Raw genomic sequence first — 55,935 nt, 5'->3', positions numbered from 1 at the left:
GTACCGGTTCGGCGTCCGAACCCGGGGTCATGTACCCTTCTCGGCGGTGGCGTGTCCGAGTGGCCTAAGGAGCACGCCTCGAAAGCGTGTGAGGGTTTACGCCCTCCGCGGGTTCAAATCCCGCCGCCACCGCTCATGAACAGGCGAAACGCCCGGTCGATCCGCAAGGATCGGCCGGGCGTTCCGCTTGTGGTCCCCACGCCTCCTGGCGGCGTCGATCATGCAGTTGTGGTGCCCCGCGAAAGGGGCGGACAAGCATCTGTTCCCCACCACAAGTGCATGATCGTCCTATGCGCGGGTGGGGCGGTCAGCGGCGGGTTAGTTCCTTCTCCAGGCGGGTTATGAGGGTCTTGCGGGACTTGCCGTCGCGTTCGCGGCGCAGGGCCGACTTCAGTTGGCCCTTGTCGAGGTCGCGGACGAGCTTGGCCGCCTCGGCGACCGGCAGTTCCGACAACTGCTCGGCAGACGTGGCGTTGCGTCGTGCTCGCTTGGCCGGTCCGGTGTTGGCGACGTACTGCCTGCCGGACCTCGACTCCTTCCGCTTCTTGGCGTCGGTCGCCCGCCTCTCCTTCTCGGAGAGCTCCTTCCAGGCCTGCTCGGGCAGGTAGCGACTCGTCTCGTCGCCGTGCCGCGCCCGGGTGTCGCCCTCCTTGGTCTGCCAGTGCTCGCCGCCCCAGCGCTGCAGGGACTTCTGCCGCTCGTCCTTCGGGCCGACGAAGCCCCCGCCGCGCCTCTTGTACTCCTGGGTGACCAACTGCGACTTGCGCGCCGACCACTGCCCCGGCCGGCCGCCCTTGTCGGAGGCCTTGATCTCTTCCTTGACCTGTTCCCTGAGCTCGGGCTTCGTGTACCGCGCCATGCCGGCGGTTACCCGGCTCCGCGGGCCTCATGCTTCCGTCGCCGGCCCGGGGCGGCCGGGCGGGCGTCGGGGCTCAGCAGGGGCTGTGGCCCTCGTCGAAGAGGCGCTGGGCCCAGTCGGCGTACCCGGCGATGATCTTCTTCACCGCCCGCCCGTCGTGCAGGAAGAGGTACGCCCGGTCGCCCTGCCGGGCGAGCAGCCCGTCGAGCCGGTACGTCCCCTGTGGAGCGTCGAGATCCCGGGCGGAGGGGTAGCGGGTGCGTACCTCCTCCACCGGCATGCCGGCGGTGACCCCCTGCGGGGTGCGGGTCGCCTCGCCGAGCCAGAGCAGCACCAGCCGGTCGTCGACGAAGATCGGGCTGGTCGTGTCGTACCCTGCGAGCGCCGGACCGCAGGCGTCGACGTCGGTGCGCAGGATGCCCCGCCGGGTCAGCTCGTCCTCGGTGTCGCCGAACTCGACGTCGCGCAGGCCGTTGAGGTCGACCACCTCGACGGCCCCGACGGGTCGGCCGTCCAAGTCGCGCGCCGGCGGATGCGCGCCGCTTCCCGATACCCAGGCAGCCGTCGTCAGCGCGGCGATAAAGCCAAATTGTCGCAATTTCATGGAATCCCCCAGTCCCCAACGGGACCGGGGCGCTCAGGTTGCTGCCCGCCCGCAGATTGCCGGCTTTCCCACTCCTCGGCCAGCTCGTCCCAGTAGTCGGCGCTCAGTCGTCGACGCCCGTGCGCCAGCCAGCCGGCGGTGCTCCGCTCGACGTGCAGGCCCAGCTCGGCGAACAGGTCGATCCACGCGCCCGGTTCCGCCCCGAGCCGGGCGAGCGCCGCGTTCAGCGGCCACCCGGCGCGCGGCCCGTCGAAGAGGCGGTCGAAGGCCGGACCCCAGCTCACCCGGCCGCCGAGCCACACCGCCGCAGCCTGGTAGCCGGCGCCGTCGGCGAACTCCGCCTCCAGGTACGCCACCGGACCCGACCGCGACCACCGCGCGAGGGCCTCGGCGAGGGGCGGCGAGAGCGTCAGGTGGAACGGCTCCTCCGGCGACCGTTCCGCCACCGAGAAGTCGGGCAGCGTGCCGGTCAGCTCCTCGACCAGTTGCGGGGTGACCGGCAGCAGCGCGAAGTCCTGGCGCAGCTCGCCCAGCACCGCGTGGTCGAGGTCGGCGGTCTGCTCGCGGAGCAGCTCGGCGTCCGCGACGACCGCGCTGAGCTGGTAAGCCATTCGAGCCCTCCGCCGTCCACAGCCTGTGGATGGAACATGTGTACGACGGATCCGGCTCCGCCGCCCTCCGCACCGTACCGAATCGTCCCCTCCCGGCACCGCCCCGCGATTTCGTGCTGTCGACCCCGTTCGGGGCGAACTGCGGCCTTCGCCCGAAGGGCGCGGAGCCGGAGCGCAGCACCAGCCATGACGGCCGGACCGGCCGGCGTCCGGACCGCACCCGGCGTCCGGGCCGCACCCGGCAGGCGTGGCCGACGGGTGCGGCCGGACGGGCGGGGTCGAGTGGAACACCACGGGTGTATCCGACGCTGGGAGACACGCGTGGTGTTCCACTCGCGCCCGCGCCGGGGCGGCCTGCTCCGCCCGGCGGTCAGAGCAGCAGGTTGACCAGGGCGGCGAGCCCGACCACCACGATGATGGCGCGCAGCGCCACCGGCGGTAGCCGGCGGCCCCACCGGCCGCCGATCAGGCCACCCGCCACGGAACCGGCCGCGATCAGCAGCGCCGGCAGCCACGCCACGCTCCCCACCACGACGAAGAGGATCGCCGCGACCCCGTTCACCAGGCCGGCGAGCACGTTCTTCACCCCGTTGACCCAGCGCAGGTCGGCCGAGAGCAGCACCCCGAGCAGCCCCAGCAGCAGCACCCCCTGGGCGGCGCCGAAGTAGCCGCCGTACACCCCCGTGCCGAAGACGCCGAGCAGCAGCAGCGGCCCCACCCGCCGTACCGCCTGACCGTCGGCCGACGACGCGGCCGCGCCGTCGGCGACCGGCCGTCGGTGGGCCAACGCCCGCGCCAGTCGCGGCTGCACCACCACGAGCACCAGCGCCAGGATGATCAGCGCCGGCACGATGGCCCGGAACGCGCTGGGCGGCAGGAGCAGCAGCAGTACGCCGCCGGTGACCCCGCCGAGCACGGCGGCGACGCCCAGGCGGGCCAGCAGCCGACCGTGCCCGGCCAGTTCCCGGCGATAGGCGTACGCCGCGGTGAACGACCCCGGCACCAGCCCGACGGTGTTCGACACGTTCGCCACCACCGGCGGGTAGCCGAAGGAGAGCAGGACGGGGAAGGTCACCAGCGTGCCCGAGCCCACCACGGCGTTGATGGCCCCCGCCGCGACCCCGGCGGCCAGCACGGCCAGCCCCTCAACGACGTCCAGCGTTGCGTTCACTCGTGTCCGCGCTCTCCCCGGGCCGGTCGCCGCCCGCAGGTCGCCGCCGCCCGGTTGTCTCGCTGCCGGTTGCGGCTGTCAGCGTAGGGTCCGGGGCCTGCCCCTCGGTCGGGGTGCGGCGGGGATCACGCCCGCGACTCAGCCGTCCCTGCGCTCGACGATCAGCGCGGCGGCGCAGTACAGCGCCATCGCGGCGGCCCCGCAGCCGGCGACGATCTCCAGCGGTCGGTCGAATCCGGACAACACCTGCGCGAGGAACGTGCCGGACATGGCGGCCAGCAGCGTCCAGAGCTGCCAGCGTGGCATCCTGCCCAAGTCGGCGCTCCTCCTGGTGCCGGCCGGCGAGGTCGATCAACGGTGGACGGACCACCGGTGGGCATCGACGTGTGCCCGGCGAGCGTAGCCAGCGGGCCGCCGTGACGCCGGGCGCGGAGGCGGCGCCACGGACGCAGCAGGCCCCCTCCGCGTGCGGGCGACGGTGTGGCGAACGAGACCAGGACGACGGCGGAGACGGTACGAGGGCCGGCCCCGATGGGGTCGACCCTCGCGTTCGTGCTGCTCAGCGAGCGGAGGATACGAGATTCGAACTCGTGAGGGTGTAAACCCAACACGCTTTCCAAGCGTGCGCCCTAGGCCTCTAGGCGAATCCTCCGCAGACGAGGATACAGGTCCCCGGCGGGTGGGCCACCCCACCACCCCCTGAAGATCGACGCGGCGTCGGGTAGGGTTGGCGGTACCTCCCGTGCGGCGGTATCTCGTGAACCTCCCCAGGGCCGGAAGGCAGCAAGGATAAGCGGGCTCTGCCGGGTGCACGGGAGGCCTTTTTGTCTCCGGGTCCCGGTAACGTCCCTGCGGGCCGGGTCACGGGGTGGTGGGTGGTCACCCGCGCCCGACCGGCGCAGAATGGCTCGGTCGAGAGGAGGCGGGACGAGTGGCACTGGCGCTCTACCGCAAGTACCGGCCGCGTACCTTCGCCGAGGTCATCGGGCAGGAACACGTCACCGAGCCGCTGTCGCAGGCGCTGCGCAGCGGGCGGCTCAACCATGCCTACCTCTTCTCCGGCCCACGTGGCTGCGGCAAGACCTCCAGCGCCCGGATCCTGGCCCGCTCGCTCAACTGCGAGCAGGGCCCCACCCCGGAGCCGTGCGGACAGTGCGACTCGTGCCGCGAGCTGGCCACCGACGGCGGCTCGATCGACGTGCTGGAGATCGACGCGGCCAGCCACGGCGGCGTCGACGACGCCCGCGAGCTGCGCGAGAAGGCGATCTTCGCGCCCGCCAAGAGCCGCTTCAAGATCTACGTCATCGACGAGGCGCACATGGTCTCGTCGGCCGGCTTCAACGCCCTGCTCAAGCTGGTCGAGGAGCCGCCGGAGTACGTCAAGTTCATCTTCGCGACCACCGAGCCGGAGAAGGTCCTCGGCACGATCAAGTCGCGGACCCACCACTACCCGTTCCGGCTGATCCCGCCGAAGGTGCTGCGGCCCTACCTGGAGCAGCTCTGCGAGGCCGAGGGCGTCGCCGTCGAGCCGGCGGTCTTCCCGCTGGTGGTGCGCGCCGGCGGCGGCAGCGCCCGGGACAGCCTCTCCGTGCTCGACCAGCTCATCGCCGGGGCCGGGCCGGAGGGGGTCACCTACTCCCGGGCCGCCGCCCTGCTCGGCGTGACCGACGCCGCCCTCATCGACGAGATGTGCGACGCGCTGGCGGCCGGGGACGGCGCGACGGTGTACGCGACCGTCGACCGGGTCGCCGAGGCCGGGCACGACGCGCGCCGGTTCGCCTCCGACCTGCTGGAGCGGCTGCGCGACCTGATCGTGCTCCAGCAGGTGCCCGACGCCGCCGCCAAGGGCCTGATCGACGGCCCGGCCGACCAGATCGAGCGGATGGCCGCCCAAGCCCAGCGGCTCGGCCCGGCCACGCTGTCCCGCTGCGCCGACATCGTGCACAACGGCCTGGTGGAGATGCGCGGCACCACCGCGCCCCGGCTGCTGCTGGAGCTGATCTGCGCCCGGATGTTGCTGCCCGGGGCCGACGACTCCACCGGCGGCCTGCTCCAGCGCCTCGAACGCATGGAGCGCCGGCTCACCCTCGCCGGCACCGACGCGCCGCCGGCCGCCGCCGGTCCCGCGCCGGTCGCCGCCCCCGCTGCCGTACGCCCCGAGCCCGTCCCCGCCACGGCCGCGGCTGACCCGGTGCCCGCCGGCCCGCCCGCGGCTGCCGGCGCTCCGTCCGGTGCCGCGGCCGCCCGCGCCGCGGCTCTGGCTGCCACCGGTTCCACGGCTGCCACCGGTTCCCGGGCGGCGCAGGCCGCCCCGGGTGCCGCCGAACCGGTGGGTGCGACCGCCGGTGGCCCGCCCGCCGACGTTCCCGCCCGCCGCCAGGTGCCACCCTCGGCGGTGATGCCCGACCCGGCCACCCCCGCCCCGCCCCGCCCCGGCGCGGCTGCGGCGGGCACCCTGGACGCCGTCGCGGTGCGCCGGGTCTGGTCGGACATCGTCGCGAAGGTCAACCGGATCAAGAAGCCGGCCGCCGCGCTGATGCGCGACGCGGTGGTCCGCGACGTGGACGGCGACACCCTGGTGCTGACCGTCAAGTCGCCGGTGCTCGCGCAGATGATGGGCAACCACACGTCGGTGCTGGCCGAGGTGCTGTACGAGGAGTTCGGCGGACGCTGGCAGATCCGCTGCGAGGTGGCCGGCGAGCGCGGTGGCGCGTCGCCCGGTGGCTCGTCCCGGTCCGCGGCTCCGGCCCGCCCGGCACCCCCGCCGCCGGCAGCCCCCGCCCACCAGGATCCGAGCGGCCCGAGCGGTGCCGGCCCGAGCGGTGGCGGTGCTGGCGGCACTGGCCCGAGCGGCGCCGGTCCGGGCGGTGGCCGCCCGAGCGGTGGCGGCGCTGGTCCGAGCGGTGGTGGCCCCGACGGCCGGGGTGGTCCGGCCGGCGGGCTGCCCGTCGGCGGTCCGAACCGCGTGGCCGGTGGCGCTCCGCGCGGCGCACCCCCCGGCGGCGCCCCGAGCCCGGGCGGCTCCGAAGGCGGCGCCTCGAACGGCGGCGCCTCGAACGGCGGCGCCTCGAACGGCGGCGCCTCGAACGGCGGCAGCTCGAATGGCGGCGCCTCGAACGGCACTGGCCCGAACGGCACTGGCCCGAACGGCGGCGTGACCGGCGCGTCCGGTGGCGCGACCGATGACGAGGACTGGCCGGAGCCCGCCAGGCCGGGTGGTCTCGCGACCACTGCCGGCGGCGAGGACGACTGGCCCGAGCCGGCCCGACCGGGTGGCGCGTCGGGCACCGGCGCGCCGACCAGCGGCACGGCAGCGGCCGCCCCGACGGCCACCGGAATGCCGGGCGCCGCGTCGGCTGCCGGACCGGCGGGCACCGCCACGGCGACGGCGAGCGCCGTACCGAAGTCGGCGGCGCCGCAGCCGGCCGCGCCCGCCGGCCCCCCGGTGAGCAGCGCGATCGCGGCGGCGCGGGCGGCTGCGGCGGGACGTGGTCCGCGTACCGGGCAGGCGGCCCGGAAGACCGCGGACGCCGACTGGGCCGGCGAGCCGCCGTACGACCCGGACTTCGACGGCCCGGTGCGCGGCGGTGGGGGACGGCCCGGCGGCAGCCAGCCGGCGGCCCCGAACTTCGAGGGCTTCGATCCGGGCGACGAGCCGCTGGACGAGGTCATCGACGAGCAGACCGCGCGGGAGTCCAGCGAGGAGCAGGCGGTGCGGCTGCTGCGCGAGGCCTTCGGCGCCGAGAAGATCGACGAGGTGGACGCCCGCTGACCCGCTGCGGCGGATCTTGGCAGGAAACGGCCCCTCCGAGGGCACTCCGTACCAAGATCTCCACGGGCTGCGCCCCGGCCGCGCGCGGCCGGGGCGGGGCAAGGAGGGCAGGCGGGGTCAGGCGGGCCAGGCCGGGAGGCCGTGGGGGTGTGCCTCCGCCAGCAGGCGTTCCGGGCCGGTGCCGAGTCGGGCGCGGAGCTGGAAGTCGTCCCGGGCCTCGCGCGGATGCGGCTCGAAGGACACGTGGGCGACCGGCGCGTCGGCGCTGCCGGCGGCGGCCAGCCGGTCCAGCTCGGCGGTGACCCGCGACCACTCCTCGGCCGGCACGTACTGCCGCATCACCGAGTGCCACACCACGGTGAGCGCGCCGGGGCGCGGGGTGATCCCGGCGAGGAAGTCCGCCGCCCCCGCCGCGACGACGCGCACCGGCAGCCGCCGGGCCAGCTCCAGCGCGCCGGCCAGCCGGGCCGCGCGGGCGGTGTGCTGCGGCCAGACGTACGCCCGCAGCGCGAGCGCGTCGTCGGGGTCCCCCGGGTCGAGCGGGGTGAGGTCGCAGCCGAGCCGCTCCACGACGGTCAGCTCGGGGTGTGCCCCGGCGGCTGCCCGCAGCCAGTCGGGCGCCCCGCCCCGCCAGGCGTCCGGCAGCCGCACGGGGGAGTCGGCCGGGCCCCAGGCGAAGCCGGCGGCCTCGACGCGGAACCGGTCGGCGCGCAGGTTCAGCCCACCGCTGGCGCCCAGCTCGACCAGGCGCACCGGCAGCCCGCCCACCTCGTGGACGACGTGCAGCAGCCCGGCCAGCAGCAGGTTGGCACGGCCGACCTCGTTGGTCTGGGGCGGGCGGCGCAGCCAGCCGCGCAGTGTGTCGTGCTCGGCCTCGACGACCGCCCGGAACGCCGCCCAGCAGGCGGGGGCGTCCACTGCCGCCCGGTACGCCCCGCCGGCGCTGGGATAGAAGCGGGCCAACTCCGGTGCCCGGCCGGAGAGCACCAGCGCGTGCACCCCGCCGAGCAGGCGCAACGACACGATGTCGTCGGCGGGGGCGTCCTCGTGACCCGCGATGACGGTGGCGCACGGGCCGCCGGCCCGGACGTCCCCGGCGGCGCGCGTCAGCAGGTCGGCGTAGAGGCCGGCCTCCATGTTGGCGCAGGCACGCGCCTGCCGTTCGATGGCCGCCGCGGCCTGTTCCCGGGACATCCGCCACCTCCGTCCGGTCGCGCTCGGCGGGCCGCCGCCGAGTTCTTCGACAAGGTCCCGTGATCGTGCGCGCGGATCCGCCGCGAGGGAAGCACCGGACGGGGCGAGGCTGCTCACAGCGGATAGGCTGAGCGGCGGCCGAGCAGACGAGTGCGAGAAGGAGCCATCCGTGCGCCCAGGTGGACAGCCGAACATGCAGCAGATGCTGAAGCAGGCGCAGAAGATGCAGCAGCAGATCGCGAAGGCGCAGGCTGAGCTCGCCGAGGCGGAGCTGACCGGCACCGCCGGCGGTGGCCTGGTCACCGCGACCGTCGCCGGAACCGGCGAGCTGAAGTCGATCAGGATCGACCCGAAGGCGGTCGACCCGGAGGACGTGGAGACCCTGGAGGACCTGGTCGTCGCGGCCATGCACAACGCCGCCGAGGCGGCCCGGGAGCTGACCGAGCAGAAGATGGGCCCGGTCACCGGCGGCATGGGCGGCCTCGGCCTGCCCGGTTTCTGAGCGGCAGATGTACGAGGGCGCCATCCAGGACCTGATCGACGAGCTGGGACGGCTGCCGGGCGTGGGCCCGAAGAGCGCCCAGCGGATCGCGTTCCACGTCCTGTCCGCCGATCCGGCCGACGTCAACCGGTTGGCCGGGGCGTTGCGCAAGGTCAAGGAGCTGGTGCGGTTCTGCACCAGCTGCTACAACGTGGCCGAGTCCGACCGGTGCCGGATCTGCCGCGACCCGCGCCGCACGGACGAGGTGCTCTGCGTGGTCGAGGAGCCGAAGGACGTGGTGGCCATCGAGCGGACCGGCGAGTTCCGGGGCCGCTACCACGTGCTCGGCGGGGCGATCAACCCGCTGGAGGGGATCGGGCCGGACAACCTGCGCATCCGCGAGCTGATGGCCCGGCTCAGCGACGGTACGGTGCGCGAGCTGATCCTGGCCACGGACCCGAACACCGAGGGCGAGGCGACCGCGACGTACCTGGCGTTGATGGTCAAGCCGATGGGCATCTCGGTGACCCGTCTGGCGAGCGGCCTGCCGGTCGGCGGCGACCTGGAGTACGCCGACGAGATCACGCTCGGCCGCGCCTTCGAGGGCCGTCGCGCCGTCTGAGTTCCCGACGATGGCCGGCACCGGATTCCGGTGCCGGCCATCGTCGTACGGGCCCGGGCGCGTCCATCGTGGGTCTGACATGCGGGCGATGCCGGCGACGATCGATGTAACAAATCGGCATCGGTCAACCCGGACATAACGCCGCTTTGTCGGCGGTCTGGAACGGCCTTCGCGGCGGGGCGCATCGGTTAAGACACGATCCGGTACCAACCGGTTCCGCGATGGTTTCCCGCCGGTCCGAACGGCGGCTAAGGTCACGGCGATCGGTGACCCCTGTCACCACGATTGTCCGTAACCCCAAGGACGAGGTGAAGCACCCATGCGTGCATCCAGGCCGAAGGTCGCCCTCGCGGCCGTCGCGGTCGCGGCCCTCGCGGTAGCAGGCTGCGCCGAGAGCAACCGCGATGACAGTTCCGGCGGTAGCAAGAAGGACACCCTCGTCTTCGGCGTAGCCGGAGATCCGAAGGTGCTCGACCCGAGCTTCGCCAGCGACGGTGAGTCGCTGCGCGTGGCGCGTCAGGTCTTCGAGACGCTGGTCCGTCCGGAGGAGGGTGGCACCAAGGTCACCCCCGGTCTGGCCGAGACCTGGACCCCGGACGCTGCCGGCACCACGTGGACCTTCAAGCTGCGCTCCGGCGTGAAGTTCCACGACGGCACCGAATTCAACGCCGAGGCGGTCTGCAAGAACTTCGACCGCTGGTACAACGCCAAGGGCCTCATGCAGAGCCCGGACGTGACCCCGTACTGGCAGGACGTCATGGGCGGCTTCGCCAAGAACGAGAGCGCGGACCTGCCGCCGAGCCTCTTCAAGTCCTGCACCGCCAAGGACGCCACGACCGTCGACCTGGCCTTCACCCGGGTCTCCAGCAAGATCCCGGCCGCGCTGATGCTGCCCTCGTTCTCGATGCACAGCCCGACCGCGCTGGAGAAGTACGACGCCAGCAACGTGGGCGGCACCGCCGAGGACATCAAGTACCCGGCCTACGCCACGGCGCACCCGACCGGCACCGGCCCGTTCAAGTTCAAGTCCTGGGACGTCGCCAACAAGACGCTCACCATCGAGCGCAACGAGGACTACGCCGGCACCAAGGCGAAGCTGAAGACCCTCATCTACAAGACGATCTCGGACGAGAACGCGCGCAAGCAGGCGCTGCGCTCCGGCGACATCCAGGGGTACGACCTGGTCGGCCCGGCCGACGTCGAGCCGCTGAAGGGTGAGGGCTTCAACGTCCTGACCCGCCCGGCGTTCAACATCCTCTACCTGGCCATGAACCAGAAGGGGAACCCGAAGCTCGCCGACGTGAAGGTCCGCCAGGCCATCGCGCACGCGCTGAACCGGCAGGCTCTCGTCGACTCGAAGCTGCCCCCGGGCGCCAAGGTCGCCGACAACTTCATGCCGGACACCGTCGAGGGTTGGAACGGCGACGTCACCAAGTACAACTACGACCCGGCGAAGGCCAAGGCGCTGCTGGCCGAGGCCGGCGCGACGAACCTGACCCTGCGGTTCCACTACCCGACCGAGGTCACCCGGCCGTACATGCCGAACCCGAAGGACATCTTCGAGTTGCTCTCGGCGGACCTCAAGGCGGTCGGCATCAACGTCCAGGCCATCCCGCTCAAGTGGAGCCCGGACTACCTGAACGCCACCACCTCGGGCAACAAGCACGACCTGCACTTCCTCGGCTGGACCGGTGACTACGGCGACGGCTACAACTTCATCGGCACCATGTTCGACCGGACGAAGGCCGAGTGGGGCTTCACCAACAAGGCCCTGTTCGACCAGTTCAAGGACGCGGACAGCACCGCCGACGTGGCGGCCCGGACCGAGAAGTACAAGGCCCTGAACAAGGCCATCATGGACTTCCTGCCCGGCGTCCCGGTGTCGCACTCGCCGCCGGCGATCGTGTTCGGCAAGGACGTGACCGGGGTCAAGGCGAGCCCGCTCACCGACGAGCGGTTCTCCACCGCCGAGTTCAAGTCCTGATCTGACGCTCCGAGTCGTGGGCGGGCGCTGTTTCGGCAGCGCCCGCCCACGACCCTCCGTACCCCTTTCGAGGCCGCCGTGTTCCGGTTCATCGTCAGACGCCTGCTTCAGCTGATACCCACGCTGTTCGGGCTCTCCCTCCTGCTGTTCATCTGGCTCCGCCGACTGCCCGGCGGTCCCGAGACCGCCATCCTCGGTGAGCGCGGGACGCCCGAGATGCGCGCCGCGATCCGGCGCAACATGGGCCTCGACGAGCCGATCCTGGTGCAGTACGGCCGGTTCGTGCGGCGGCTGATCCGCCTCGACCTGGGCACGTCGACCTCCACCAAGCGCACCGTCGTCACCGAGTTCGTCGAACGCTTCCCCGGCACGGTGGAACTGTCCGTCACGGCGATGCTGATCGCGGTCGGCGTCGGCATCCCGCTGGGCTACCTGGCGGCCCGGCGCCGCGGCCGGATGGTCGACCACCTCTCCGTCGGCGGCTCACTGATCGGCATCTGCATCCCGGTCTTCTTCCTCGCGTACGTGCTCAAGGCGATCTTCGCGGAGAACCTCGGCTGGTTCCCGGCGAGCGGCCGGCAGGATCCGACGCTCGGGGCGACCCGGATCACCAACTTCTTCGTCCTCGACGGGATCATGACCCGCGAGTGGGACGCCGCCGCCGACGCGCTCTGGCACCTGGTGCTGCCGGCCGTCGCGCTGGCCAGCATCCCGCTGGCGATCATCGTCCGGATCACCCGGGCCAGCGTGCTGGAGGTCCTCAACGAGGACTTCGTCCGCACCGCCGAGGCGAAGGGGCTCACCGAGAGCACGGTCCGGCGCCGGCACGTGCTGCGCAACTCCATGCTGCCGGTCGTCACCTCGATCGGCCTGCTCACCGGCGGCCTGCTCTCCGGCGCGGTGCTGACCGAGACCGTCTTCGCCTTCAGCGGCATCGGAGCCTTCATCTACGAGGCCATCAGCCAGCGTGACTATCCGGTCCTGATGGGCTTCATCCTGATCATCGCGGTGGTGTACGTGCTGGTGAACCTCCTGGTCGACCTCTCCTACAGCCTGATCGACCCGAGGGTGAGGGTCCGATGACGATCACCACCGGCAAGAAGAAGGAAAAGATCGACCGGCTCGCCGAGTTGGCGGCCCGGGAGGACGAGCGCGGCGTCAGCCTCTGGAAGGAGGCGTTCCGCCGGCTGCGGCGCAACCCGGCGGCGATCGTCGGCGCGGTGATCCTCAGCCTGTTCCTGCTGGTCGCCATCCTCGGGCCGTTCTTCGTCCCGCACCCCCCGGACGCGCAGCTCTGGAAGGGCGAGATCCGCCTCGGCGACTTCCCCGGCTTCCGTGGGGAGAACTGGTTCGGCGTCGACCACATCGGGCGTGACGAGTTCAGCCGCATGATCGTCGGCGCCCGGCAGACCCTGCTGGTCGGCGTGGTCTCCACCCTGATCGGCCTCGCCGTCGGCTCGCTGATCGGCGGGGTCGCCGGCGCCGCCGCCGGCCTCGGCGGCCGGTGGGGCCGGGCGGTCGACAACGTGCTGATGCGTTTCGTCGACATGCTGCTGGCCATGCCGAGCCTGCTGCTGGCGATCAGCATCGCCGCCCTGCTCGGCGCCGGCCTGACCACCGTCATGATCGCCGTCGGTGTGGTGTCGGTGCCGGTCTTCGCCCGGCTGCTGCGCGGCTCGATGATCTCCCAGTCGAACAGCGACTACGTGCTGGCCGCCGTCTCGCTGGGCGTCAAGAAGCCGAAGATCGCGCTGACCCACGTGGTGCCGAACTCGCTCGCCCCGGTCATCGTGCAGGCCACGCTGACCCTGGCCACCGCGATCATCGAGGCCGCGGCGCTCTCCTTCCTCGGCCTCGGCAACAACGACGCCTCCATCCCCGAGTGGGGTGTGATGCTCGCCGACGCGCAGCAGTACCTGGACTCCGCGCCCCGGCTGGCGATCCTGCCCGCCCTCGCCATCATCGTCACCGCGCTGGGCTTCACCCTGCTCGGCGAGGCGATGCGCGAGGCACTCGACCCGAAGCTGCGGAAGTAGGACCGGTGAGCGCGAGGAGTGAGCTTGCGGGCCCCGCAGTCGCGAACGAAAGGCGGGCCCGACATGGCTCTGCTTGATGTCGAAGATCTCTCCGTCACCTTCGCCCGGCGCGGTCAGCGCGCCGTGCACGCCGTCGACGGGGTGTCCTTCTCCGTCGACGCTGGCGAGGTCGTCGGCCTGGTCGGCGAGTCCGGCTGCGGCAAGAGCGTCACGTCGCTGGCGCTCATGGGTCTGCTGCCGAAGCAGCCGGGCCTGCGCGTCGGCGGCAAGGCGGTCTTCGACGGCACCGACCTGCTCCAGCTCGACGACAGGTCCCGGCGGGACATCCGTGGCCGGGACGTCGCGATGATCTTCCAGGACCCGCTCTCGTCCCTGAACCCGGTGATCCCGATCGGGCTGCAGGTCACCGAGGTGCTCACGCGGCACCGGGGGATGAAGGGCGCGGCGGCCGAGAAGGAGGCGGCGGCGCTGCTCGACCGGGTCGGCATCCCCGACCCGAAGCGGCGGCTGAAGGAGTACCCGCACCAGCTCTCCGGCGGCATGCGGCAGCGCGCCCTGATCGCCATGGCGGTGGCCTGCAAGCCCCGGCTGCTGATCGCCGACGAGCCGACCACGGCGCTGGACGTCACCATCCAGGCGCAGATCCTGGAGCTGCTCAAGGAACTGGTCCGGGACTCCGGCACCGCCCTGGTGATGATCACGCACGACCTGGGCGTGGTCGCCGGCATGTGCGACACCATCAACGTGCTCTACGGCGGCCGGGTGGTGGAGACGGCCCGCCGCCGGCCGCTGTTCCGCGAGCCCCGGCACCCGTACACCGTGGGGCTGCTCGGCTCGGTGCCGCGCCTGGACGCCGGGCGCGGCGAGCGGCTGAACCCGATCCCGGGCTCGGTCCGCGACCTGCTGCCCTGGCCGGACGGCTGCGCCTTCGCGCCGCGCTGCACCCGGCGCGTCGACGAGTGCGTGGGGGAACCGCCCGCGCTGGTGCTCACCCACGACGGTCGCAGCTACCGTTGCGTCAACCCGGCGCCGCTGCCCGGCACCGCGCCCCCGCCGGCCGCCACCGCACCGGCCCCGGCCGCCACCGCACCGGCCCCGGCCGCCACCAGCACCGCCCCGGCGACCGATGCACCGGCCCCGGCCGCCACCGCACCGGCGGCGGAGGCGACCGCGGGCCCGGTGCCCGCCCCGCGCGAGGAGGAGAAGCCGTGACCGAGAGCGACATCCTCGTCGAGGTCCGCGACCTGAAGGTGCACTTCCCGATCCGACGGGGGGTGATCTTCGACCGGACGGTCGGCCACGTGAAGGCCGTCGACGGGGTCGACCTGAGCATCCAGCGCGGCAAGACGTACGGCCTGGTCGGCGAGTCCGGCTGCGGCAAGTCGACGCTGGGCCGGGCGCTGCTCCAGCTCATCCCGCCCACCAGCGGCGAGGTCCGGTTCGACGGCGTCGAGCTGACGAAGCTGCCGGCGGGCAGGCTGCGGTCCACCCGCCGCCGGATGCAGATGATCTTCCAGGACCCGATGTCGAGCCTGGACCCCCGGCAGAACGTCGAGTCGATCCTCACCGAGGGCCTGCAGGCCCACGGCATCGGCGGCGACCGGGACGAGCGGCGGCGGATCATCGGCGAGACCCTGGACAAGGTCGGCCTGCCCCGCTGGGCGCTCTCCCGCTATCCGCACGAGTTCTCCGGCGGCCAGCGGCAGCGCATCGGCATCGCCAGGGCGCTGGTGCTCGGGCCCGACCTGATCGTCGCCGACGAGCCGGTCTCCGCGCTCGACGTGTCGATCCAGGCCCAGGTGGTGAACCTGCTCGACGATCTCCAGGAGACCCTCGGCCTGACCTACCTGGTGATCGCGCACGACCTCGCGGTGGTGCGGCACATCTCCGACACCGTCGGCGTGATGTACCTGGGCGCGCTGGTCGAGGAGGCGCCGAGCGACCGGCTCTACACCGAGCCGCTGCACCCCTACACCCGGGCGTTGATGTCGGCGGTGCCGGTGCCGGACCCGGACGTGGAGGACCGCCGCGAGCGCATCCTGCTCGCCGGCGACCTGCCCTCGCCCGCCAACCCGCCGACGGGTTGCCGGTTCCACACCCGCTGCCCGTGGGCGCAGCCGACCCGCTGCGCCGACGAGCGGCCCGTGCTGCGGGAGATCGGCGGCAGCCGGGTCGCCTGCCACTTCGCCGAGCGCATCGCCAGCGGCGAACTGCGCCGGCACGAGGTCAGCGTGCAGCTCACCCGCCCGATGGGCGAGGGCGACGAGCCGCACACCGTCTCGGCCCCCAGCGAGCCCGGCTCGTACGTCTGATCCGCGTCGGACGCGGCCCCACCACGGGCCGCGTCCGGCCGGTCGGTCCGTGGCGGTACGACGGGCGACCGGGCCCGGCCCGGCGGGTCAGCCCTCGGGGCGGTGCAGCAACGCGACCGCGATGCCGTGCACCGCGTCCAACCCGGCCGGATCGGCCAGCGCGGCCCTGCCGCCGGTGACCGCGTACCACTCGTCGGCGTCCTTGTACTGCACCGTCAGCGTGACCTGACCGTCGGCGTACGCGGTGCGCAGGGTCAGCTCGCCGGTGACCACGCCGACCTCGTCGGTCATCACCCCGCCCGGGCCGGGCACGATGTCGGCCGTACGCTCCTGCGCGGCGGTCGACGTGCCCTCGGCGTCGGCGGCCATGCCGGCCCCCGGCACCCCGGCGGCCGTACCGGCCGCGCCGTCCGCCGCCATGCCGGCCGTGGTCGGCCCGGCCGGCGCGCTGCCGGTGGCCGCCGCCGCGTCCTCCCCGGTGGCGTCCGGCGTCTGCTCCGGCGCGGGGGTCGCCCCGGCCCCGGTCACGGCTTGCTCGCCCATGTGCAGCCCTCCAGCATGTCGGTCAGGGCGGCCTTCTCGGCACTGGTCACCGTGAGCCGCCAGTGGTGCTTGACCGTCACCCAGTTCTCGGCGTACTGGCACCAGAACGACCGGTTCGCCGGCTTCCACTGGGACGGGTCCTGGTCACCCTTTGCCCGGTTGGAGGACGCGGAAACCGCGATGAGCTGCGGCCGGTCCAGGTCGTTGGCGAACTCGCCCCGCTTCGTGTCGTCCCACTCGTCGGCGCCCGAGCGCCACGCGTTCGCCAGCGGCACCATGTGGTCGATGTCCACGTCGGACGGGTCGGTGAAGGCCCGGTCGTCGTACACGCTCTCCCAGCGGCCGCCGACCACGTTGCAGCCGGAGAGCTTGATGTCCTCCCCGTCGCGTTTCAGCACGCTGTCGCGGACGTCGCAGTTCTTGCCGGTGTCCCGCCAGTGCGGGAAGCGGCTGCGGCTGTAGCCCTTCATCGACCCGGCGGTGGCCACGGTGAGCTGGGTCAGCTTCTGGGCGGCGTTGCCGCCGCCACCGCTGCTCGGCGCGACGTCCGGCTCGTCGACGGCGGCGCAACCGGCCGCGCCGAGCGCCAGCGCCGCGGCGAGCGCGGCCGTCACCGCGACGCGCGGTCCTGATCTGGTACGCACAGACGACACCTCTCCAGCTTGCGGGCTTTCGGCGATCCCGCACAGTACCCGGGACCGGTTTCGGCGATTCGTGGCGTCTCCCATATCGCGCGGGGCAGATTGGACGCCATGACCGAAACCACGCCCGCGCTCCGGCTGGGCACCGCCCACGGGCGGGGCACCCTGCTCGCCGCGGTCCTCGCCTCCGGCATGGTCTTCCTGGACACCACCGTGGTCAACGTGGCGCTGCCCCGCCTCGGTGCGGACCTCGACGCCACCGTCGCCGGTCTGCAGTGGACGATCAACGGCTACCTGCTGATGCTCGCCGCCTTCGTCCTGCTCGGCGGGGCGCTCGGCGACCGGTTCGGGCGGCGGCGGGTCTTCCTGCTCGGGGTGGTCTGGTTCACCCTCGCGTCGCTGCTCTGCGGCCTGGCCCAGGGCACGGGTTGGCTGATCGCCGCCCGGTTCCTCCAGGGCGCCGGGGGCGCGCTGCTCACCCCCGGCTCGCTGTCGGTGCTCCAGGCCAGCTTCCACCCGGACGACCGGGGCCGCGCCATCGGTGCCTGGTCGGGGCTCTCCGGCGTCTCCACCGCGCTCGGCCCGTTCCTCGGCGGCTGGCTGATCGACGCGCTCTCCTGGCGGTGGATCTTCTTCCTCAACCTGCCGCTGGCCGTGCTCGTGCTGCTGGCGGCGCTGCGCTGGGTGCCGGAGAGCCGCGACGAGGCCGCGTCCCGCACCGGCGGGCCACAGCGTGGCCGCAGTCGGTTCGACGTGGCCGGCGCGCTGCTCGGCGCGCTCGCCCTGGCCGGGATCACGTACGCGCTCATCGACGCCCCCGTGCGGGGCTTCGACTCGGTGCCGGTGCTCGCCGCCGTGCTGGCGGGCGTGGCCGGCGCGGTGGCCTTCGTGCTGGTCGAGCGTCGCCGGGGGGACGCCGCGATGCTGCCCACCGGGCTGTTCGGAAGTCGGCTCTTCTCGGTGTTGAACGTCTTCACCGTGCTCGTCTACGCGGCGCTCGGCGGCTTCACCTTCTTCCTCGCCGTCTACCTGCAGAACGTGGTCGGCTGGTCGGCGCTGCTCACCGGGGTCGCGCTGCTGCCGATGACGGTGCTGCTGCTGGTCGGCTCGGCGCGGGCGGGCGCGCTGTCGGCGCGGATCGGGCCGCGGCTGCCGCTGACCGTCGGGCCGGTGGTCGCCGCCGCCGGGCTGGTGCTGCTGCGCGGCGTGGGGCCCGACGCGTCGTACTGGCGGGACGTGCTGCCCGGCGTGGTGCTCTTCGGGATCGGGCTGACGCTGGTCGTGGCGCCGCTGACCGCCTCCGTGCTGGCCGCGGTCGACGACCGGTTCGCGGGCGTGGCGAGCGGCTTCAACAACGCGGCGTCCCGCGCGGGCGGCCTGCTGGCGGTGGCCGCGCTCCCGCTGCTGGTCGGGCTCTCCGGCGCCGGCTACGCCCAGCCGGGCGAGCTGACCGGCGCGTACCGGGGCGCGATGCTCTGGTGCGCCGGCCTGCTGCTGGCCGGTGCGGCGATGGCCGCCCTGCTCATCCACCGCCCGCCCCGGCGCCGGGAGGGGCACTCCGCCTGAACGGGGTGCCCCTCCCGGCCCGTCAGGCGCGGGCGCGGTTGACGGCGCTCGTCACGGCCTTCACCGAGGCGGTGACGATGTTGGCGTCGGTGCCGACGCCCCAGACCGTACGGCCGTCGACCTCGCACTCGACGTAGGCGGCGGCCTGCGCGTCCCCGCCGGAGGAGAGCGCGTGCTCGTGGTAGTCGAGCACCCGTACCGCCACGCCCACCGACTGCAGCGCGTTGACGTACGCGTCGATGGGGCCGTTGCCGACGGCGGTCAGCGAGCGCGACTCCCCGGCCACGCCGACGCGGGCCTCGATCTCGACCTTGCCCTCGGCGGTGCCGATGGCGTAGCCGTCCAGGGTGAGCGCCGGGTCGACCTGGTGGTCGAGCAGGTAGTGCCCGGCGAAGATCTCCCACATGGTGCCCGGGTCGACCTCGCCGCCGGCGTGGTCGGTCACCTGCTGGACCACGCCGGAGAACTCGATCTGCAGCCGGCGCGGCAGGTCGAGCTGGTGCTCGCTCTTCATGATGTACGCGACGCCGCCCTTGCCGGACTGCGAGTTGACCCGGATGACCGCCTCGTAGGTGCGGCCCAGGTCCTTCGGGTCGACCGGCAGGTAGGGCACCCCCCAGGTGTGCTGGTCGATCGGCACCCCGGCCGCCGCGGCGTCCCGGGCGAGCGCGTCGAAGCCCTTCTTGATCGCGTCCTGGTGCGAGCCGGAGAAGGCGGTGTAGACCAGGTCGCCCGCGTACGGGTGGCGCTCGTGCACGGGGAGCTGGTTGCAGTACTCGACGGCGCGCCGCACCTCGTCGATGTTCGAGAAGTCGATCATCGGGTCGACGCCCTGGGAGAAGAGGTTCAGCCCCAGCGTCACCAGGTCGACGTTGCCGGTGCGCTCGCCGTTGCCGAACAGGCAGCCCTCGACCCGGTCCGCGCCGGCCAGCAGCCCCAGCTCCGCGGCGGCGACGCCGGTGCCCCGGTCGTTGTGCGGGTGCAGGCTCAGCACCAGGCTGTCGCGCCGGGGCAGGTGCCGGTGCATCCACTCGATCGAGTCGGCGTAGACGTTCGGCATGGCCATCTCGACCGTGGCCGGCAGGTTGACGATCATCTTGCGGTCCGGCGTCGGGTCGATCACCTCGATGACCTTCGCGCAGACCTCCAGCGCGTACTCCAGCTCCGTGCCGGTGTAGGACTCGGGCGAGTACTCGTAGTAGATGTCCGTGTCCGGGGTGTGGATCTCCGCGTACTTGCGGCAGAGCCGGGCGCCCTGGGTGGCGATGTCGGCGATGCCGTCGCGGTCCAGCCCGAAGACCACCCGCCGCTGCAGGGCGGAGGTCGAGTTGTAGGAGTGCACGATCGCCCGCCGTGCGCCGCGCAGCGACTCCAGGGTCCGGTCGATCAGGTGCTCCCGGCACTGGGTGATCACCTGGATGGTGACGTCCTCGGGGATGAGGTCCTGCTCGATGAGCTGGCGTACGAAGTCGTAGTCCGCCTGGCTGGCCGAGGGGAAGCCGACCTCGATCTCCTTGTAGCCCATCTGCACCAGCAGCTGGAACATCCGGCGCTTGCGTTCCGGCGACATCGGGTCGATCAGCGCCTGGTTGCCGTCGCGCAGGTCCACCGCGCACCAGCGGGGCGCGGCCTCGACGTGCCGGGTCGGCCAGGTGCGGTCGGGCAGGTCGATGCGGAACTGCCGCTGGTAGGGCTGGTAGCGGTGGTACGGCATCCGGCTGGGGCGCTGCCGGGTGATCGGATCGGTCTCGGCGTCGGGTTGAGCCATGACGGAGTGCTCCCTGGGACATGTGGCGTCAGCAATCGGAAGGTGTCGGCCAGGTGCCGGGCGACGATGCCCGAGCGGTTGCCGATGGGAAGTTCGGATGTGCTGGACGGCGCGGTCCGACTCCGCGACGAGGTGCCGGCCTTCAGGCCTCGTCGCGGCGACCAAGGAGGAGGTGCGCCTGCCACATGACCAGGTAACCGTACGTGGTGGGGCGGGGCGCGGGAAGACGGGTCCGAACTATGAGACGCACTTCGCAGCCTGGCTGGTCAGCAGCAGGTCGGCCAGGGGGAGGCGGCGGCGTAGCCCGGTCTCCGAGCCGAGCAGGTCGGCCGGGAGGCTGAGCGGGTCGCCGAGCTGCCCGACGGCCACCACCACGTGTGCCCGTACGTCCGCGGGCAGGTCGAGGTCGGCGGTCAGGCCGGCGTGGTCGAGGTCGTGCAGTTGGCGTACGTGCAGGCCGAGCGCCGTGGCCTGCACGGTGAGGTGGGCGACGGCCTGGCCCAGGTCGTACGCGTGCCCGGCGGATCCGGTGCGGTGCGCGCCGAGCAGCAGGGCGGCGGCGCGCTGTGCCCACCGCTGGTCGGATCCGGGCAGGTTGACCAGGATCCGCTTGAACGTCTCGTCGTTCCGGTGGCCGAGCGCGAACCGCCACGGTTGGGCGTTGCCGGCCGAGGGCGCCCAGCGGGCCGCCTCCAGCAGCGCGGACGCGTCCCGGTGGGACAGCTCCGCCACCGGGTCGAAGGACCGGGGGCTCCAACGGAACGCGAGCAGCGGGGTGAGGTCGGACATGGGTCGAGTGTCCCGTAAGGGCGATTAGAGCCCTAAGGGCGGGATGTCCGAATGTGGCGAAGGGCACCCGTAACGTCGCCGCCGGTCAGAGCGTTTCCGTGGTCGGCTCCGTGCTCGGTTCCGGGGCCGGTTCCGGCGTCGCCGTGCCGAGCGGCTCGGCGTCGACCACCGGCCCGGCCAGTTGCACGGTGGCCGGGGCCGGCGCCGGCGTACCGGCGAGGATCAGCGTGCCGAACGCCGTGCGTACCGCCGTGGGCGTGCCGTCGGGGCCGTAGCAGTAGATCCCCACGTCGAGCGGCGCGTTGATCGACGCCGAGGTGGTCTCGACGGAGTAGCAGGCGCCGGACGCGCCGGGTGGCGGCTGTGCGGGTGAGACGGCGAGCGGGGCCCGCCGGTCGGTCAGCACGGCCAACCAGTCGGTGAACGGGTGCTGCACCCGGGGGTCGAGCCGGCGGGGCACGGCCGCGTCCCGGTCGCCGAGACGCACGCAGGCCGCCGGCTCGGGTCGGGTGACGGACGGCAGGGCGCACTGGAACAACCCGTCGGCGGTGGCCGCGAACGAGACGTCGGCGCTCCCGCCGAGCGCGCCGCCCGGCACGTCGACCCGCCAGCTGCCGTCGTTCGCGCTGGTCACCAGGATCGTCCGGTCCGGGGACCCCGCCGCGCGCAGCGTGTAGCTGGCGACCAGGTGCCGGTCCTGCGCGGCGGCCGCCAGCGCGGCCAGTTCGTCGCGTGCCGCGTCCATGCCCGCCGGCACCGGTGCCGAGGTGGGGGTGGGCCGGGTGGCCGGCTGGTCGGCGGCGCAGGCGACGAGGAGCGCGGGCAGGACGAGCGCGAGCGTGAGCGGCCCGGCGAGGCGTCGGGCCGGACGAGCCGGCGCGCGCAGGGGCTTCGCGGGAGGCCCGGCCGGACGGAGATGGGCGTGCACGGGGCCATTCTGCGGCCAGGGAGCGGCGCGCGGGGGCCGTGCCGCGCGCGGGGGTCCGGCGTGTCGCGCACCACCCCGCCCCCGGCGGCCGCGCCGGATCGTGGGATCACCCGACCCGGCCGGGTCGGGCGACCGATACCCTGGGTGCGTTGAAGAACGCCGCCGGCTGAAGAAACCGGCGGCGTCGGCACGCTCAGGGTCGTCGCTGGGAGGGAGTGCACCGTCGTGGCACTCGTGGTGCAGAAGTACGGCGGGTCCTCCGTCGCGAACGCGGAGCGGATCAAGCGGGTGGCCGAGCGCATCGTCGCCGCCCGCAAGGCCGGCGACGACGTCGTCGTGGTGGTCTCCGCCATGGGGGACACGACCGACGAGCTGCTCGACCTGGCCAACCAGGTCAGCCCGCTGCCGCCGGGCCGGGAGCTGGACATGCTGCTCACCGCCGGGGAGCGGATCTCCATGGCGCTGCTCGCCATGGCCATCCACAACCTGGGGTACGAGGCCCGCTCGTTCACCGGCTCCCAGGCCGGCGTGATCACCACGTCGGTGCACGGCCGGGCGCGGATCATCGACGTCACGCCGGGCCGGCTCAAGGGCGCGCTCGACGAGGGCGCGGTGGTCATCGTCGCCGGCTTCCAGGGCGTCTCGCAGGACACCAAGGACGTCACCACGCTGGGCCGGGGCGGTTCCGACACCACCGCCGTGGCGCTCGCCGCCGCGCTGCACGCCGACGTGTGCGAGATCTACACCGACGTCGACGGCGTCTACTCCGCCGACCCGCGGATCGTCCCGAACGCGCGGCACATCACCCAGATCACCTACGAGGAGATGCTGGAGCTGGCCGCCTGCGGCGCCAAGATCCTGCACCTGCGCAGCGTGGAGTACGCCCGCCGGGCGGGCTTGCCGATCCACGTCCGTTCGTCATACTCGACCAACACCGGCACCATGGTCACCGGATCGATGGAGGACCTTCCTGTGGAGCAAGCACTGATCACCGGGGTCGCCCACGACCGCAGCGAAGCCAAGATCACGATCGTGGGGGTGCCCGACGAGCCGGGCGCCGCCGCGCGGATCTTCGACACCGTGGCCGGCGCCGAGATCAACCTCGACATGATCGTGCAGAACGTGTCCACCGAGGGCACGGGCCGCACGGACATCTCCTTCACGCTACCCAAGGCCGACGGCCCCACGGCGATGGCCGCCCTGAGCAAGATCCAGGAGTCGGTCAAGTTCAAGGGCCTGCTCTACGACGACCACGTCGGCAAGGTCTCGCTCGTCGGGGCCGGCATGCGCTCGCACCCCGGCGTCGCGGCCGGCTTCTTCGCCGCCCTCGGCGCGGCCGGGGTGAACATCGAGATGATCTCCACCTCGGAGATCCGCGTCTCCGTGGTCTGCCGCGACACCGACCTGGACGCCGCCGTGCGCGCCATCCACGAGGCGTTCGACCTCGGCGGCGACACAGAGGCCGTCGTCTACGCGGGGACGGGACGGTAGCCACCGTGTCGCCACTGCCCACCCTGGCCGTGGTCGGGGCGACCGGTGCCGTCGGCACGGTGATGTGCGAGCTGCTCAGCGGCCGCAAGAACGTCTGGGGCGAGATCCGGCTGCTCGCCTCCGAGCGCTCGGTGGGGCGGCGGCTGCGCTGCCGGGGTGAGGAACTGACCGTCCAGGCGCTCACCCCGGAGGCGTTCGACGGCGTCGACGTGGCGATGTTCGACGTCCCGGACGAGGTCTCCGCCCGCTGGGCGCCGGTCGCCGTCGGCCACGGGGCCGTCGCGGTCGACAACTCCGGCGCCTTCCGGATGGACCGCGACGTCCCGCTGGTGGTGCCGGAGATCAACCCCGAGCAGGTGCGCAACCGGCCGAGGGGGATCATCGCCAACGCCAACTGCACCACCCTGGCGATGATCATCGCGATCGCCCCGCTGCACCGCGAGTACGGGCTGCGGGAACTGGTCCTCGCCTCCTACCAGGCGGCCTCCGGCGCGGGCCAGAGTGGCGTGGACGCCCTGCACGCCCAGCTCGCCAAGGTCGCGGGGGACCGCGTGCTCGGCTCCCGCCCCGGCGACGTACGCCAGGCGGTCGGCGACGACATGGGCCCGTTCCCCGCGCCGCTGGCGCTCAACGTGGTGCCCTGGGCCGGCTCCCTGGCCGACGGGGGATGGTCGTCCGAGGAGATGAAGCTGCGCAACGAGTCGCGCAAGATCCTCGGGCTGCCCGACCTGAAGGTCTCCGCCACCTGCGTACGGGTGCCGGTGGTGACCGGCCACTCCGTCGCGGTGCACGCCGTCTTCGGCACCGAGGTCGACGCCGAGGGCGCCCGCGAGGTGCTGCGGAACGCGCCCGGGGTGATCCTGGTCGACGACCCGGGGGCGGGCGAGTTCCCGATGCCCATCGACGCGGTCGGCACGGACCCTTCCTGGGTGGGCCGGATCCGTCGCGCCGTCGACGACCCCCGCGCCCTGGACTTCTTCGTCACCGGCGACAACCTCCGCAAGGGCGCCGCCCTCAACACCGCCCAGATAGCCGAACTCCTGGCCAAGGAACTAACCCCCCGCTGAACCCGCCCCCACCCCGCCCTCGCCCTCGCCCCCACCCCGGCGTCGATCATGGAGTTGTGGTGGGCGGAGGGTGCGCTTTCGGGGCTTTTGCGGGGCGCCACAACTGCATGATCGACGCAGGATGGGGGCGGGGTGGGCGAGTGGGGTGGGTTAGGCGGGGGCCAGGCGGACGCCGTCGCGGCCGTGGCGCTTCACCGCGTAGAGCGCCTGGTCGGCGCGGCGCAGCGTGGCCTCGGGTGACTCGCCCGGGCGGGGCAGGGCCACCCCGACGCTGATCGTGCGGCCGATCGACCTCGCCGCCTCGTTCAGGCGCTCGGCGATCCGGACCGCCTCGTCGGGGCGGCTGACCTCGATCACCGCCACGAACTCGTCGCCGCCGACCCGGTAGAGCTCGTCGCCGTGCCGCAGCGCCCCCTCCAGGGCCCGCGCCAGCCGTACGAGCACCCGGTCGCCGGCCTGGTGGCCGTACGTGTCGTTGACGGACTTGAAGCCGTCCACGTCGATCGCCAGCAGGGCCGTACGCCCCGGGGTGGCCACCGCGATCCGCCGGCCGAACGGGCCCGTGTGCCGCAGCCCGGTCAACGGGTCCGAATTGGCCTGCTCGCGCAGCCGGGCCAGGCTGCGCAGGCGGTCCAGGCAGCTCCACGCCTGCCCGGCGAGCAGCTCCAGCAGGTTGACCGTGGTCGGGTCCGGGCGCAGCAGTCGTTCGTCGGCGACCAGCAGCACCCCGCCGTCGTCGGCCTGGCCCACCGGCGCGGCGACCAGGGTGCGCACCCCGGCCCGGGTCAGCGGCCGGTGGTCGGGGATGGGCGGGTGTCCCGCCTCGCCGAGCGTGTAGCCCACCCCGTGGTGGTGGGCGCGGGCGACCAGCCGGTCCAGCGCCGCCGGCCCCGCCTCCGTCAGCTCCGCCCGGATCCGCGCCTCCAGTTCGCCGGGGGTGGCCGGCGGCGTGCCCAGCCGGGGCCCGTCCGGGCCGGCGAGCACCAGCACCGCCGCGGAGAGCGTCGACACGTCCCGGGCCGCGGCGATCGCGGCGGCGAACAGGTCCCACTCCGTCGACGCGGAGGTCAGCGCGGCGGCGTGTCGCAGGAGCTTCTCGCTGCGGCTCTCCGCCGGCGGCCCGCCGAGCGCCACGATCCGGGCGCCGAGCCGGGACGCCAACCGCTCGGCGGTCGCGCGCCACGGCCCGAGGTCGACCGGCCCGCACCACTGGAGGTCCAGCACCCCGATGGGTCGGCCCGCCGGGTCCAGCACCGGCACGCACACCTCTGCGGTGACGTCGGGGCGTACCGGGATGTAGTCGGGGTCGTCGGCCACGTCGGGCACGACGGCGGTCTCGCCGGAGGCGTACACCCGGCCCACGATCCCGGTCTTCGGCGGCACCGTGGAGAAGACCTGCCAGGAGCCGGTGGCCGCGACGCAGCGCAGCCGGTCGTGCACGTGCAGCAGGACGGAGATGGTGGCCGGCGCGTGCCGGGCGAGCGCCGTGACCGTCCACCGGCACGCCTCCACGACGGTCGACGCCATGGGGAGGCGGACCGTGACGTCACGGATGACTCGCTCGTGATCCACTCGGCACGTCGTTCCAGGTAGGGAGGGCTGCGACCGGCGGGCGGGCCCGCGACCAAGGGTACTCAGCGCGGCACCGGGGCGCCGGAGTCAAGATCGCCGACGTCCTTCGTACACATGTGCCATCCACAGGCTGTGGACAGGGCCTGTGGATCCGGGCGGGCCGCGCGCCGGGGCCCGCGGCGATAGCGTGAGGGTCCCGGTCGAGTGGAGGCACCGATGCTCATCGCCCAGCTCAGTGATCCGCACCTGACCACCGGCGTGCTCGCCGCCGAGCCGGCCGCCGGCCTGCATCGCGCCCTGGGCCGGGCGCTGGCGCTGAATCCCCGGCCCGACTGCGTGGTCGTCACCGGCGACCTGGTCGAGCACGGCCGCCCCGACGAGTACGCGACGCTGCGCGAGGTCATCGGCCGTTTCCCGCTGCCGGTGCACCTGGTCGCCGGCAACCACGACGACCGGGAGTCGCTGCTGGACGCGTTCGGCGGCACGCTGTGGCTCGGTGGTGGCTTCTCGGCCCACTACCACGTGGACCACCCGGAGGCGACGGTCGTGGTGCTGGATTCCCTGATGCCGGGCGGGGGCGGCGCCGGCTGCCTCGGCGAGGACCAGCTCGGCTGGCTGGACGGGGTGCTGGCCGGCCGGCCCGAGGTGCCGGCCGTGGTCTGCCTGCACCATCCGCCGACCCCGGTCGGCATCCCGTTCCTCGACGACATCCGGCTGACCGACGGCGACGCGCTGGCCGAGGTGATCCGCCGGCACCCGCACGTCGTCCGGGTGGCCGCCGGGCACGTCCACCGCCCGGTCACGGTGGCCTTCGCCGGGACCGTGCTCACCACCGCGCCGAGCACCTGGCGACAGAGTTCGCTCACCACCGGCGCCGGCGAGCAGTTCGGCTGGATCACCGAGCCCACCGGATTCCTGCTGCACCAGGTCACCGCGAGCGGCTGCGTCACGCACCTGGTGCAGGCCAGCCACGCCGCCGGCACGACCTGCGGCTTCTGACCGCCAGCAGGACGGGCGGGCAGTGGACGAGGTCTGGTACGTCGCGTACGGGTCGAACCTGCACGCCGAGCGGCTCGGCTTCTACCTGGCCGGGGGCTGTCCACCCGGCGGGCGGCGGACCTATCCGGGTTGCCGTGACAGGCGACCACCGAGACGTACGGTGCCGGTGTCGTTGCCCGGCGGCGTCTACTTCGCCGGCGAGTCCCGGGCCTGGACCGGCGGGATGGCGTTCTACGATCCGGCGCTGCCCGGCGAGGCGGCGGCCCGGGCCTACCTGCTCGGCGTCGGTCAGTTCGCCGACGTGGCCGCCCAGGAGATGTACCGGGAGCCCGGCGCCGACGACGGCCTGATCGCCGAGGCCGTCGCCACGGGGAGGGCCAGCCTCGGCCCCGGCCGGTACGAGACCCTGCTCTGCCCCGGCCGGCTCGACGGGCTGCCGCTGCTGACCTTCACCGCCCCGTGGGCGGCGCACGAGGTGCGGTGGCGCGCCCCGGCCCCGGCGTACCTCGGCATGATCGCCCGGGGTCTGCGCGAGTCGCACGGCTGGGACGCCGACCGGATCGCCCGCTACCTGCTGGCCCGGCCGGGCGTCGCCGGCACCTGGGACGAGGCCGCCGTCGCGGCGCTCGTCGCCTGACGGCACGTCGGGCCGGGCCCGCGTCGCGCGAGTGGCGGGAGCTGAGCACACGCTCAGGCGAACCTCGCCGGCAGGGTGGTCGAGGCCGGCTCGACACGCCGACCGACCAGCCACGTCACCCCGTTGGCCGCCGGTTTGCCGCTGCGTCGGGGCAGGGACGTCGGGAGGCGACGACACACGGGCTGACGGCTATCATGGCGCCGATGATCGGCCCAGGTCGTCGCCTGACGGAGGGCTCCACGACCGGCGCAGGTTCGCCGCGTGGTGCGCGTGACGCAGACGCGGCCTTCAAAGTTCGAGAGGTCGGGATGCAGGACAGTCAGACGGACGACCGACGGAACCGCGAGCTGGTGGCACGGCATCCGGGGACGGCCGATCCCGGCGAGGCGCTGCTGGGTGACGTGCTCGCCCGCTGGCGGGAACTGCTCAGACAGCCTGAACTCTCGGCGGATGCCAACTTCTTCCTCTCGGGCGGCCGGTCGCTGCTGGCGATCCAGTTCCTCCAGCGACTCAGCCGCGAGATCGCCATCCCGATTCCGCTCGACACGCTGTTCTCGGCACCCACCCCGCGCCAGTTCGCCGGACGCCTGGCGGCCCTGCGCGCCGAGCACCGTGCCGACGAACCCGCGGCGGAGCGGCCGGCCGACCGGTCGATCGCCGATGAGCTGGACCGGTTGCTCGCAGAGGCTCTCGGGAAGGAGTGGCACCGCGGCATCCAGCTCTACGTCTCGGTGGCGGGCGAGGTGTTGTACGACCGCGCCACCGGGCATCGTGAGGACGGCACGCCCCTGGAGCCGGACGACATGCTGCCCTGGTTCAGCGCGGGCAAGCCGCTGCTGGCGGCGTCCCTGTGCGAGCTGCAGCGCCGGGGGGCGCTCGACCCGGACGAACCGGTCACGACGTACCTGCCCGCCTTCGCCAACGGAGGCAAGGAGGCGATCACCCTGCGCCACCTGCTCACCCACTGCTCCGGGCAGCTGTATCCCACTGCTCCCGGTGGCGTCAATCCCTACGAGGTGGGTTACGAGCAGGCCCTCGAGGCAGCCATCACGACCCAGCTGGACCCGGACGAGGTGCCCGGCCGCCAGCCGTCGTACTTCTCCTCCACCGTCGCCTGGCTGGTGCTGTCAGAGGTGCTCCGCCGGCTCGACGGCCGGGAGTTCGACCGGTTCGTGGACGACGAGATCGCCGGCCCGCTCGGGACGACGTACCACTACGGTTTCTCCGAAGACCAGCTGGCCCAACTCGGCGGCCGGGTCAGCCGCTACCAACGGGAGCGGAAAGCCGAGTGGAGCGGCCCCAACGAGGCGGAGACCGCCCGCCGCACCCGGTGGCTGCTGGCCCACGGCCTGATCCACACGACCCGGCACCCCAGTAACGGTCTCTGGGCCAGCGCCCGCAGCATGGGCCGCTTCTACGAACTGCTCTGCGGGCACGCGGTGGGCCGCAAGTGGAGCGCCGCGCACGACCGACTGCTCGACGCGCCGACCGTCCAGCAGATGGTCCGACCACAGCGACCGAGCTTCTTCGACGAGGCACCTCTCATCGACTTCGGCCTTGGCGTGACCCTGGAGTCCCGCAGGCACGGCGACGAGTACGCGTACTTCGGATCGCACACCAGCGCCCGCACCTTCGGCCACCAGGGGCACGGGGCGTCGCCGATGACGTACGCCGACCCGGAGCACGAACTGGTCGTGTCCTTCAACGGCAACGGGTTGCCGGGCTTCGCGCCCGGCCGGGCGCTCTGGCACCGGATCAGTGACACGGTCTACCGGGTCCTGGGGCTGGTGCCGCAAGCGGCGACGAGCTCTGCCGGCAGCTGACCGGACCGCCCGGCACCTGCGCCGTCGGGCCGGTGCCGGGACAGGCGACTGCCGTGTCGGTGCTGCCGGTGCAACGCCTCCCACGCCGTCGCGGGCCGCCCACCGGCCACCGGTCAGCCCTTGGCGGGGGCTGGTTCGGTGGCGGGCAGGGCGGTCGCCGCGCGGCCGTCCTGGGCGACCGTGAGCAGACGGCGCAGGGAGAGTGCGATCAACGACGCCACCAGGCAGCCGCTGACGACCGCGACGACCCAGATCCGCCCGTTGGCCGCGCCGATCAGCGGGCCTGCGGTGACCGGGCCGATCACGCCGCTGACCCCGAAGATCATCGAGCTCATCGCGTTGTAGCGGCCGCGCAGCTCGTCGGTGGCGAGCGCGTTCGTCAGCGCCGGCATCACCGGCGACAGCAGCGTCTCGCCGAAGCCGAAGATCGCCGAGCAGGCCACGACGCAGAGCGCGGCGACCAGCGCGTTGCCCGGGCCGATCACGCCTCCGGCCCCCAGCACCAGCCAGGCGATCGCGAAGACCCCGCCCACGGCGGCCAGCGCGCCCGTCCGGCTGCGTCCCTCCATCCGCCGCAGGACCAGCAGTTGCGACAACACGATCATCACCGTGTTGCCGGCCAGCGCCCAGGCGACCACGCGCGGCGTCACCTCGACCACCCGCACGGCGTACGCGGTGAAGCCGACCTCGATCTGCGCGTAGCCGCAGGTGGTCAGGACCAGGCCGAAGATGACGAGCCGTCGGAACGGGCGGTCGCGCAGCACGGTGAGGTAGCCGCCGGCCGACGTCCGGTCCCCGGCGGCCGCGGCGGAGAGCCGGCGGCCCACGTGCGGCAGGGTGAGCAGGATCAGCGCGGGCATCAGGTAGCTGATCGCGTCGAGCACGTAGATCGCCTGGAAGGTCACCGCGCGGGTGGTGTCCACGATCGCCCCGGAGGTCAGGCCGCCGAGGCCGATGCCGAGGTTGAGCAGGGCGAAGTTCAGCCCGAAGACCCGCTGCCGCTCGTCGGCGTCGGTGAGCGAGGCGAGGATCGTGTTCTGCCCGGGCCAGATGACGGAGCTGCCCATCGCGACGAGCGTCATCACCCCGAACGCCGAGGCGCTCGAGTCGACCAGGGCGAGCGACCCGGTGCCGACCGCCTCGATCATCAGGCCCGTCAGCAGGATCCGGCGCGCGCCGAACCGGTCGATCAGCGTGCCGCCGACCGGCGACAGCGCCAGGGTCACCACGCCGTACCAGCCGATCACCAGCCCGGCCCGGGTGTCGGTGAGGCCGCGGACGTCGGTCAGGTAGATGAACAGGAACGGCAGGGTGAGGCCGCGCCCGATCGCCGACAACAGCGTGCCGACGAGCATCCGCCGGGCTTCGGGACGGCGGGGCAGGGCGCGACTGAGCATCCCCCGATTCTGTGGTCTGGGTGTGACGCGGCGCGAGACCTTTCGACCCCGAATTCCGCGCCCGCCGTGTGCCCGGGATCACGTCGGGAGCGCGCCCGCGGGCGTCGTACCCCTCTGCGATCCTGGTCGCGATGACCACCACCTGGCGACACCTGCCCGCACCGGCCCGCGAGATCGCCACCGCCACCGCCGACGCGGTCGCCGCCGCGCGCGAGCGCGCCTCCGAGGCGTACGACGTCGCGGTGGCCCGGCTCGCCACGGCCGACCGGTCCGGCCTGGTGCTCGGCGCGGTGGTCCGGCTGCTGCTGGAGGAGACCCACCCCGACGGCCTGGACGGCGACGACGTCCGTCAGGTGCTCGAAGGCTGCGTCCGCGACGCCGCGCAGTGGCGGCACGACGTCGACCCGCACGTGGTGCTCGTCCTGCTGGCGGGCGCCCTCGGCGTCTACAACCCCGACGGCGACGAGTCGCCGCCCGACCCGCCCGCCGTGGCGCGGCACGCGCCGCTGCTCGTCGCCGACCTGCTCGCCGCCACCGGGCGACCCCTCGACGGCTACCTGACCGCCGCGTTCGCCGAGATCGCGCGCACCGAGCGGCAGGACTGAGCTGGTCGCGCCCTCGTGCCGGCGGGCCGGGCGCTGCCGGCGGGCCCGCCCGCCGGCCGGGGCGATAAGAATTCGTGATTAGACGAACACGCAGGGTGTTCCCTAGGCTTCTCCGCGTAAGCCCCGGCAGCGGGAAGTCGGCACCGCCGGTGCTCCGGCGCGGTGCGGGTCGGTGGCTCGCTCCTCCGGGAGATTCGTGGTGATCGTCGAGAAGCGGTCGCACGCCGCGCCACGTCCGTCCACTTTGGAGTGACCCGGGTTCGACGAGGGCCGTTCCACGCCGGCACGACCGCTGGACACGCGAGTGAAGGGACCCCTCTCATGACGACCGAACAGACCACACCCGACCCGGTGTTCGACACCTTCTTCGACGACCCGCACGCCAAGTACCGCGAGCTGCACGCCAGCGGGTGCCCGGTGCGCAAGGTGGTCACCCCGCAGGGCATCCCGGCGTGGTTCGTCACCGAGCACGAGGCCGTACGCCAGGGCCTGCGTGACCCCCGGCTCTCCCGGCGGCTGGAGAACGCCGGGCCGGACTACCAGCGCGCGGCGGGCCCCACGCAACTCCTCGCCAAGTCGGTCGTCACGGAGGACCCGCCGGAGCACACCCGGCTGCGTCGGGCCCTCAACCAGGCCTTCGCGCCGCGCACCATCAAGCGGCTGGAGCCCCGGATCGTCGCGCTCGCCGAAGAGCTGATCGACGACGTCGCCAAGAAGCTCGCCGAGACGGGCCGGGCCGACCTGATGACCGACCTGGCCCTGCCCCTGCCGCTCATCGTCATCGCGGAGATGCTCGGGGTGCCGGTCGAGCGGCGGGCGGACTTCCAGCGCTGGGGCGACGGCATGCTCGCCCTCGACGCGAAGGTGCAGAAGGAGTCGGGCGCGGCGATGATCGGCTTCCTCGGCGAGCTGGTCCAGGCCAAGACCGACAACCCGGGCGACGACATGCTGTCGTACTGGGTGGCGGCCCGCGATCAGGACGGCAACCCGTACGACGCGCAGGAGATCCTGAGCCTGACCACGGTGATGCTGGTCGGCGGGTACGACACCTCGGTGGGCATGATCGCCGGGACGCTGCTCGGCCTGCTCGCCGACCGGGAGCGCTTCGCCGACGTCTTCGAGGACCCCGACCGGCTCCCCGGCGTGCTGGAGGAGTTCCTACGCCTGTACGGCACCGTGCACACCGGCGTGCGCCGGTTCGCGACCGAGGACTTCGAGCTGGCCGGGCAGGACATCGCCAAGGGGGACGCGGTCCTGCTGTCCATCGGCGCGGCGAACCGGGACCCGAACCGCTACCCGAACCCCGACGAGGTTGCCGAGGAGCGGCTCGGCAGCCGCAGCCACCTGGCGTTCGGGTTGGGGCCGCACATCTGCCCCGGCAACGAACTGGCCCGTCTGGAGATCGAGATCGCGGTCCGCGCGGTGCTGACCCGCCTGCCCCGCCTGCGCCTGGCGGTCTCCCCGTCGGAGGGGGAGACGTCCCCGCACTCGCTGCGGCACGCGGTCCCGTACCGGCGGGCGTACTTCATCCGGGTGCCGCTGGCGGTGCCCGTGGAACTGGACACCCTGCCGGAGCCGAGCGCCTCCTGACGTACGCCCCGCCGAGGGATGAGCCGACCCGCCCGTGGCGCCGGACGCGCCGGCGTCACGGGCGGGCCGTCAGCGGCGGCAGCAGGTCGTACGGCTCGTCCGGCCAGGGCGGGCACGCGGTGCACAGTCGACGGCTGCGCTCACGCGAGGCGCTGTGCCGCGCGGCGAGTGTCGTCTCGTCCATCAGCCGCAGCGCAGCCCGGGCGCCCCTCAGGAAGACCCGCCCGGCCGAGGTGAGCGAGACGACCCGGTTGTCCCGGTGCAGCAGCATGGTGTCGACGTCCTTCTCCAACCGGGCGATCTGCTGGCTCAGGGCCGGCTGGGTGATGTGCAGGAGCTTGGCGGCCCGGCCGAAGTGCAGCTCGTCGGCGAGGCACACGAACGACCGTATCCGCGTCATGCCCAGATCGGCCGTCGAGGTGGCGCACACGCATGGCGGCATCGTTCCTCGCCTCCGCTTTCGCTTCTTCGAGCGGTCGTCGGCCCGGGCCCTGGTGGGCGTGCCGTCGCCGGCTGTGGTCGGTGGTCCAACGCGGGCGGCCAGGCGCGCGCTGAGCGCCACCTTGGCTGCGAGGTGGTGGGATTGCTGGTGTCCGACAACTGGTGCGGTGACACGGGCACCTCCTCGTCCTATCGCGACGGGGTCAACGCCGGGGCAACGAGTTCCCCATGTGCCGGGAACTGCCGGCGCTCCCCGCCCGCATCCGGGAAACGCGGCTCACCTCGCCGTGGAAAACTGCGACCGGTGGGTGGCTGCGGCGGACCCGCTACCCGGCTGGGAGGTCCCGACATGACCAGTAAGTTCACCGAGCTTGCGATCGACTGCGCCGACCCCGACGGGCTCGCCCGGTTCTGGTGCGCGGTCCTCGGCTACGAGGTGCAGGACGAAGAGGACGGACTCGTCACGATCGGCTCCCCGGTGGTGCCGGAAGGCAGGAACCGCCTCGGCCCGGTGCCACCGACGTTGACGTTCGCGCGCGTGCCCGAGGGCAAGACCGTCAAGAACAGGCTCCACCTCGACGTCAACCCGACCGACACGGGGCAGGACGAGGAGGTCCGCCGCCTGCTCGACCTGGGCGCCCGGCACGCCGACGTCGGCCAGGGCGAGGAGAGCTGGGTCGTGCTCGTCGACCCGGAGGGGAACGAGTTCTGCGTCCTCGCGGACCGCTGCCCCTGATCGAGGGCCGCGCACCGCGCCGGCCTGCCTCCGGACGCCTCGAAGAACGGTCGGAAACGAATCAAGGCCCCTCGGTAGATAGTCCGTCATCGTTCGCCGGGGTCCGCTGGTGTGTGGGCAGGTTGTCACTCAGTTGGTCACGCAGACAGGACGGCTTGGCCTACGCACCCGCTTCCGGAGGGATACGTCGTAGCCACCGCCACCCGTGTCACTGACCTGGGCTCATGCCATCCGGGTACGCATCGTCCAGCGGAAGGCGATCGGGCCGTCGTCCGCGGAATCGGCGCCCGTCTAGCGTTCGAAATGCTCGTAGCCGCCGTAGTGCTCGATCTTCACCCTCTCGCCGGCAGCCACGGCTTTGAGCAGGCGACGTTCGGGCGGAAGGTCCGCCGGACAGTTCTGGCGAATGACGTCCGGAAACAGGATCCCGACGCCTTGTCATTCGACGGTAATCAATCGAGGGAACGGGCCCCACCTCTCACGGGCCCCTATCGGGAAAGCCGGTGGCGGCCGCATTCGCCGATCCACGTTGCTTACCCGGTGATTACCGGCTTGTTTCACGGCGCATCGTATGTTCGTCAGCGCGGCAACAGACGAGATAACCCCGCACCGCGGTCACCGCGAACAGGAGTCAGCATGGCAAGGTTGGGCTCCACCGTGCCGGCCGGCAAGGCCGACAGTCCGCCGTCGTTCCCGATGCGCCGCTCCGGGTGCCCCTTCAACCCGCCCCCGGAGTACGAGACGCTGCGCTCGACGGAACCGGTGTCCCGGGCCATGCTTCGCGACGGCAGCATCGTCTGGCTGGTCTCGCGGTACGCCGACGTCCAGGCCGCGCTCACCGACGCCCGGATCAGCAGCGACAGCACCATCCCGGGCATTCCCCTGGCCGGCGGTTCCATGGTGGACCCGCAAGGACGGCGTTCGTCGTTCGTCCGAATGGACCCGCCCGAGCACGACGTGTACCGCAAACTGCTGATGCCCGACTTCACGATGCGCAAGATCCGCACCCTGCGCCCGCGGATCCAGCAGATGGTGGACGATGCGCTGGACGTCATGCGGGACAGTGGCCAGCCCGCCGACCTCGTGAACCTGGTGGCGCTACGGGTGCCGTCGGTGCTCACCTGCGAACTTCTCGGCGTGCCGGAGTCCGAGCACCACTTCTTCCAGACCCGCGCGAATGTCCTGCTCGAGCGCGGCGTCACGATGAACGAACTCCGGACCGCCGTGATGGAGATGCGCACCCGCATGCTCGCCCTGTTGGACGAGAAACGCCGTAACCCGGGCGACGACATCCTCACCAAACTCGCGCACGCACCGGCCGAACTCGAGCTGGCGGATTCCGAGCTCGCCGGCGCGGCCCAGAGCGTGCTGAACGCATCGCACGAGTCGACCGCCAGCATGATCGCCCTCGGCACGCTGGTCCTGCTGGAACACCCCGGTACGCTCGCCGAACTGAAAGCCGACCCGGCCCTGTGGCCCAAGGCTGTCGAGGAGTTGCTCCGCTACCTCAGCGTCGGCGATCTGGTTCTGCCCCGGATCGCCAAGGAGGACGTCGAGATCGCGGGACAACGGATCGCGGCCGGTGAGGGTCTGTATCTCCTCACCGCCTCGGCCAACCACGACAAGGACTTCTTCGAGGACCCGGACACCTTCGACATTCATCGCTCGACGCGCGGGCACATCGCGTACGGCTACGGCATCCACCAGTGCATCGGCCAGAACATCGCCAATGCGGAGCTGGAGATCGTCTTCGAGACCCTGTTCCGGCGGTTCCCCGACCTGCGCTGCACCGTGCCGCTCGAGGAGTTGTCGTACAAACACGAGAGCGCCTTTTTCGGCGTCTACGAATTGCCGGTCACCTGGTGAACCGGTGAGACGGAGCGGCCGCTCGCGTTGCCACTGCGGTGTGTGGTCGCGCTCGGCAAGCACCGCGAACTGCAACGGCGAGACCGCGATAAGGCTGGAAAGGACTGGCTGCCGAGCAACCTCGTGTTCGCCAGCGCGGTCGGTTGCCCCCTGGACGCCGACAACGTCCGGCGCGCGTTTCGCAGGGTTGCCGCCCGCGCAGGTCTGACGGCCGCGGACTGGACACCCCGGAGCGGTAGTCACTCAGTTAGTCACCCAGGAAGCACTAGAGGGCACATCCATCGATTGGATGTGCCCTCTCACCTGGTCGGGGTGGCCGGATTCGAACCGACGACCTCTTCGTCCCGAACGAAGCGCGCTACCAAGCTGCGCCACACCCCGAGGCGTGCCGACAAATAGTAGCCCACCCCGGTCGGGGGTCCAAGTCGGTACCCCCACCGCCGTGCCGGCTCTCCCGACCACGCGGGAAGCGCCCGGCACCGGGTGCACGCTGCACCTGATGTCGTGGACGGTTCAGCTCGACAGGGCGCACGCACCTCGGGCCCGGACGGATCAGCGCCGCGTGTGCCCCGAGTCACCCCGCTCGGATGACCGCCGGTCCGCCGGGCCCGGGCAGTGGCCCGGCGGACCGCAGGCGTACGGGTCAGCGGGGGATCAGGGTGAGGACGCTCGCCTCGGGCGGACAGGCGAACCGGACCGGCGCGGTGGGGTGCGTGCCGAGCCCGGCGGAGACGTGCAGCCAGGAGTCGGAGCCGGGCCAGCGGTGCAGGCCGCGTGCCATGGAGCGGGGCAGGCCGCAGTTGGTGACCAGCGCGCCGACCCCCGGTACGCAGACCTGGCCGCCGTGGGTGTGCCCCGCGAGCAGCAGCCCGAAGCCGTCGGCGGCCATCCGGTCGAGGACGGCCGGTTCGGGGGAGTGGGTGAGTGCGATCGACAGGTCGGCGCTCGGCGACACCGCCCCGGCCACCGAGTCGTAGTCGTCCCGTTCGACGTGCGGGTCGTCCACCCCGAGCAACTCGACGACCCGGCCGCCCGCCTTGACGGTGGTGCGGGCGTTGTTCAGGTCCGCCCAGCCGGCGTCGACGAAGACGTCGCGCAACTCCTCGTGCGGCAGCTCGACGCCCTCGGCGTACTCCCGGTCGGGCAGGAAGTAGGTGAACGGGTTCTTCCAGACCGGCCCGGTGTAGTCGTTGGAGCCGAAGACGGAGGCCCCCGGGAAGTCGAGCAGCGGCTGGAGGGCGCGCAGCACGCCGGGTACGGCGCCGGGGTGCGCCATGTTGTCCCCGGTGACCACCACCAGGTCGGGGTCGAGGGCGGCCAGCGACGCCACCCAGCGCTGCTTGCGCCCCTGGTCGGGCATCATGTGCAGGTCCGACAGGTGCAGGATCCGCAGGGGCTCCGCGTCGGCCGGCAGCACCGGCACGTCGTACCGCCGCAGGGTGAACATGTTGCGCTCGACGAGTGACGCGTACGCCAGGGTCGCCGCGCCGAGGGCGGCGGTCCCGGTCGCGAGCCGGAATAGTGTGCGCTTTCGCATGGCGTTCAGGGTAGTTTCACCGACCATGAGCACGCTGAAGGACCGTCTGACCGCCGACATGCGCGCCGCCCTGAAGGCGCGCGACGAGCTGACCACCTCCACGCTGCGGATGGCGCTCGCCGCCGTCGGCACCGCCGAGGTCGCCGGCAAGGCCAAGCGCGAGCTCACCGACGACGAGGTGCTCGCGGTGCTGGCCAGGGAGGCGAAGAAGCGCCGGGAGGCCGCCAGCGCCTTCGGCGACGCCGGCCGCACCGAGCAGGCCGCGAAGGAGGTCGCCGAGGGCGAGGTGCTGGAGCGCTACCTGCCGAAGCAGCTCCCCGACGCCGAGCTGACCGAGTTGGTCGCGGGGGCGCTCGCCGCGGGCGGCTTCACCGGCAAGGCCCAGATGGGCCCGGCCATGAAGGCGGCCCAGGCGGCGGTGGCCGGCCGGGCCGAGGGCGGTCGGGTCGCCGCCGAGGTACGCCGACAGCTCGGCCTCTGACCCCGCCGCACCGGCCCGCGTACGCGAAACGGGCGGGCACCCCGCGAAGGGTGCCCGCCCGTGGCGTTCGTGCGGCCGGCTCAGCCGCCGGGGCGACCCGGCGGACGGCCCGGGTTGGTCGGCGGTCCGCCGTTGCCGGGCGGCGTGCCCGGGGTGGCGGCGCCGCCGGCGCTGATCTGGATGGTCACCACGCCGCCCTCGATGGTGCGGCCGTCGGGGCTGGTGCCGGCGGCCTTGCCGGCCGGGCAGCTCGACGGGACCTTGATGTCGGAGATGACCGCGTCGAAGCCCTCCGCCTTGATCCGGGACTTCGCCTGCTCCGGGTCCAGGCACTTCACGTCCGGGATCCGACGCTGGTCGCCCTCCCGGATCTTCTGGCCCGGGGCCTCGAAGTTGACCCGCTTCTTGCCCTTCATGGCGGCCTTCAGCGTCTCGTAGACCGGCGGGTTGATGCCGTCCTTCTGCTTGTGCTTCATCTTGACGTTGGTCTGCGGCCAGTCCGGGTCGGCCATGATGCCGGCCACCGCGTACTGCTTGGTCATCGCGACCAGGGCCGCGCTCTTCTCCGAGTCGGTGGTGCCGGACTTGCCGGCCACCGGCGCGTCGACGGCCTGCTTGACCTCGGCGGCCGTACGGCTGCCGCCGCACTTGCTGGTGGAGGAGTTGTCACCGACCGGGCAGCGGGCGGCGTCGACGGCGGCGCGGGCCACCTCGGTGCTGACCCGCTTCTCGCAGCTCGGGTTGGCGATGTCGAGCTTCTTGCCCTCCGGGTCCTTGATCTCCTGGACCGGGATCGGCTCGCAGTACTTGCCGTCCGCCGCGAGGGTGGCGTAGGCGTTGGCCAGCTCCAGCGGGGTGGTGTTCGAGACGCCCAGGGTGAACGCGCCCCAGTCGTGCGCGGCCGCCTTGTCGTTGGCCCACTTGCTCTCGTTGCTGACCCGGAACTGGATGCCGAGCCGCTTGGCCACGTCGACCACGTTCTCCGCGCCGACCTGCTGCTGCAGTGGCACGAAGTACGTGTTGATCGACTGGGCGAAGGCGCTCCACATGTTCTGCACGCCGCCGGCCCTCTTGCCGGAGTTGGTCGGGCAGTACTTGTTGGTGCCCGGGCAGGCGGCCGGGCTGCCCGCCTCGACGATGTACTCCGACTTGAAGGCCTGCGGAGCGTTGATCGTGTAGCCGAGCGGGATGCCCTTCTCCAACGCCGCCACGATGGTGAAGATCTTGAAGGTCGAACCGGCCTGGTAGCCCGTGAGGCCGTCACCGCCGGTGAGCAGCGGGTTGACGGTGTTCGGGTAGTTGCCGCGCTTGCCCCTCTTGCGCTGCTTGGGGTCGCTGTGCTCCCTGTTGGCCGGCTTCTTCGGGTCGTCGAGCTTGAAGTTGCGGTTCACGGCCAGCGCCCGCACCCGGCCGGTGCCGGGCTCGACCACCGCCACCATGGCGGCTTCCTTGCTCTTCTCCGACTTGGCCTTGCGGACGGCCTTGTCGGCGCCCCGCTGGGCCTGCGGGTCGAGCGTGGTGACGACGGTGTAGCCGCCGCTCTTCAGCCGCCGCTCCCGGTCGTACGAGGTCGAGCCGAACGTCTCCTGCTGCATCCACCAGCGGTAGAAGTAGTCGCAGAAGAAGCCCCAGCCCTTCTCGTTGGTCGAGACGCAGCCGTTGGGGGCCCGCTTGCCGGTCACCACGAGCTTGGTGGCCTTGGCCGCGTCCGCCTCCTGGCGGGTGATGGCACCGGTCTCGACCATGTTCTCGATCACGTAGTCGCGCCGGTCGCTCGCCGCCTTGTAGCCGCTCTTGGTGGTCGGGTCGTTGGTGCTCGGCGCCTTCACCATGCCGGCGAGCATGGCTGCTTCCTCGATCTTCAACTTGCTCGGCGGCTTGTTGAAGTAGACCTGGCTGGCGGCGTAGATGCCGTACGCGCCGTTGCCGAACGCGGCGATGTTGAGGTAGCGCTCCAGGATCTCGTCCTTCGAGAGCTCCTTGTCGATCTGGATCGCGTAGCGCATCTCGCGCAGCTTGCGGGCGCTGGTGTCCTCGGTGGCCGCGACCACGTCCGCCGGGTGGCTCGCCGAGTAGGCGATGGCGAGCCGGACGTACTGCATGGTCAGCGTCGAGGCGCCCTGCTGGCTGGACGCGTTGGACTGGTTGTTGACGAAGGCCCGGGCGATGCCGTTGAGGTCCACGCCGTTGTGCTTGTAGAAGTCGTGGTCCTCGGCGGCGATGATCGCCTTCTGCATGATGGGCGCGACGTCCTTGAGCTTGACGTCCTTGCGGTTCTCGTCGTACATGGTCGCCAGCGGGGTCTTGCCGTCGGCGGCGAGCAGGTGGCTGATCTGCGGCGCGCGCGCCACCGTCAGCTCCTTGGGTAGAGCGCCGAAGGTCTCGGCGCCGGCCTTCGCGGCCAGTCCGGACATCGCCACCGCGGGGAAGGCCGCCGCCGCGACCACCACGCCGGCCAACAGGCCACAGATGAGTAGCGATGCGGCGTTGGTCAGCACATTGTGGTCACGTTTCCGCATCCAGGTCACCTCGACAGGGTACGCGAGTAGGGAACGAGGGGCGCCGGGGCGTTCTTTCCCCATTTCCTGCGCGCGCCGACCTCGTTGTGCTAAACGCACGACCCCCGGTGTGTGGTTGCGTGAATCCGGCGTCGAGTCTCCCTCCTGACGGAGGAGGCTCGCAGCGTTTTCACGGACCCGGACGGGGTAACCGGCGGTCGCGAAGCCCGGGAAGCCGGGAGTGTCCGGAATGATGGATTTCGCCGACAACGTTGCGTAATCAGCCGACTACAGAGCATGATGGTGGCGGCGACAGCGCCACATGTCGTCCGTGCCGCCTTGGGGAAGGCCGGCCGGGCGCTCGGGGGGAATTGCCGGCTGGTCCGCGACGGGGTCGGTAGGTACTGCAAGGGGGGACGTGTACAGATGGGCATGATCACTGACTGGCCGTCGCTGGCGGCGTGTCAGAACGGGGACCCGGACGCGTTGTTCGTACAGGGCGCCGAACAGAACGTGGCGAAGCGGATCTGCCGGAGCTGCCCAGTTCGGTACGAGTGCCTGGCCGACGCGCTGGACAACCGGATCGAGTTCGGCGTGTGGGGCGGCATGACCGAACGCGAACGCCGCGCGCTGTTGCGCCGTCACCCCCAGGTGGCGAGCTGGCGCAAGATGTTCGAGGCCGCGATGAAGAAGAACGCCAAGGACAAGTCCGGCAAGGACAAGATCCTCGTCACCACCGCCGGCTGAGCACCGTCACGGCCGGCTGATCGCCGCGCCGATCGTCCGCAGCCCGTCGACGTCGTGCACGTCGGCGGGCTGCGCCGTCACCGAGACCGCCGGCACCGCCGGGAACGCCTCGGTGAACCGGGCCGCCACCTGGCGCTCGCGTACCGCCTGCTGGGCCAGCGCGGCGTGGGCCCGCAGCACGTCGACGGTGCCCTCGTGCCCGCCGAGGCCGGCCAGCCGCTCCGCGCCGGCCAGGCTCGCCGCCGCGTCGAGCCCGGGCACCGCCGAGCGGTGCACCCGGTTGAGCACCAGGCCGGCCAGCGGCATCTTCTCCTCGCGCAGCCGGCCCGCGAAGTAGGCGGCCTCCCGGACCGCGTCCGGCTCCGGCGCCGCGACCAGCAGGAACGCCGTCTCCCGCGCCTGGAGGATGCGGTACGTCTGCTCGGCCCGCTGCCGGAAGCCACCGAACATCGAGTCCAGCGCGGCGACGAAACCGGAGAGGTCGGTCAGCAACTGCGCCCCGAGCACCTTCTGCACGACCTTGCTGAACATCCCGAACGAGGCCGTGACCAGGCTGAACATGCTCCGCCCGCCGGTACGCGCCGGAGCCAGCAGCAGCCGCAGCATCCGCCCGTCGAGGAAGCGGGACAGGCGGGCCGGGGCGTCCAGGAAGTCCAGCGCCGAGCGGGACGGCGGGGTGTCCACCACGATCAGGTCCCACTCGCCCCGTGCGTGCAGCTGGCCCAGCTTCTCCATCGCCATGTATTCCTGCGTGCCGGCGAAGGTGGAGCTCATGGCCTGGTAGAAGGGGTTGGCGAAGATCTCTTCGGCCTTCGCCCGATCGGTGTGCTGGAGCACCACGTCGTCGAAGGTGCGCTTCATGTCGAGCATCATGGCGTGCAGCTCGCCGCCGCTGGCCTCGACGTCGATGCCCTTGACCTGGCGGGGGGTGTTGTCCAGCTCGGTCAGCCCGAGCGACTGGGCCAGCCGGCGGGCCGGGTCGATGGTGAGCACCACCGTGCGCCGACCGTGCCGCTCGGCGGCGCGCAGCGCGAGCGCGGCGGCCGTGGTCGTCTTCCCCACCCCGCCCGCCCCGCAGCACACCACGATCCGGACGCCCGGATCGGCGAGGATCTGGTCGACGTCCAGCTGCGGCGCCGCGTCTTCGGAAGGCACGAATCGAGCGTATCCGGCCGGGTCGGTCCGTGCGCCCGTGCCCGTGGCAGGTGTGAGTCAATCCGCCCGGACGAGGGTCGCGGCGAGCCGGTCCAGACCGGCGCGGTCCACCCCGTCGGGCAGCAGCGGCAGCTCGGTCATCGGCAGCCCCAGCTCCACCAGGTCGGCCCGCAGCGTCTCCTCCAGCTCGCGGCGGACGGCCTGGTCACGCGCCTCGGCGGCCAGCCCGGCGACGGTGTCCCGGTCGGTCGGCAGCCCGGCGGCGCGCAGCCCCCGCTCCAGCTCGGCGGCGGCCACCACCCGTCCCGCGGGCAGCGGCGGCCGGGCCCCGTTGACGATCACGCGCCCCACCGGGAAACCGAGCCGTGTCAGCTCGGCGATCGCGTCGACCGTCTCCTGGACCGGCATCTCCTCCAGCAGGGTGACGACGTGCACGGCGGTGATCGGGGAGCGCAGCAGGGCGGCGACCCCCTCGCTCTGGGTCTTGATCGGGCCCATCTTCGCCAGGCGGGCCGTCTCGGCGGTGACGTTGAGGAAGCGGCCGATCCGCCCCGTGGGCGGCGCGTCCAGCACCACGGCGTCGTACGCGCGCCGCTGGCCGACGGTACGCGTGGTGGCCTCCTTCACCTTGCCGGTGAGCAGGACGTCGCGCAGGCCCGGGGCGATGGTGGTGGCGAAGTCGATCGCGCCGAGCTTGCGCAGCGCCCGACCGGCCGCGCCGAGCTTGTAGAACATGTCGAGGTACTCCAGCAGGGCCTCCTCGGCGTCCACCGCCAGGGCCCGCACCTCCCCGCCGCCCGGCGCGTCGGTCAGGTGCCGCTCCTCGTAGGGCAGCGGATCGGTGCCGAAGAGCTGGGCGACGCCCTGGCGCCCCTCGACCTCGACCAGCAGCGTGCGCCGGCCGCCGGCGGCCAGCGCCAGGGCCAGCGCCGCGGCGACGCTGGTCTTGCCGGTGCCGCCCTTGCCCGTCACGACGTGGAGGCGTGCCGGCCACTGCGTGCCGGCCGGATCGGCCGGCGATTCTGCTGCTCGCACCCGTCGAGCCTATCCAGGGCGGTGGCTCAGGCGACCTCGCAGACCCACCAACCCGTCTTCTTCACCACGGTGAACCGCAGGTCCTGGTCGGCGACCTTCTCGTCGGCGGTGGTCATGGTGACCTTGGTGGTGACCGTGGCCCGGTCACCGGTCTGGTTGTCCACCCGGGGGGTGCTCCACCGGAACCGGGGGTTCTGGTGGGTCGAGACGTGCTTCTCCACCTCGGCCACCTTGGCGGCGATCTTCTTCTCGTCGCGGGACGAGGAGCAGACCAGGCCGGCCGCCCGGTCCGCGTCGCGCTCCTGGTAGACGGCCTTGAGGAACTCGTCCACCGCGACCGTCGGCTCCTTGGCCCCCTCGCCGCTCTCGGCGTCGCGCAGCGTCAGGAAGGTGGCGACGCCGCCGCCGGCGCAGAGCAGCAGGATCACGGCCAGGGCGATGCCGGCGATGAGCGCCCCGCGCCTCTTCTTCGGCGCGGCGGGCGGCTGGTAGGGCGGGTAGCCGGCCGGAGGCGGCGGGATCGACGCGTCACCGGCGGCGGTCGGGCCGGGCGGATAGGCGGTCGGGCCGGGCGGGGCGGCGGTCGGGCCGGGCGGATAGGTGGCCGGGCCGGGCGGGGCGGCGGCCGGGCCGGGCGCCCCGGCGGTGTCGGGAGCGGACGGGAAACCCGGCTGGTCGGCCGGCGGTCCGGCGGGGCCACCGCTGGGTGGTTGGGTCATCTCATCCCCCGGGGTGCGACGTCGTCGCCTGACCGGGCGACGAGCGTGATCGAGCTGGCGGCGAGCCGGCGAGCGCCCGTCCGACCGGAAGGGTAGCGGTCGGTTCCCCGCCCCGGGGGGCGGCAGGGTGCCATCAGCTTCCCGACCGGCAGTGTGTCGTATATGTGACTTTGAGTGATCGATCGTGCGCGTCCGGTTGTCGGGGCCGCCGCTGTGGACCTAGGTTCTCAGCGGCGCGGGGGACGGGTCGGGCGGAGGGCCTGACCCGCAGGTGATGACGTGACCAGGTATGACGGCCGGAGGCAAGGCATGCGCGACGTGGACAACAACCCTCGAGCCCAGTTCCCGGCGGGCGACCGGGCACGGCGGCCCGACTCCTCCGGGAACGCCGAGGGTGGCGCCGGCCTGCCCATCAACGAACGGTCGTACCGGCGGGTCGCCGAACCCGTCGAGGCGGTCCCCGCGCCAGCCCGGTCGGGCCCGGGCGCAAGGGACGACGAGGAGCCCGGGTTCGTCATCCACCTGCCGATCCGGGTCGCCGACCTGAAGGCGGCGACGGCGCTGGCCGGGACCGTCGCCACCTCGCTGAGTTTCCTGGTCGAACTCGACGCCGGCGAGACCACCGTGTCCAGCACGGACGACCAGAACAACCGGCACCGCGTCTTCTGCGACCTGCTGCTGTCGGACCGCTCCCGCTGCCCCCAGCCGTACGGGCACGGCGGCCCCTGCGGCGAGGTGCCGGCGCCCCCGGAGCAGCGTCCCGCGCCCCGCCCGTCCGTCGGACCGTAGGCTGTGCGTCGAGAAGTCGAACTCCAGCCAAGGGAGCCCTCCACCTATGCAGAAGTGGGAATACTCCACGGTCCCGCTGCTGGTCCACGCGACCAAGCAGATCCTCGACAACTGGGGTGAGGACGGGTGGGAACTCGTCTCCGTGGTTCCCGGTCCCAACCCGGAGCAGCTCGTCGCCTACCTGAAGCGGCCGAAGGCATGAGCAACGGTCCGCACGCGAAGCTCGCCGAACTCGGGCACACGCTGCCCGAGGTGGTCCCGCCGGTGGCCAGCTACGTGCCGGCCGTCCAGTCCGGGCAGCACGTCTACGTCTCCGGCCAGCTGCCGATGGCCGAGGGGAAGCTGCTCGCCACCGGCAAGGTCGGCGCCGGCGTCTCCGCCGAGCAGGCCAAGGACCTGGCCCAGCGGTGCGCGCTCAACGCGCTGGCCGCGATCGACTCGCTGGTCGGCCTGGAGAACGTCGTCAAGGTCGTCAAGCTGACCGGCTTCGTGGCGTCCGCGCCCGGCTTCACCGCCGTCCCGGGCGTGATCAACGGCGCGTCCGACCTGTTCGGCGCGGTCTTCGGTGAGGCCGGCCGACACGCGCGCAGCGCCGTCGGGGTGGCCGAGCTGCCGCTGGACGCCCCCGTCGAGGTAGAGGTCATCGTCGAGGTCTCCTGACCCGTGCCACCTGCCCCGCGATCTTGCGTACCGCGCCCGACGAAAGCCGCTAAGCGGGACGTATCTCGGGCCGGAACCGCAAGATCGCGGGCAGTGGCGGGCGGGGCCGTACGATCGCAGCCATGACCGGGCACTTCACCGCGCCGGCGGCGGCGCTCGCCGGCGAACTGCCGGACTGGGTGACGCTGCTGCGTGCCCCGAACCCGGGGCCGATGACGCTCGACGGCACCAACACCTGGGTGCTGCGCGCCCCCGGCCAGGAGCACGCCGTCGTCGTCGACCCGGGCCCCGCCGACGAGGGGCACCTGGCGGCGATCGCCGCGCTGGGGCCGATCGGCCTGGTGCTGATCACCCACGGCCACCCCGACCACACCGACGGCTCGCGCCGCCTGCACGACCTGCTCGACGGGGTCCCCGTACGCGCCGCCGACCCGACGCACACCATCGCCGGGGAGCCGCTGGCCGAGCCGGGGGAGCACCTCGGCGACCACGGCCTCGACATCCGGCTCGTGCCGACCCCCGGGCACACCGGCGACTCGGTCTGCTTCCTGGCCGGCCACGGCGACGAACGGGTGGTCCTCACCGGCGACACGATCCTGGGCCGGGGCACCACCGTGGTCGCCCACCCGGACGGGCACCTCGGCGACTACCTGGCCAGCCTGGAGCTGCTCTCGACGTACCGGGGGATCACGGCGCTGCCGGGGCACGGCCCGGCGCTGGCCGACTGCGGCGCCGCCGCGGACTTCTACCTGGCCCACCGCCGCGCCCGGCTCGACCAGGTCAGGGCGGCGCTCGCCGCCGGCGCCACCACCCCCGCGGAGGTGGTCGCGACCGTCTACGCGGATGTCGACCGCTCGCTGTGGTGGGCCGCGGAGTGGTCCGTGCGGGCCCAGTTGGAGTACCTGGGCCGGGAATTCGGCGGAGGCGCCGCGGGGTTGGAGCAAGCGTGACCTGCCCGGTGTGCGGAACCGTCGCCGTGCCCGGCGCGCGGTTCTGCCACAACTGCGGGGCCGCCCTGCCGGCCGCCGCGACGCTGCCCGCGGCCGAACGCCGCGTGGTGACGGTGCTCTTCGGCGATCTGTCCGATTTCACCTCCTGGTCGGAGGACCTCGACCCCGAACGCGTCGGCGCGGTCACCGACCGGGTGCTCGCCGCCCTGGCCGGGGCGGTGAAGACGTTCGGCGGGCACGTCGACAAGCTCACCGGCGACGGGATCATGGCAGTCTTCGGCGCGCCCGTCGCGCACGAGGACGACGCCGAGCGGGCCGTGCGCGCCGCGCTGTCGATGCAGCGGGCGGTCCGCCGGGTGCTCGACGACGAGCGGGGCGGCGGTGCGCCGCTCGGCCTGCGGGTCGGCCTGAACACCGGTGACGTCATCGCCGGCATCCAGGCCGCGATCGAATACACGGTCATCGGCGACACCGTCAACACCGCCGCCCGGCTGGCCGACGCCGCCGCCGTCGGCGCGGTCTACGCGGGGGCGCGCACCTCCGCCGCCACCCGGCACGTCGCCTCCTGGCGAGCGCTGCGCCCGCTGCGACTCAAGGGCAAGCGCGAGCCGGTCGAGGCGTACGAGCTGCTCGGTCTGCTGGACGCCCCGGGCACCCGGTCGGGCCTCGGCGACGAGGCCCCCTTCGTCGGCCGGGAGACCGAGATCGGCCGGGTCGCCGGCCGGCTGGCCGAGGTGATCGACCGTGCCGAGCCCCGGGTGCTGCTGATGACCGCCGAGGCCGGGATCGGCAAGTCCCGCTTCGCCGCCGAGGTGGAACGCCTCGCGGCCGGCTACGACGTCGGCCCGGGCCGGTACGCCGCGCACACCGGTGCCCGGGTGCTGTCGGTGCGCTGCGCCGCGTTCGGCGAGCGGCGCCGGCTCGCACCCCTGGCCGACCTGGTCCGGGCGGCCGTCGGCCTGCCCAACGACGCCGCCACCGCGCTGACCCGCCCGGCCGTCGAGGAGCGCCTGCGCCGGCTCGGGCAGCGGGTCAGCCGCTCCGGCGAGTCGACGCCGATCGCCATCGACCAGCTGCTGGCCCTGCTCGGCTACGCCGAACTGCCCGGTGGGGGCCCGGCGGACCAGGGCGAGTGGGGCACCGCCCAGCCCGCCGACGCCGAGGCGGTGCCGAACGCGGTCGCGGACCTGCTCACCGCGCTCGCCGGGGAGGCGCCCCTCGTGGTCGTCGTCGACGACCTGCACGACGCCACCGCCGAGACCATCCAGGCGCTCGGGGTCACCCTGTCCCGGCTCGCCGGACCGGTGCTGGTGCTGCTGCTCGGTCGGCCCGAGCTGGTGCGTACCGCCGGGGCGCTGACCCGCGTCGCGGACGCCGAGGTGCACGCGCTGCCGCCGCTGCGCGGCGCCGACGCGGCCCGGCTGCTCACCACCTACCTCGGCGGCGGCAGGCTGCCGCAGGCCGACGCCGACCGGCTGCTGGCCACCGCCCAGGGCAACCCGTTCTACCTGGCCGAGCTCGTCACCCTGCTGATGGAACGGGGCGCGCTGACCGCCGTCGCCGAGCGGAACTCGCCGAGCCCGGGCGGCTGGCGCCTGGTGCCCGGGTCGCTCGGCAGCCGCCTGCTCTCCCGCGACCTGGCCGCCGTGCTCGCCGCGCGCATCGACGCGCTGCCGGCGGAGGCCCGCTCCGTGCTGCGGGACGCGGCGGTCGTCGGCGACACGGTGCCGGACGGGGCGCTGGAGGCGCTGCGCGAGCAGCGGGCCGGCCGCGACGGCCGGCCGGCGGCGGTGGTTGCCGTCGAGCTGGAGCGGGCGGTGGAGGAGCTGCTGCAACGCCGCATGCTGCACCGCACCCGCACCGGGTACGCCTTCGCGACCCCGCTCATGCGGGAGGCCGCGTACGCCGGGGTGAGCAAGGCCGAGCTGGCCGAGCGGCACGCGGCGCTGGCCCGGTGGGCGGCGGCCGACCCGCCGACGGGGGCGGGCGCGCCGGGTGGCTTCGCCGAGGCCGCGCGGGACGTCTTCGTCGCCCAGCACGTGGAACGGGCCGCCGCGCTGGCCGACGCGGTCGGGCTGCGGCCGGACGCGCCGGCGCGGGCCGTCGTCGGTCTGGGCGTCGCGGCGCTCGGCGGGGCCGCGCGCCGGTCGTTGCAGGAGGGCGAGCCTGCGCTGGCCGTGGAGTACGCCGAACGCGCCGCCGAGCTGGCCCGCGACGGGGTGCCGGCGGCCGACCGGGTGGTGCACGCGCGGGCGCTGCTCCAGATCGGCCGCCCCGCCGACGCCCTCGCCTTCGCCGAGAAGATCGCCGCCAACGCCGGCGACGAGTCCGTCGTGCGGACCAGCGCGCTGCTGCTCGCCGGGCAGGCCCACCAGACCATGGGCGACCAGACGCGCGCGGTGGCCTGCTGGCAGGAGGCGTCGCAGGTCGCCACGGCCGGCGGGCTGCCGACGCTGCGCGCCTCGGCGATGCGCCGCCTCGGCATGGCGGACTTCGTCGCCGGGCGGCTGGGGCAGGCCAGCAGCCGGCTCGCCGCGTCGTACCAGGTGAGCCTCCAGGCGCAGGACCGCCGGGGACAGGCGTGGTCGTTGCAGAACCTGGCCTGGGTGACCACGACCCGGGGCGACTTCGCCGGCACCGACGCCGTGCTCGGCCGGGCCGCCCGGCTCTTCGCCGAGCTGAAGGACCCGTACGGGCGGGCCTGGCTGCGCGGCACGACCGCCTTCGCCCGGCTGCTGGCGGGCCGGCTGCGCGAGGCCTGCCGGATGGCGCAGGTCTTCCTGCCGTTCGGCGAGCGGGTCGGCGAGGCGTGGGCGGTGGGCACGTTGCGCGCGGTCGAGGCGTTCGCCACCGCCGAGCTGGGCGAGCTGGCCGAGGCGGACCGGGGCGCCCGCCGGGCGTACCGGGAGTTCGCCGCCGCCTCCGACGACTGGGGGCGCGGGTTCGCGCTGGTCGTCCGGGGGGTCGTGGCGCGCGGGCTGGGTGAGCCGGGGCACGCCGCCGACCTGCTCACCGACGCGCTGTCGTACGCGGAGCGGACCTCGCACCCGTTGCTCACGGGGATGGCCGGCACGCTGCGCGGTTTCGTGGCGCTGGATCTGGGCGACTGCGACACGGCCGAGCGGGACGCCCGCTCGGTGCTGACCGCCGTCGAGCCGCACAACCCGCAGGCGCCCGTCCAGGTGGGACCCCGGGTGCTGCTGGCCACCGCCCGACTGGCCGCCGGCGACTCCGCGACCGCCGTCGGGCTGCTCGCCCCGGTGGCCACCGCCGCCGCCACCGTGCCCTCGCTGCTCTTCTCCCGCCGCCAGACCATGGCCCGGTACGCTTCCGCGCTGCTCGCCCACGGTCAGTGCGAGCAGGCGCTGGACTGGGCGATGCGGGCCGTCACCGCCCCGGCGGAGGACGTGCGCAGCCAGGTGGTCGCCGCGAGGGTGCTCGCCGAGGCACTCGCGGCCTGCGGCCGGACGCAGGAGGCGCTCGCCAGCGCCGAGGAGGCGGTGCGCCTGGCGTACGCGACCGAGCAGCGCAGCGAGCGTCCCGCCGCCGACGCCCTGCGCGCCCGCCTCGCCACCCCCTAGTCCCGTCATGTGACAAGGTGTGGCGGTTCTGGGGATGCGTTGTGTCGGGGGTGGCCGATAGCGTGTCAGGTCCGAGGGGCGGTCGGTCGTGCGACCGCGTCGGGTCTGGGGAGGGCCGTCATGAGGTTGCCGCGTTCGGCCGCCGGGTGGACGATCGCGGTCTTCGGCGTGCTGGCCCTGCTCATGGGCGCGGTCGGGCTGCTCTGGCCGGAGGTGCTGCTGCGCCTGCTCGGCCTCGAGGTGCCCGAGACCCGTGCCGCCGGCGACCACACCGGCACCTTCCTGACGGCCTCCTCGATGGCCTCGTTCAACATGGGGGTCTACTACCTGCTCGCCACCGCCACCGAGTGGCGCTCCTTCTTCCGCTTCACGGTGCCGTTCCGGCTGGTCACATTCGCGGTGTTCAGCATCGCGGTGCTGGCCGACGTCGCGCCGGGGCGGTTCTTCGGGGTGGCCCTGTGGGAGGGGCTCGGCGCGGTGGGGACCGCCGTCGGGCTCTGGTGGGACGACCGCCGCGCGGGCCCGGGGGCGGTGGGCCGCCAAGGCGGTTCCGTCGCCGGTGCCGTCCCGGCCGCTGACGCGGTTCACTGAGCCGCCGGTCCGGTTGGGTATTTTCAGAGCTGTGACCGAGACTCCGCCCGGTGCCCTGCCGGTGCCCATCGTGCCCGGTCTGACCGATCTGCGCGTATTTGCCCGGGGAGGCTACGCGACGATCTACAAGGCGACCCAGATCTCGGTCGGGCGCGAGGTCGCGGTCAAGGTGGAGAACCGCACGCTCGACAGCGAGCACGACCAGGCCCGCTTCCTGCGCGAGGCGCGGGCCGCCGGGCGGATGTCGTCGCACCCGCACGTGGTCGACCTCTTCGACGTGGGGGTCACGGTCGACCAGCATCCCTACCTGATCATGGAGCTCTGCGACGGCTCGTACGCCGAGCGGATGCGGACCTCGCCGCTCGGGCCGGCCGAGGCGCGCGACCTCGGGGTCAAGATCGCCGACGCGATCGCCCACTCGCACGCGGCCGGGGTGCTGCACCGCGACGTCAAGCCGGCCAACATCCTCCACTCGCACTTCAACTCCGCGGTGCTGGCCGACTTCGGGCTGGCGGTCGTGGCCGAGATGCGCGACGCCTCGGTCGCCCTGGAGGTGCTCACGCCGGCCTACGCGCCACCGGAGATGTTCAACCACAGCCCGCCGTCGCCCGCCGTCGACGTCTACGCCCTCTGCGCCACCCTCTACGCGGTGATGCACGGCCGCCCGCCGCGCTGGCAGTCCGAGCGCAACCCCAGCCTCGTCACCGTGCTGGAGATGTTCCACCAGCCGATCCCCGGCCTGTCCGGGGTGCCGGACGAGATGATCGACGTGCTCCGCGCCGGGATGTCGAACGATCCCGGCGAGCGTCCCTCGGCCGTCGAGCTGCGGGACCAGCTGGCCGGTCTGCCGCTCGGTCCGGCCGGCTCCCCGGTGGGCGGCACGGGCGTGCCGGGGCCGGTCGGCACGGGGCCCGGCCCCGTCGGCCCGTACGCCGTCGACCACGTTTCCCGGCCCGCTCCGCGAGCGCCGGTGGAGGACCTGCACCCCACGGTGCCCACCGTCGGCCGGCGGCGTCGGCGGCGCTGGTTCCTCGGTGGCGCCGGGATGGTCGCGTTGGCCGCTTCCGCTGGCGCCGGTGCCTGGCTGGGGGGCGCGGTGGTCAATCCCGGCCCCGCGCCGACGGCCGACGTGGCGGCGACGAGCGTGGCGGCGACGAGCACGGTGCTGCCCGCCTGCGCCCTGACGGCCGGGTTGCCCGTCGGCGCGGGCTGTGCCGACGAACTGGAGTGCTTCGGGCCGATGGAGGTGCGCGGCGCGCGGGCCCGGGCGTCCCGGGTGCCCTGCGACGGCCAGCACACCTGGGAGAGCTACGCCGAGGGCCGGCTTCCCGAGACACTGGTCGGTGCCGGCCACGACGAGGTCAGCGCGGACGCGGCGGTGCGCCAGGTCTGCAACGAGACCACCTTCCGGCTCACCAGCGGGATCAGGTTCGCCGACGGCTGGAACCTGGAGGTGCTGCCCCCGGCCGGGGCCGACACCGACCGCAAGTACCGCTGCCTGGCCGGGCGTGGGCTGGACGCGCTCGCCTCACCCACCCTCACGGGCCGCTGAACCGCCGCGCCCCCGGTGGTGCTCCCGCATGGCGCGGACGGCCTCGCGGTGGTCCAGCGACTCCAGCGTGTCCGCGTCGATGCCGTAGAGGCCCCCGGCCGGCTGGCCCGGGCCGCCCGGCGTGACCGCCGGCTCCGTGGCGTCCTCCTGCCGGGCCGCCGCCACCGACACCGCCGCGATCATGGTGGTCAGTACGCAGAGCAGCGCCAGGGTCACCCCGACGAGATCCTGACGGCCCCACCCGATCAGCGTCACCAGCAGGGAGAACGCCAGCAGTGCCGCGGCAACCGCCTTCGCCCGCGCGTCGGGCCTCGGAATTCGCACCCGTCCAGGATGTCCGAGCGGGGCCCGCTGTCAACCGGGAGGCCGACGCCGGATGCGATGATCTCCGCCGGGGATCGTCCCCCACGTGGAGAGGAGTGCCGGTGGTCCGCACCTTCCGGATCGTCGCCGCCGTGCTGGTGTCGGGTGCGCTGGCCGCGTGCGGGTCGGACGGCGCGCCGGAGCCGGTGACCGCGCCGCCCTCCGCGAGCAGCGCCGCGCCGGGGCCGTCCCCGTCCGCCGCTCCGTCCTCGTCGACCGCCCCCGCGTCGTCGACCGCCCCCGCGTCGTCGACCGCCCCCGCGTCGTCGACCGCCGGTCGCGGCGGGTACGCCAATCCGGACGAGGCGATGGCCGGGCACCTGTCGGCCGTTCCGGGGGTCCGCTACCTCGGCCTCTGCAAGAACGCGAAGCGCGATCCGGCCGCGGTCTGCGCCCTCCGGATGAGCTTCGTCGGCAAGGACGAGGTCTACGGCCTCGGCGCCCCGCACAGCGACATCGTCGGCTTCCTGCTGCTGCGCGAGGGGCCCGACGGCTGGCGGGTCGTGGACGACTACGCGCCCGACGGCGCGAAGGCCAGCCCGCCTTCCTGGATGGCCGGGGTCAGGTGACCTGACGCGCCGGCGAAGAGCGTCGACTGTGAACTATTCGTTACATCGCTGGCCGGATTGTCGGATACGCGGCCGTTCGCCGGCCCGCAACCATGTCGCGCGGTCCCTAGAGTGACGGAGGTCGAGCCACGGCTCGACCGTCCTGTCGCCCACCGGAAGGCGTCCACATGCCACGACGAAACCGGTCCCTCGCCGCCGCGGGAATCGCCGGCGTGCTCCTCGCCGGCGCCGCGGTCGCACCCGCCGCCGCCGCACCGTCCTCCGCCGGCGGGGACCGTCCGGTCACCTCCGACCGGACCAGCCCGTTGGAGGCCCGCCGGGTCGACCGGGTGCCCACGCCCACACTGGACTGGTACGCCTGCTACGACTACGCCGAGTGCGCCACCGTCCGGCTGCCCCGCGACTACGACCGGCCGAACGGCCCGACGACCGAGGTCGCGGTGCTGCGGGTCAAGGCCCGCGACCAGCAGCGGAAAATCGGCAGCCTCTTCGTCAACCCGGGCGGCCCCGGCGGCTCCGGCACCGACGTCGCGCTCGCCGCGCCGTACTTCCTCGGTGACGAGGTGCTCGACCGCTTCGACGTCGTCGGCGTCGACCCGCGCGGCGTCGCCGCCAGCCAGCAGGTCCGGTGCTTCCCCTCCGTGAAGGAGCAGACCCGGGCGTACGCCGGACTGAACGTGGCGTTCCCGTGGACGAAGGCCGAGGAGAAGGCGTACGTCGCCTCCTCGAAGGCCGTCGGTGCGGGCTGCTCCACGACGGGCCGGCCGCTCAGCGGCGCGATGTCGACGGCCGAGGTCGCCCGCGACATGGACGTGCTGCGCCGCGCCGTGGGCGACCGGAAGCTCACCTACCTCGGCTTCAGCTACGGCAGCATCCTCGGCCAGTACTACGCCAACATGTTCCCGGACCGGGTCCGTGCCCTGGTGATCGACGGCGTGCTGAACCCGAACGAGTGGGTCGGCCAGGGCAGGGCGCGCAGCCTGTCCCAGGAGGAGCGGATGCGCAGCGCGCAGGGCGCGTACAAGGCGCTGCGGGAGATCCTGGTGCGCTGCGACAAGGCGGGCGCGCAGGCGTGTGCGCTGGCCGAGGGCGACCCCGTCGCGTCGTTCGACCTGGTCGCGAAGCGGCTGCGGGCCAAGCCCGTGGTCATCGAGGACCCCGACCTCGGCCCGATCACCGTCACGTACGCCGACTTCGTCGCCGCCAACCTCAGCATGCTCTACGGCCCGGCGGGCTACGCCGAGGTCGTGGACCTCACCGCCGCCCTGCTGGTGCTCACCGACCCGGCGTCGTCGCCGGCCGCCCGCCGCCCGGCGACGGCCGACGTGACCCGGCAGGCCGCCAAGGCCCGCGAGCAGGCCCGACGGTACGACTTCCCGTACGAGAACGGGCTGGAGACCTTCCTCGGCGTGGACTGCACCGACGCGTACCACCCGAAGAGCGCCGGCTCGTTCCCGGCGCTCGCCGACAAGGCCGACAACCGCGACCCGTACTTCGGCCGGCTCTGGACCTGGGCCACCTCGCCGTGCGCCCGCAAGACCTGGACGGTGCGGGATGAGGACGCCTACACCGGGCCGTTCAACCGGCGCACCGCCGCGCCGGTGCTGGTGGTGGGCAACTACTGGGACCCGGCGACCAACTACCGGGGCGCGGTCAGCTCGGCCCGGCTGCTGCCGAACAGCCGCCTGCTCAGCAGCGACAGCTGGGGGCACACCGCGTACGGGACGTCGGCCTGCGTGACCGGCGCGGTCGACGCGTACCTGCTGCGCAGGGCGCTGCCGGCCAACGGCAAGGTCTGCGTGGGCGACGTCCAGCCGTTCGCGGAACTGCCCGCCGAGCCGGAGGCGACCCGGCGGGCGGAGGCGTCGAAGGGCGCGCTGGCCGCCGAGGGCGCCCCTGCGCGGGGTGAGCCGAAGCGGCTCCCGCCGGTGGTCGCGCCACTGCCGGCGGTCGGCGCGCTGACCGTCCGCTGAGGACCCGGGGTGTGGCGGGCGATCGGGCGCCCGCCGCACCCCGGCCCGCTCAGTAGGACTTGTCCTGGCCGAGGACGTGCTGGGCGACGAAGTTGAGGATCATCTCGCGGCTGACCGGGGCGATCCGGCCGGCGCGCACCGCGCCGAGCAGCGTGGCGACGCCGTACTCGGTGGTCATGCCGGCCCCGCCGAGCACCTGGACGGCGGTGTCGACGGCCAGCGCGGCGGCCTCCCCGGCGGCGTACTTGGCCATGTTGCCGGAGACGCCGGCCTCCAGGTCGCGGCCCGCGTCGTAGAGGGTGGCCGCCTTGTGGATCATGAGGCGGGCCAGTTCGACCTGCACGGCCGCGTGCGCGAGCGGGTGGGCCACGCCCTGGTGCGAGCCGATGCTCCGGCCGCCCCAGACCTTGCGGGTCGCCGTGTACTCGCTGGCCCGCTCGATGGCGTACCGGCCGGTGCCGGCGCCCATCGCGGCGACCGTGATCCGCTCCGGGTTGAGCCCGGCGAAGAGCGCCGGCAGGCCGGCGTCCAGCGACTCGCCGACCAGCGCGTCGGCAGGCAGTCGCACGTCGTCGAGGTAGAGCAGGAACTGGTTCTCCGGGGAGACGATCTCCATGTCCAGCTTGGAGC

Annotated in this window: 51 protein-coding genes, 3 tRNA genes and 1 other RNA gene (1 of these 55 only partly in view); 31 read left to right on the top strand and 24 right to left on the bottom strand. The window is 73.2% G+C overall.

Annotated elements, in window-relative coordinates; translation table 11 throughout:
* Positions 1-45: 45 nt before the first annotated feature.
* Positions 46-132 (top strand) — tRNA-Ser (locus tag V6U77_RS01900).
* A 175-nt stretch (positions 133-307) separates the two neighbouring features.
* On the opposite strand, the gene V6U77_RS01895 is transcribed toward V6U77_RS01900, so the two are convergent.
* The 6 genes from V6U77_RS01895 to V6U77_RS01870 all read right to left on the bottom strand — a co-directional run bounded on the left by V6U77_RS01895 (position 308) and on the right by V6U77_RS01870 (position 3,897).
* A complete protein-coding gene (locus V6U77_RS01895) occupies positions 308-859 on the bottom strand; it encodes a DUF5872 domain-containing protein (RefSeq protein ID WP_132238439.1) in 552 nt (183 codons plus the stop codon).
* Between the two features lie 73 nt (positions 860-932).
* Positions 933-1,463: a hypothetical protein gene (locus tag V6U77_RS01890; protein WP_334604334.1), complete on the bottom strand. Its 531-nt coding sequence runs from the start codon at positions 1,461-1,463 to the stop codon at positions 933-935.
* Positions 1,460-2,074 (bottom strand): hypothetical protein, encoded by a 615-nt coding sequence (locus V6U77_RS01885; protein WP_334604333.1) that lies wholly within the window; start codon positions 2,072-2,074, stop codon positions 1,460-1,462. Before V6U77_RS01885 ends, V6U77_RS01890 begins: the two co-directional genes overlap by 4 nt.
* Positions 2,075-2,444: 370 nt before the next feature.
* Positions 2,445-3,245: a sulfite exporter TauE/SafE family protein gene (locus V6U77_RS01880; RefSeq protein WP_334604332.1), complete on the bottom strand. Its 801-nt coding sequence runs from the start codon at positions 3,243-3,245 to the stop codon at positions 2,445-2,447.
* Positions 3,246-3,383: 138 nt separating this feature from the next.
* Positions 3,384-3,560: a hypothetical protein gene (locus tag V6U77_RS01875; protein ID WP_334604331.1), complete on the bottom strand. Its 177-nt coding sequence runs from the start codon at positions 3,558-3,560 to the stop codon at positions 3,384-3,386.
* Between the two features lie 252 nt (positions 3,561-3,812).
* Positions 3,813-3,897: transfer RNA gene (locus tag V6U77_RS01870), tRNA-Ser, on the bottom strand.
* 82 nt (positions 3,898-3,979) lie between these two features.
* Here V6U77_RS01870 and ffs point away from each other — a divergent pair.
* An RNA gene (ffs, locus tag V6U77_RS01865) (signal recognition particle sRNA small type) lies at positions 3,980-4,069 on the top strand.
* Positions 4,070-4,176: 107 nt separating this feature from the next.
* Complete coding sequence (locus V6U77_RS01860) at positions 4,177-7,017, top strand: DNA polymerase III subunit gamma and tau (RefSeq protein ID WP_334604330.1); 2,841 nt, start codon at positions 4,177-4,179, stop codon at positions 7,015-7,017.
* A gap of 117 nt (positions 7,018-7,134) precedes the next feature.
* Here the strand turns inward: V6U77_RS01860 and V6U77_RS01855 are convergent, their stop codons facing one another.
* The gene (locus tag V6U77_RS01855; RefSeq protein WP_334604329.1) at positions 7,135-8,211 is read right to left on the bottom strand and encodes a DUF2332 domain-containing protein; all 1,077 of its coding nucleotides are present in this window, start codon (positions 8,209-8,211) and stop codon (positions 7,135-7,137) included.
* Positions 8,212-8,404: 193 nt separating this feature from the next.
* Here V6U77_RS01855 and V6U77_RS01850 point away from each other — a divergent pair, with 193 nt between their 5' ends.
* From V6U77_RS01850 to V6U77_RS01820, 7 genes are all read left to right on the top strand, one after another.
* Positions 8,405-8,713, top strand: coding sequence for a YbaB/EbfC family nucleoid-associated protein (locus V6U77_RS01850; RefSeq protein ID WP_334604358.1), 309 nt, complete (start codon positions 8,405-8,407; stop codon positions 8,711-8,713).
* A gap of 7 nt (positions 8,714-8,720) precedes the next feature.
* Entirely contained in the window at positions 8,721-9,314 is a 594-nt protein-coding gene (gene recR / locus V6U77_RS01845) for a recombination mediator RecR (RefSeq protein WP_089003014.1), read from the top strand.
* A gap of 319 nt (positions 9,315-9,633) precedes the next feature.
* Positions 9,634-11,298: an ABC transporter substrate-binding protein gene (locus tag V6U77_RS01840; RefSeq protein ID WP_151453560.1), complete on the top strand. Its 1,665-nt coding sequence runs from the start codon at positions 9,634-9,636 to the stop codon at positions 11,296-11,298.
* Between the two features lie 78 nt (positions 11,299-11,376).
* The gene (locus V6U77_RS01835; RefSeq protein ID WP_334604328.1) at positions 11,377-12,381 is read left to right on the top strand and encodes an ABC transporter permease; all 1,005 of its coding nucleotides are present in this window, start codon (positions 11,377-11,379) and stop codon (positions 12,379-12,381) included.
* Positions 12,378-13,334, top strand: coding sequence for an ABC transporter permease (locus V6U77_RS01830; protein WP_334604327.1), 957 nt, complete (start codon positions 12,378-12,380; stop codon positions 13,332-13,334). Before V6U77_RS01835 ends, V6U77_RS01830 begins: the two co-directional genes overlap by 4 nt.
* Positions 13,335-13,397: 63 nt before the next feature.
* On the top strand, positions 13,398-14,546 hold the full coding sequence (locus V6U77_RS01825) for an ABC transporter ATP-binding protein (RefSeq protein WP_334604326.1): 1,149 nt from the start codon (positions 13,398-13,400) through the stop codon (positions 14,544-14,546).
* Entirely contained in the window at positions 14,543-15,646 is a 1,104-nt protein-coding gene (locus V6U77_RS01820) for an ABC transporter ATP-binding protein (RefSeq protein ID WP_334604325.1), read from the top strand. Before V6U77_RS01825 ends, V6U77_RS01820 begins: the two co-directional genes overlap by 4 nt.
* 87 nt (positions 15,647-15,733) lie before the next feature.
* Here V6U77_RS01820 and V6U77_RS01815 read toward each other — a convergent pair whose 3' ends face one another.
* On the bottom strand, positions 15,734-16,189 hold the full coding sequence (locus tag V6U77_RS01815) for a hypothetical protein (RefSeq protein ID WP_334604324.1): 456 nt from the start codon (positions 16,187-16,189) through the stop codon (positions 15,734-15,736).
* Positions 16,171-16,833 carry an HNH endonuclease family protein gene (locus V6U77_RS01810; protein WP_334604323.1) on the bottom strand — a complete coding sequence of 221 codons (663 nt, stop codon included), beginning with the start codon at positions 16,831-16,833 and terminating at the stop codon, positions 16,171-16,173. Before V6U77_RS01810 ends, V6U77_RS01815 begins: the two co-directional genes overlap by 19 nt.
* A 108-nt stretch (positions 16,834-16,941) precedes the next feature.
* Between V6U77_RS01810 and V6U77_RS01805 the strand changes: the two genes are divergently transcribed.
* A complete protein-coding gene (locus V6U77_RS01805) occupies positions 16,942-18,396 on the top strand; it encodes an MFS transporter (protein ID WP_334604322.1) in 1,455 nt (484 codons plus the stop codon).
* A 22-nt stretch (positions 18,397-18,418) separates the two neighbouring features.
* Here V6U77_RS01805 and leuA read toward each other — a convergent pair whose 3' ends face one another.
* The 3 genes from leuA to V6U77_RS01790 form a co-directional block, all read right to left on the bottom strand.
* Complete coding sequence (gene leuA / locus V6U77_RS01800) at positions 18,419-20,164, bottom strand: 2-isopropylmalate synthase (RefSeq protein WP_334604321.1); 1,746 nt, start codon at positions 20,162-20,164, stop codon at positions 18,419-18,421.
* Positions 20,165-20,401: 237 nt separating this feature from the next.
* Positions 20,402-20,953 carry a nitroreductase family protein gene (locus V6U77_RS01795; protein ID WP_334604320.1) on the bottom strand — a complete coding sequence of 184 codons (552 nt, stop codon included), beginning with the start codon at positions 20,951-20,953 and terminating at the stop codon, positions 20,402-20,404.
* Between the two features lie 85 nt (positions 20,954-21,038).
* Positions 21,039-21,881 (bottom strand): hypothetical protein, encoded by an 843-nt coding sequence (locus V6U77_RS01790; protein WP_334604319.1) that lies wholly within the window; start codon positions 21,879-21,881, stop codon positions 21,039-21,041.
* A 225-nt stretch (positions 21,882-22,106) separates the two neighbouring features.
* Here V6U77_RS01790 and V6U77_RS01785 point away from each other — a divergent pair, with 225 nt between their 5' ends.
* Positions 22,107-23,372 carry an aspartate kinase gene (locus V6U77_RS01785; RefSeq protein ID WP_334604318.1) on the top strand — a complete coding sequence of 422 codons (1,266 nt, stop codon included), beginning with the start codon at positions 22,107-22,109 and terminating at the stop codon, positions 23,370-23,372.
* Between the two features lie 5 nt (positions 23,373-23,377).
* Positions 23,378-24,439, top strand: coding sequence for an aspartate-semialdehyde dehydrogenase (locus tag V6U77_RS01780; RefSeq protein WP_334604317.1), 1,062 nt, complete (start codon positions 23,378-23,380; stop codon positions 24,437-24,439).
* Positions 24,440-24,589: 150 nt separating this feature from the next.
* On the opposite strand, the gene V6U77_RS01775 is transcribed toward V6U77_RS01780, so the two are convergent.
* Positions 24,590-26,011, bottom strand: a complete 1,422-nt coding sequence (locus tag V6U77_RS01775) for a GGDEF domain-containing protein (protein ID WP_334604316.1) — start codon at positions 26,009-26,011, stop codon at positions 24,590-24,592.
* A 216-nt stretch (positions 26,012-26,227) separates the two neighbouring features.
* On the opposite strand from V6U77_RS01775, the gene V6U77_RS01770 reads away from it, so the two are divergent.
* The 3 genes from V6U77_RS01770 (at position 26,228) to V6U77_RS01760 (ending at position 29,470) form a co-directional block, all read left to right on the top strand.
* Complete coding sequence (locus V6U77_RS01770) at positions 26,228-27,010, top strand: metallophosphoesterase (protein ID WP_334604315.1); 783 nt, start codon at positions 26,228-26,230, stop codon at positions 27,008-27,010.
* A 22-nt stretch (positions 27,011-27,032) separates the two neighbouring features.
* On the top strand, positions 27,033-27,647 hold the full coding sequence (locus V6U77_RS01765) for a histone deacetylase (protein ID WP_334604314.1): 615 nt from the start codon (positions 27,033-27,035) through the stop codon (positions 27,645-27,647).
* Between the two features lie 308 nt (positions 27,648-27,955).
* Positions 27,956-29,470 (top strand): serine hydrolase, encoded by a 1,515-nt coding sequence (locus V6U77_RS01760; protein WP_334604313.1) that lies wholly within the window; start codon positions 27,956-27,958, stop codon positions 29,468-29,470.
* Between the two features lie 113 nt (positions 29,471-29,583).
* On the opposite strand, the gene V6U77_RS01755 is transcribed toward V6U77_RS01760, so the two are convergent.
* Positions 29,584-30,867: an MFS transporter gene (locus V6U77_RS01755; RefSeq protein ID WP_334604312.1), complete on the bottom strand. Its 1,284-nt coding sequence runs from the start codon at positions 30,865-30,867 to the stop codon at positions 29,584-29,586.
* 131 nt (positions 30,868-30,998) lie between these two features.
* Between V6U77_RS01755 and V6U77_RS01750 the strand changes: the two genes are divergently transcribed.
* Together V6U77_RS01750 and V6U77_RS01745 are read left to right on the top strand one after the other, a co-directional pair.
* Positions 30,999-31,472: a hypothetical protein gene (locus V6U77_RS01750; RefSeq protein WP_334604311.1), complete on the top strand. Its 474-nt coding sequence runs from the start codon at positions 30,999-31,001 to the stop codon at positions 31,470-31,472.
* Between the two features lie 321 nt (positions 31,473-31,793).
* A complete protein-coding gene (locus V6U77_RS01745; RefSeq protein ID WP_334604310.1) occupies positions 31,794-33,062 on the top strand; it encodes a cytochrome P450 in 1,269 nt (422 codons plus the stop codon).
* 55 nt (positions 33,063-33,117) lie between these two features.
* Here the strand turns inward: V6U77_RS01745 and V6U77_RS01740 are convergent, their stop codons facing one another.
* Complete coding sequence (locus V6U77_RS01740) at positions 33,118-33,462, bottom strand: LysR family transcriptional regulator (RefSeq protein ID WP_334604307.1); 345 nt, start codon at positions 33,460-33,462, stop codon at positions 33,118-33,120.
* A 390-nt stretch (positions 33,463-33,852) separates the two neighbouring features.
* Here V6U77_RS01740 and V6U77_RS01735 point away from each other — a divergent pair, with 390 nt between their 5' ends.
* Positions 33,853-34,239 (top strand): VOC family protein, encoded by a 387-nt coding sequence (locus V6U77_RS01735; protein WP_334604304.1) that lies wholly within the window; start codon positions 33,853-33,855, stop codon positions 34,237-34,239.
* 291 nt (positions 34,240-34,530) lie between these two features.
* Here V6U77_RS01735 and V6U77_RS29990 read toward each other — a convergent pair whose 3' ends face one another.
* Complete coding sequence (locus tag V6U77_RS29990) at positions 34,531-34,647, bottom strand: DUF5988 family protein (RefSeq protein WP_442934353.1); 117 nt, start codon at positions 34,645-34,647, stop codon at positions 34,531-34,533.
* 237 nt (positions 34,648-34,884) lie between these two features.
* On the opposite strand from V6U77_RS29990, the gene V6U77_RS01730 reads away from it, so the two are divergent.
* Positions 34,885-36,105: a cytochrome P450 gene (locus V6U77_RS01730; RefSeq protein ID WP_334604302.1), complete on the top strand. Its 1,221-nt coding sequence runs from the start codon at positions 34,885-34,887 to the stop codon at positions 36,103-36,105.
* Positions 36,106-36,409: 304 nt separating this feature from the next.
* On the opposite strand, the gene V6U77_RS01725 is transcribed toward V6U77_RS01730, so the two are convergent.
* Positions 36,410-36,486, bottom strand: a tRNA-Pro gene (locus tag V6U77_RS01725).
* 262 nt (positions 36,487-36,748) lie between these two features.
* On the bottom strand, positions 36,749-37,642 hold the full coding sequence (locus V6U77_RS01720) for a metallophosphoesterase (RefSeq protein WP_334604301.1): 894 nt from the start codon (positions 37,640-37,642) through the stop codon (positions 36,749-36,751).
* Positions 37,643-37,667: 25 nt separating this feature from the next.
* Here V6U77_RS01720 and V6U77_RS01715 point away from each other — a divergent pair, with 25 nt between their 5' ends.
* Positions 37,668-38,123, top strand: a complete 456-nt coding sequence (locus tag V6U77_RS01715; RefSeq protein ID WP_334604300.1) for a GatB/YqeY domain-containing protein — start codon at positions 37,668-37,670, stop codon at positions 38,121-38,123.
* Between the two features lie 80 nt (positions 38,124-38,203).
* Here V6U77_RS01715 and V6U77_RS01710 read toward each other — a convergent pair whose 3' ends face one another.
* On the bottom strand, positions 38,204-40,642 hold the full coding sequence (locus V6U77_RS01710) for a penicillin-binding protein (RefSeq protein WP_334604299.1): 2,439 nt from the start codon (positions 40,640-40,642) through the stop codon (positions 38,204-38,206).
* A 405-nt stretch (positions 40,643-41,047) separates the two neighbouring features.
* On the opposite strand from V6U77_RS01710, the gene V6U77_RS01705 reads away from it, so the two are divergent.
* Complete coding sequence (locus tag V6U77_RS01705) at positions 41,048-41,368, top strand: WhiB family transcriptional regulator (protein WP_334604298.1); 321 nt, start codon at positions 41,048-41,050, stop codon at positions 41,366-41,368.
* A 6-nt stretch (positions 41,369-41,374) separates the two neighbouring features.
* Here the strand turns inward: V6U77_RS01705 and V6U77_RS01700 are convergent, their stop codons facing one another.
* From V6U77_RS01700 to V6U77_RS01690, 3 genes are read right to left on the bottom strand one after another with little or no spacing between them, the layout of a single operon-like run.
* Positions 41,375-42,523, bottom strand: a complete 1,149-nt coding sequence (locus V6U77_RS01700) for an ArsA family ATPase (protein ID WP_334604297.1) — start codon at positions 42,521-42,523, stop codon at positions 41,375-41,377.
* A gap of 57 nt (positions 42,524-42,580) precedes the next feature.
* A complete protein-coding gene (locus V6U77_RS01695; RefSeq protein WP_334604296.1) occupies positions 42,581-43,558 on the bottom strand; it encodes an ArsA family ATPase in 978 nt (325 codons plus the stop codon).
* A gap of 26 nt (positions 43,559-43,584) precedes the next feature.
* A complete protein-coding gene (locus V6U77_RS01690) occupies positions 43,585-44,277 on the bottom strand; it encodes an Rv0361 family membrane protein (protein WP_334604295.1) in 693 nt (230 codons plus the stop codon).
* A gap of 309 nt (positions 44,278-44,586) precedes the next feature.
* Here V6U77_RS01690 and V6U77_RS01685 point away from each other — a divergent pair, with 309 nt between their 5' ends.
* The 7 genes from V6U77_RS01685 to V6U77_RS01655 all read left to right on the top strand — a co-directional run bounded on the left by V6U77_RS01685 (position 44,587) and on the right by V6U77_RS01655 (position 52,400).
* Entirely contained in the window at positions 44,587-45,066 is a 480-nt protein-coding gene (locus V6U77_RS01685) for a hypothetical protein (protein ID WP_334604294.1), read from the top strand.
* 46 nt (positions 45,067-45,112) lie between these two features.
* Positions 45,113-45,268 (top strand): DUF4177 domain-containing protein, encoded by a 156-nt coding sequence (locus tag V6U77_RS01680; RefSeq protein WP_018222171.1) that lies wholly within the window; start codon positions 45,113-45,115, stop codon positions 45,266-45,268.
* On the top strand, positions 45,265-45,726 hold the full coding sequence (locus V6U77_RS01675) for a RidA family protein (RefSeq protein ID WP_334604293.1): 462 nt from the start codon (positions 45,265-45,267) through the stop codon (positions 45,724-45,726). The genes V6U77_RS01680 and V6U77_RS01675 overlap by 4 nt, the downstream gene beginning before the upstream one ends.
* Positions 45,727-45,848: 122 nt before the next feature.
* The gene (locus V6U77_RS01670; RefSeq protein WP_334604292.1) at positions 45,849-46,676 is read left to right on the top strand and encodes an MBL fold metallo-hydrolase; all 828 of its coding nucleotides are present in this window, start codon (positions 45,849-45,851) and stop codon (positions 46,674-46,676) included.
* Entirely contained in the window at positions 46,673-50,257 is a 3,585-nt protein-coding gene (locus V6U77_RS01665; RefSeq protein WP_334604291.1) for an adenylate/guanylate cyclase domain-containing protein, read from the top strand. Before V6U77_RS01670 ends, V6U77_RS01665 begins: the two co-directional genes overlap by 4 nt.
* Positions 50,258-50,377: 120 nt before the next feature.
* The gene (locus V6U77_RS01660) at positions 50,378-50,848 is read left to right on the top strand and encodes a hypothetical protein (RefSeq protein ID WP_334604290.1); all 471 of its coding nucleotides are present in this window, start codon (positions 50,378-50,380) and stop codon (positions 50,846-50,848) included.
* Between the two features lie 31 nt (positions 50,849-50,879).
* Positions 50,880-52,400 (top strand): serine/threonine-protein kinase, encoded by a 1,521-nt coding sequence (locus tag V6U77_RS01655; protein ID WP_334604289.1) that lies wholly within the window; start codon positions 50,880-50,882, stop codon positions 52,398-52,400.
* On the opposite strand, the gene V6U77_RS01650 is transcribed toward V6U77_RS01655, so the two are convergent.
* Positions 52,377-52,724, bottom strand: coding sequence for a hypothetical protein (locus tag V6U77_RS01650; protein ID WP_334604288.1), 348 nt, complete (start codon positions 52,722-52,724; stop codon positions 52,377-52,379). The two genes, V6U77_RS01655 and V6U77_RS01650, sit on opposite strands and share 24 nt — an antisense overlap.
* A 101-nt stretch (positions 52,725-52,825) precedes the next feature.
* Between V6U77_RS01650 and V6U77_RS01645 the strand changes: the two genes are divergently transcribed.
* Both V6U77_RS01645 and V6U77_RS01640 read left to right on the top strand, forming a co-directional pair.
* A complete protein-coding gene (locus V6U77_RS01645) occupies positions 52,826-53,332 on the top strand; it encodes a hypothetical protein (protein ID WP_334604287.1) in 507 nt (168 codons plus the stop codon).
* A gap of 167 nt (positions 53,333-53,499) precedes the next feature.
* A complete protein-coding gene (locus tag V6U77_RS01640; RefSeq protein ID WP_334604286.1) occupies positions 53,500-55,305 on the top strand; it encodes an alpha/beta hydrolase in 1,806 nt (601 codons plus the stop codon).
* Positions 55,306-55,354: 49 nt separating this feature from the next.
* On the opposite strand, the gene V6U77_RS01635 is transcribed toward V6U77_RS01640, so the two are convergent.
* Positions 55,355-55,935, bottom strand: partial view of an acyl-CoA dehydrogenase family protein gene (locus tag V6U77_RS01635; RefSeq protein WP_334604285.1) — the final stretch only. Its footprint extends 583 nt past the window's final position; the window shows 581 of its 1,164 coding nt (coding positions 584-1,164); the start codon falls outside the window, past its right edge — the gene reads right to left on this strand; it ends in the stop codon at positions 55,355-55,357.

The organism is Micromonospora sp. CPCC 205546, from assembly GCF_036902715.1.
In the GTDB taxonomy this organism is placed as follows: domain Bacteria; phylum Actinomycetota; class Actinomycetes; order Mycobacteriales; family Micromonosporaceae; genus Micromonospora.
This window is presented reverse-complemented; position numbering and strand designations above follow the sequence as displayed.

Coding starts and splice junctions, on each gene's coding strand:
- V6U77_RS01805 (WP_334604322.1), top strand. CDS start 16,942: ATGACCGAAACCACGCCCGCGCTCCGGCTGGGCACCGCCCACGGGCGG.
- V6U77_RS01815 (WP_334604324.1), bottom strand. CDS start 16,189: ATGGGCGAGCAAGCCGTGACCGGGGCCGGGGCGACCCCCGCGCCGGAG.
- V6U77_RS01745 (WP_334604310.1), top strand. CDS start 31,794: ATGACGACCGAACAGACCACACCCGACCCGGTGTTCGACACCTTCTTC.
- leuA (WP_334604321.1), bottom strand. CDS start 20,164: ATGGCTCAACCCGACGCCGAGACCGATCCGATCACCCGGCAGCGCCCC.
- V6U77_RS01750 (WP_334604311.1), top strand. CDS start 30,999: ATGACCACCACCTGGCGACACCTGCCCGCACCGGCCCGCGAGATCGCC.
- V6U77_RS01855 (WP_334604329.1), bottom strand. CDS start 8,211: ATGTCCCGGGAACAGGCCGCGGCGGCCATCGAACGGCAGGCGCGTGCC.
- V6U77_RS01830 (WP_334604327.1), top strand. CDS start 12,378: ATGACGATCACCACCGGCAAGAAGAAGGAAAAGATCGACCGGCTCGCC.
- V6U77_RS01680 (WP_018222171.1), top strand. CDS start 45,113: ATGCAGAAGTGGGAATACTCCACGGTCCCGCTGCTGGTCCACGCGACC.
- V6U77_RS01825 (WP_334604326.1), top strand. CDS start 13,398: ATGGCTCTGCTTGATGTCGAAGATCTCTCCGTCACCTTCGCCCGGCGC.
- V6U77_RS01670 (WP_334604292.1), top strand. CDS start 45,849: ATGACCGGGCACTTCACCGCGCCGGCGGCGGCGCTCGCCGGCGAACTG.
- V6U77_RS01675 (WP_334604293.1), top strand. CDS start 45,265: ATGAGCAACGGTCCGCACGCGAAGCTCGCCGAACTCGGGCACACGCTG.
- V6U77_RS01720 (WP_334604301.1), bottom strand. CDS start 37,642: ATGCGAAAGCGCACACTATTCCGGCTCGCGACCGGGACCGCCGCCCTC.
- V6U77_RS01795 (WP_334604320.1), bottom strand. CDS start 20,953: ATGTCCGACCTCACCCCGCTGCTCGCGTTCCGTTGGAGCCCCCGGTCC.
- V6U77_RS01715 (WP_334604300.1), top strand. CDS start 37,668: ATGAGCACGCTGAAGGACCGTCTGACCGCCGACATGCGCGCCGCCCTG.
- V6U77_RS01685 (WP_334604294.1), top strand. CDS start 44,587: ATGCGCGACGTGGACAACAACCCTCGAGCCCAGTTCCCGGCGGGCGAC.
- V6U77_RS01760 (WP_334604313.1), top strand. CDS start 27,956: ATGCAGGACAGTCAGACGGACGACCGACGGAACCGCGAGCTGGTGGCA.
- V6U77_RS01660 (WP_334604290.1), top strand. CDS start 50,378: ATGAGGTTGCCGCGTTCGGCCGCCGGGTGGACGATCGCGGTCTTCGGC.
- recR (WP_089003014.1), top strand. CDS start 8,721: ATGTACGAGGGCGCCATCCAGGACCTGATCGACGAGCTGGGACGGCTG.
- V6U77_RS01735 (WP_334604304.1), top strand. CDS start 33,853: ATGACCAGTAAGTTCACCGAGCTTGCGATCGACTGCGCCGACCCCGAC.
- V6U77_RS01640 (WP_334604286.1), top strand. CDS start 53,500: ATGCCACGACGAAACCGGTCCCTCGCCGCCGCGGGAATCGCCGGCGTG.
- V6U77_RS01710 (WP_334604299.1), bottom strand. CDS start 40,642: ATGCGGAAACGTGACCACAATGTGCTGACCAACGCCGCATCGCTACTC.
- V6U77_RS01840 (WP_151453560.1), top strand. CDS start 9,634: ATGCGTGCATCCAGGCCGAAGGTCGCCCTCGCGGCCGTCGCGGTCGCG.
- V6U77_RS01755 (WP_334604312.1), bottom strand. CDS start 30,867: ATGCTCAGTCGCGCCCTGCCCCGCCGTCCCGAAGCCCGGCGGATGCTC.
- V6U77_RS01705 (WP_334604298.1), top strand. CDS start 41,048: ATGGGCATGATCACTGACTGGCCGTCGCTGGCGGCGTGTCAGAACGGG.
- V6U77_RS01895 (WP_132238439.1), bottom strand. CDS start 859: ATGGCGCGGTACACGAAGCCCGAGCTCAGGGAACAGGTCAAGGAAGAG.
- V6U77_RS01890 (WP_334604334.1), bottom strand. CDS start 1,463: ATGAAATTGCGACAATTTGGCTTTATCGCCGCGCTGACGACGGCTGCC.
- V6U77_RS01690 (WP_334604295.1), bottom strand. CDS start 44,277: ATGACCCAACCACCCAGCGGTGGCCCCGCCGGACCGCCGGCCGACCAG.
- V6U77_RS01770 (WP_334604315.1), top strand. CDS start 26,228: ATGCTCATCGCCCAGCTCAGTGATCCGCACCTGACCACCGGCGTGCTC.
- V6U77_RS01850 (WP_334604358.1), top strand. CDS start 8,405: ATGCAGCAGATGCTGAAGCAGGCGCAGAAGATGCAGCAGCAGATCGCG.
- V6U77_RS01885 (WP_334604333.1), bottom strand. CDS start 2,074: ATGGCTTACCAGCTCAGCGCGGTCGTCGCGGACGCCGAGCTGCTCCGC.
- V6U77_RS01740 (WP_334604307.1), bottom strand. CDS start 33,462: ATGACGCGGATACGGTCGTTCGTGTGCCTCGCCGACGAGCTGCACTTC.